Here is a 46,069-nt window from a genome sequence, read left to right on the forward strand (position 1 = left end):
AGTTGCAAAGGTTCAAAGATTCAAAGTTTTTTTGACTTCAGAATCGTTTAATTTTCTCCCGCAGATTTTGCAGATTGATTTTTTTGGATATACTTTTTTATCTGTTTAATCTGCAAAATCTGCGGGAGAAATATTTTTTTTAAATGTCCTAATGAGAAAAACCAAAGGATATGCTTGTAATAATAATCAAAATGACAATTAGCGTTATTACAACATATAGGTAATCCTTCTCTAATAAAAAGGAAAACAACGAAAGTAAAACCCTTAAAACCGGCGTCAAAAACAGCAAAATAATTCCGGTAAAAATCAATGATTCTCCGTTGCCGCTAATGGCTCCGTTGTAGACTGCAGCGATTACTTCGAAAATATTTCGGTCATTTTCTTTAAAAACAGAATAATCTTCAATCTGATTGCCGTTGTGCATTAAATACACAATTCCACCCATAAAAGCAACCGATAGCGAAATCCAAACGCCATAACGAAGCAGGTTTCCTATAATCGTTTGAAAATCTTTTTCTCCAAATTTTTCTTCTTGTACCATATTAGATTTTTCCATTTAGTCCGTTATAAATCATATTTACTGCCAAAACAAAAATGAGGCAGGCAAAAAAGATTCTCAATTTTTTCGGATTAGTTCTTACCAAAACCTTCGCTCCAGCCATTGCGCCAAACAAAACCCCAATTACGACTGGCATACAGATGCCCGGCTCGATATAACCTTTCTGGATGTAGATTACCGAACTAGCCATTGCTGTAACACCCATCATAAAATTACTGGTTGTGGTAGAAACCTTAAACGGAACGCGCATAATATTGTCCATAGCGATTACCTTAAAAGCACCAGAACCGATTCCGAGAAGCCCCGACATCATTCCGGCAACGCCCATCATACTGAAACCGCCGATTACATTTTTGGTTCCGTAACGCACAACTTGTCCGTCGTGAGTCGGATATGTCCCGTCAAGTTTTAGCTTCTTAGCCAATGGACTAGATTCTAAAACGATATGCTCTTCTTTTTTGCGAAGTGAATTAATAGCAGAAAAAATTAATGTTAATCCGAATAAGACGGCTATAAAAGAGGTAGGAGCGACAGTGGATAGAAGCGCACCACAAACGGCTCCAATCGTAGTGGCAACTTCTAGAAAAATTCCCATTCGCATATTGGTGATTCCTTCTTTCACATAAGCCGCGGCAGAACCTGAGGAAGTTGCGATTACCGAGACCAATGCGGCTCCGATGGCATAATGAATATCGACTCCAAGAATAATTGTTAAAAGCGGGATAATAATAATCCCCCCGCCAAGTCCTGATAATGAACCGATAAAGCCCGCTAGAAAGGCACCCAGAATCATAATCAGGGTAAAGGTAAGTATTGTCATTTAAAATATGTTTTTGTATTTGCTAATTTACGAATACAAATTTGTTCAGGAACTTAAATATAGCTTAAAAATTTTTTAGTATTCAGTGTTCAGATTTTAGTGGTCAGTTGTGGTTTACTTTTAAACTATATTAAGTTTTAAACTTTAACAGTCCTGAACTCATTGTTCAAAAACTGACAGAAGCAGTTTGTACCGATTACTAATAACTACTCGTTGGGTGAAATTATTTTCAACACATAGAAACATAGTTTAACTAAACGTAAAAAAGGCGTTTCACTAGTCTAAATGCACATAGTTTAAAACTATGATTCTATGTGTTAAAATGCTTTTATTTTTTAATTACACCCAACGGGTTAATAACTGATACTAATGAAGAGGTTGTTAAGTATTTGATTACTAATAGTTGATTACTGAATACTAAAGACGGGGACCAAGAACTAAGAACTAAGAACCAAGGACTAAGGACTAAGCACTAATAACAAAAACTAAACCTTAAGTCTCAACTTCGTAGGCGGATAACCGAAAATCCTTTTAAAGGCAATACTGAAATTAGAAACATTTTGATAACCAGAAAGATGACTTATTTCCTGAATCGAAAGTGTAGTATCTGCCAGATATTGTCTGGCTTTGTTCATTCTGATTTCTTGAAGATAACCAAAAACAGTGTCTCCAAAAATGATTTTAAAACCTTCTTTTAATTTGGTCTGATTGACTCCCACTTTGCGCGCCAATTCTACAATAGTGTACGGGTTATCGATGTTTTCGCGAATGATCTGGGCAGCAAATTTGATTTTTTCAACATCACCTCCTGCCAGTTTCACGGCTTCTTTTTCGTGGTCTAAACTATGATGGCTTAATGCTATGAGCTCATAAATTTTAGATTCCATATAAATTTTTCGGGTAAGTCCTTTGTAGAAACAGTTTTTAATATCCTGAATGACACCGAATATTTTGGCTCCGATTTTAATTTCGTTTTTCGAAAGCGCGGTGCTGGTATTTTTTTGAATGTTATTCAGGAAGTGATCCATTACCTTAGATTCTCCTGCATATTTGGTAAGGATGTCTAATGGAAGGTGAATGTCGAAGGTATTGTAAACAATGTCTTTCTTGAAATCGATTTTGGCGTGATTGTCTTCAGCAGAAAGAAAAGTGATGTTGCCTGACATAGGCGCTGCAAAATCTTTGACAGAACTCGGATGTACATAACCGATTTTTTGTTCAGAAAGATTAAAATGCATTTCTAACAGCGATGTTTCTCCATGTCCAGAAATAGCTACATCGTCATTTAGCTGGTAATTCCCCTGCAAAATCGATAAATCTTCCGTTATGGTATGTTCATGAAATAAAATATCGCCTTTCGGGGTTACAAATTTTATATCTTTTTCTCCTTCCAGTTCTATTTCTGCCAGCCCAGAATCAATTTTTTTCTCAGGTTCCAGAAAAGCAGCAAAATCATTCGAATCAATCTTAAAAGCCATTTTTTATACTTCTATATTCATAATTAAAACTTCCATTTTCATAAAAGCATCCCTCACTAATCAAATACTTTTGCACTGGCAAATATAATTTATAATAAGTTTAAATAAAAACAGCTTGACGTTTAAATTACACCTTTTATTCCTGTTTCTGGTTGGTATTTTTTTTGGAAATGCCTGTCCGGTTCATATTCAAATTGAAGATCATCTAGCAAATCCCTTATCGAATGCAACCGTCTTAGTCAACGGAAAAACAGTCGGAACAAGCAATAACTCTGGTATTTTGGAACTTTCGTTGGAAGAAGGAACACATCAAATAGAAATCATCAGCAAAGCTGGAATAAAACAGCAAAAGTCTATTACAATCAATTGCAATAAAGAAAATTATTTCAGATTTGCGCTAGATACTTCAGGCCATGATTCGGCTGACTTAAAAGAAGTTCTAGTACAAAACAAAACCATAAAAACCCAGCTTGAAGAATCTCCTTTTTCGGTTCAAGTAATCGATTTGAAAAAACAATATGATAAAGCAGGAGATGTAGGCGATTTTCTAAATCGTGCTTCGGGCGTTAAGCTGCGTACCAATGGAAATGTAGGTTCTCAGGTACAGATCAATTTGGGCGGACTTCAAGGTAAGGCAATACGTATTTTTAAAGACGGAATTCCGATTGAATTATTCGGACACGGTTTCAGCCTTGGTACGATTCCCGTAAACATGCTCGACAGAGTCGAAATATATAAAGGTGTCATGCCGGTTTATCTTGCTTCTGATGCTTTAGGGGGAGGAGTCAATTTGGTAAGCAGGACTTCTAATAAGAATTTCGGAGAAGTATCATACGAAATCGCTTCCTTCAATACGCACAGGGCAACAGCAAATTTTTATCTTCAAAACAAAAACAATTTATACGGCGGATTCAACGGCTCTTTAAATTATTCGGACAACGATTATAAGGTAAAAGTGCCAATTCAGAATGCTACAAATGAAGAGTTTAAAAATGTAAGACGTTTTCATGATATGACGAGATCCAATTATGCTGAAGCATTTGTTGGAGTAAAAGAAAAATCATGGGCAGACGATTTGAGGCTGACGCTAATTTATTCTGATTTCTACAAGCAAATTCAGAACGATGCACAAATGGTTAACGTTTACGGGCAGGCATTCTCGAAAGAGCAAAACTATACGGGAATGGTCAATTACAAAAAGAAGTTTTTTGAGGATAAGCTAAAAGTAAGCTTCTTGACAAATTACAGCCATTTTAATACCAGATTTGTTGATACAACAACTGTTCGCTACAACTGGAATGGTGAAATTATCGGACGAAATCTACAAGCTGGAGAAATACGTGCAGGGAATTTTCAGAAACTGAATTACAACTTCGTTTCTTCAAGATTGAACATGGAATATGAACTTTCTGAGCGCAACTTTTTAGAATTTAGCGAATTGTATCAATATCAAAGAAGAAAAGGAAGTGATCCGTTGGGAGCAATTTCTCCAATTGATGGTACCGATGTCATGACGATTCCCGCAGTTTACCAAAAAGATAATATGGCGCTGGCTTGGCGTTCTTTATGGTTTGACAGCAAATTAGAGAGCATAGCTGCAGCAAAATATTACCATTATAATACCAACGGTTATACCACAGATAATTACGGTGCGGCTTGGAAATCATCAAAAGATGACAGCGAATTCGGGTATTTGGGAGGATTAAAATGGGCAGACAAGAACTATTTGATAAAATTCTCTTATGAATATGCCACTCGTCTTCCTGATGAATCTGAAATTTTTGGAGATGCGGTCTTGATTAGGGAAAATTTGGATCTTAAGCCTGAAAAAAGCCAGAATTTAAACTTAAATGGAGAATATTCGATTTTAAGCGAAAACAGCAGTCTTACTTTTTCGGGCAGTTTGTTTTATAGAAATGCCAAAGACGGGATTTTTCTTCAGTATGATATCCCTTTTAGCAGATACATCAATTATGAGCAGACTGAAATAAAAGGTTTTGAGTTTGAAACCCATTATGTTCCAACAAAATGGCTCAACACCGGATTTAACGTAACCTATCAAGATATTAGAAGGGTTGGAATAAAGGAAGCGACTTTTAGATATCTAAACGATTCGAGGGTTCCAAATATTCCGTTTTTGTTTGGGAATTTCTGGGCCAATACCTATTTCAGAAACCTGTTTAAGGATGGCGATAATTTAAATTTTACATGGAATGCTAATTATACACATCGATTTTTTCTAGTAGCGATTCCAAAAAACCAGGAACCTTCTTTGTTCGGTCCGGTTAAGGATTTCCAAACCTCATTAATTATTCCGAAAGACGGAAGAACCGGACAGTTTTCTAATGATGTTGGGGTGTATTATCATTTTGCTTCGCATAAAACAACCTTGTCTGCCGAATGCAGAAATATTGGAGATGTAAAACTCTATGACAACTTCAATGTTCAGAGACCCGGAAGATCTTTCCATTTTAAAGTAGTTTATAATTTTTTTTAAATAAAACCATAAATCAGATCAACTATGAAAAGAAGCAATTCACTTCGTTCAGTACTGGCAGGAATAGCTGCTTGTATGATTTTATTTTCTTGCAGCAGCAATGACGATAACAATAATCCGGACAACGGAAACAACGACGATACTTTGCCAAAAAACGAAACTTGGATCATTTATAACGGCGCTGCCAACTGGAGCGGTGGTATTTATGCTTTAAAAGATAATAAATCTAGAGAAATCAACCTTTCTGGTTTGCCATTTCTTCAAGTTACTTCTTCTTTGGGAGGGAGAACATTGGATAAAACACTTTTTAAAGTAAATGATGTATCTAATACAAAACAAGGAATCAACAAAATGGGAATTGACGCTACTGGTAAAATTGTTGACCAAGGCTTCTTGCCATCTTTGTCTAGCGCTTACGAAACTAATTTCCTTATTGCAGGTCCAACAGAAGGTTACTACTGGGATAAAATAAGAGGTGGATTGAAACTTCAGAAATTCAACCCAACTACTATGGAAAGAACTGGAGAAATTGATTTCTCTTCGCTTTCAGAAGGACAGCCATTAGAGTCAATCGGGCAATTGATTATTGCAAAAAGAGACAATAAATTATACTTAGATTTATTACTAGGAGATAAAGCGGCAGGAAACTGGCAAGTAACTCCTTCGACTAATGAAGTAGCAATCGCAGTATACGACTTAACTACAAACAAAATCGAGAATGTTACCAAAATGGGAGGGACTACTAACTTAGGAGTATTCATTGACCATGTTTTATGGAGTTTAGACGAAGTTACAGGCGACTTGTATTTTGCATCTGTAAGTGACATGAAAGTACAGTCTTCTGCGCTTTCATCAAAAATCCTTAGAATCAAAAAAGGAGAAGTTAACTTTGACACTACATTTGCGCTGGACATGAAAACATATCAGTTTCCTGCTGAGTTCAACAGACTTTTTGCTCACAACGGAAAAATTTATACTACAATTCCATCAAGAGCGGTTTCTTACTACGGAGGCGGACAGCATGGGGTTAGATACAGAGACGATGTTTGGTATTGGAATGAAATTGATGTGGTTACCAAAAAAGCTACGCGCTTAAACATGCCACCTGATAATTTCTATACAACACAAAATCCATTTTTCCATAACGGAGAAATTTATTTCTTGTCAAACAGTGCTTCAGACGGTTTCTCTGGTGTAAATCAGTACAATCCTGTTACAAAAGAAGTAAAAGAAACTTTCCGTCTTAAAGAAAGCGGAAGAATCATGGGATTCAATATCATCAAAGATTAATTTGAACTTTTGTTTATAGTGAAGATGGCGCAGGAATGCGCCATTTTTGTTTTTATTAAGGTTCTCCGATTAAAGTTTTGCTCTTTCTAGGGATTAACTATATTTGAAAGTATATTAAAAAATCCCGTCTTGGTCAATAAAATCCTCACTTATTCGTTGGCGCATCATAAGAGCTTGTTTACTGAGGCTTCGAGTAAAAACGACTATTTTTACATTCAGACAACAGAACATCCTTATATAAGCGAACCTTACCGTGCAGAAAGTTATGCAATCGAATTTCTACGAAAAGGAAGCATCATTATGCAGTCTCAACTTGAAAAAGTGGTTGTAGAAGCTCCGGCCATAATTGCGCTCGGACCTTCTGTAATTAGGGGATTTTCTAAAAACAGCGATGAAATCTTGATTGATATCATTTTTTTTAAACCGCAGTTTTTTCTTAAAAACCAAGCCGATGTTTTGTTCTTAGCCAAATATTCATTTTTTGAAAATAGTAATGTCTGCAGGCTTTCGGATGCGAATGAACAAAAATTCGAACAGCTTTTTAATTTAATCAAAGAAACATCAGATAGCCAATCGGCTCATCAAGCTGCTATTTTACGAAGCTATTTATATGTGCTGATCTACGAGCTCGACGATATGCAGCAGAAAATTGAGGTTTCGGGAACTCAAAATCCATTATTCGAAAAATTCAAAACGGCGCTTTTTAAAGATTTCCTGTCTCAAAGAAGTGTTCGTTATTATGCCGATTTGCTCAATGTAAGTCGGAAATATTTATCAGAAACGGTCAAAAAGAACAGCGGCAAGACGGCAGGCGAGTGGATCGACGAAATAATAATTCTCGAAGCAAAAGTCCTATTGCAGCACAAGAATTTGACCATTAGTGAAATCAGCAACCAGTTAAATTTTCCTGACCAGTCGAGTTTTGGACGCTTTTTTAAGAATCAGACCGGAATTCCTCCCTTGGAATATCGTAAAAATCTTTAGGCAAAAAACGACTTTCTGCACAAAACCAAAGCCATACTGCACTTTTATAGCGTCTGTAAACTTCTCAATTTTGCTTCTTAAACAGAAAAATTATGGAGAAAACAGCAAAATTTGTGGTTATTATAAATGATAATGTCTTTTGGATGGCAAATAAAGCCCTTCAGTTTTACAGCAATTTATTCGGCGAAACTCAAGGTGCGAAATATGCTCAGGAAAAACTTTCCGAGTCTGAGTTGTTTAAAATTCAGAATGATTTTTCCGTTGAGATTCTGATGGTTTATGACAGAGAAACTCCGCAGTCTTTTGCAAAACTAGATTCTTCAAGATTGTCCAATCAAAATGTGGGCGCTCTAAAGCCAATCAATTTAAGCGAAACAATCTATTTTGCAACTTCGGATATAATGGTCCTTTTAAAGCGTGCCGAAGAAATCGCTCGTCAGCGCAAGCATGATTTGATTTGGGTAAAAGCATTTGCAGTAGACACTGATTTGATTGAAACGCTCAAATCATTCGATTATGAAGATTTTAGCTTTGAAGAATCCATTGCATATGAACAGCTATATTTTAGGAAGAAATTATCTTGAAAAGAATAAAAAAAACTGAAGCAATCTCTACAGAAGTGCTTCAATTTTTTTATATTCTGTTGTCAACAGCAAAATAGGTTTTCCCGATATTAGCCAAAAGTAAGGCCGCAGCGGCAGACGTCAAAACCGAATAATCAAAAGGAGCTTTTACGGAAACCGAAATTGCCATAGCAAAAGCAAAAGTAAGCATCAAGAAAGTGGTGCCTAAAGCGGCAATTCTGGTTTTGAAACCAAAAATTAGCAAAAGCGCGAATAAAATTTCCAGAAACGTTGCTATTCCGCCCAGAACTTCGGCAGTTGCTTGGTTTGCGAATGAATTAAGTGTTTGAGTGTATGCTACAAAGTTTTCCCAGTTTCCCCAAACGACACCGTTTGAATTTGGTGGTCCCCATAATCCGAAACGATCGGCTACTGCCGAAAGCATGGTGATTGCTAAAACTATTCTCAAAATTAAGCCTGCTTCTAGTATGGTTATGTTTTTCATTATTTGTAACTAATTTGTATTTGAAGTCTTTATTAACTAGTTGGGTGAAATTATTTTCAACATATAGAAACATAGTTTAACTAAACTTAAAAAAGGCGTTTCACTAGTTTAATGCACATAATCTAGCTATGTGTGGAAACTTGTTTCTTCCATTTTCTTTTTTCGGCACAAAAAACTATGCTTCTATGTGTTAAAATGCTTTTATTTTTTAATTACACCCAACGGGTTTTATTATTCTTACGTAACAAAGTTTTCTTATTTTTTTATGAACGCATTTTTTTTGTAAAAATTGCCATTTTAAAAACCCTTCTCCCTAAAAACGAAAATCATTAATTATGATGATTTGTTCTCCTGTCTCATATTTTACATTTGACTATTGGTTTTAAAATAACAGAATAGTAAAAAGAGAAATATGAAAAATTATCGTTCGTACGAAAGAGTAGAACCCATTTATTTTAGCGGTGAAATATTTTTTCCTGTCGGATTATTTTTGGCAGCTGCTACAGTTACTTACCTATTGCTTTATTTTTTGGGTCTCGGCGTTGCCATTTTTTTCAATGTGGCAATAGGTTGGCTGGGCTATTCTTATGTCTATTACTACGGCAAGCTTAATTCTAAAATCACCATCGAGTTTTTAATTGGTGTTTTTCTGATTATTCTCCTTTTGCTATTTGTAGATTATGGAGCTTATGCGTTGGTTTACTATCAAGAAACAGGTGTTTTCAACAGACTCTATTTTGCCATATGGATTTCGATTTTATTGGGCGTTCCTGCTTTTTATTACATTCGCTTGTACAGTCTGCATTATTACAAAAAGAAATCCCTTGCCGATATTTATTTCAAATCTTCTTTCGGGGTTTATCACGATAGGGAACTCCTCATGTATATTGATTCTATTGCATTTGTAAATACTGCTCAGAAATTAATTTCGAATCTGAAAATCGAGAACGACAACTGTTTTTATTCCGATGAAGAATTAGCAGAAATGAATGCGTATTCGAGAAATTATGATTTGAAAAAATCAGCTTTTTCGAGTTTGGTGTATATTCCGTTTAATGCAGATCGATTCGAAATGGCTTGGTATTCTGTGATAGAAGACCAGTATTATCAAATAAATGTTGATTTCCCGTTTCATAAAATTGTATTGGAACAAGAAAAATATCCGTTGGATGAATCCGACAGGATTAAAGGAAAAAAAGCCAAACGATTCTATCTTCAGTTGTACCAAAACGGCGGTTTTAAGCTGTACAACGAAGATGTGGTTTTTTTGGAATTTGAACAAACCCAGCCGTCGACAATTCACGAAAGTGTAAAACAGAAAAAATTGGCAGATCATCGCAGACGCCATAAATATTATAGCGATCCAGAACATTTCTCAAAGTTCATAAATTGCATAAGGACATCCAATTCCATTCAGAAAAGACGTGAAGTTCAGGAAAAACTACTACTGTGGAATCTAAAATTCTCTGGACTTAATCTTGGAAATTACATTGAAGCTTCTACTGCCTCATTTAAAGATTACAAATTAGAAAAAGAAGATGCTGCGCAATATGCGCTTCGATATTTGCCTAACCAAATTGTTTTTGTTTACAGAGGCTCTTATTTGTTTCCGTGGTTAACCATACATATCAACACTTTAAAACTCGATGAATGTATAGAAGCAGTCAGAGACGAAGCTGCTGAAGAGGTTTCGTTTCTGCTTCATTTTAGTAATTCAGACGGAGAAAACTTAGAGTTTATCGTTAAGGGCAATGAAAAACAAGTTTTTTTTAAAGACTGGGAAATCGTAATAGACGAGCGCCACAAAAAAGACATGGACGAGGAACAGTATGAAAGGCAAGAGGACGAAAAGAAAAGAGAACTTTTGAAAACAGCTTGGAATTTTGTTTTTGCAAAAAATTATGAAGAAGCCCAAAAAAACTGTGATGCCTTAATAGCAATGGATCCTAAATATGGTTTTGCCTATTTTTTAGAAGCAAGACTTTTGTGGTACACCAAGGGTTTTGAAGTTTGTTACAGCCAGAGAGATTACTTTTTTGCCAAAACAGCACACGAACCCGCAGCGCTCGCACACATTTACAATAGTTTTGGCTGTATTCTGGATTTAGAAAAGCGATATGAAGAGGCGCTTGCTTATTTTAAAAACGCAATCGAAATAAATCCGAAAGAGCCAATTTACCGCTGCAATCTTGGCGAAATGTATTATAAATTAGAGAATCCGTCTAAAGCTTTAAGAGAAGCAAAAAAAGCACAAAAACTGGGTTACGAATCGGACATGCTGACAGAAATTTTGGAAAACAGGGGCAGGATAAATTTGAAAACGGCATAAACGAAAAACCAAAAATCACTAAAAATAGTGATGTGCAGTAGCGTCGTTGAGGATACTTTTGCTCGTGTAAAATGAAAATCAAATACTATGGGACTAGCAGAAAAACGCTTAGCAGAATCTATTAAAACAGAAAAACTTCCGGCCTTTGAGGCAAAGTTAAAAGACAAAGCAGGTTATGATATAAAAGTCGATATCGACTGGAACAGCTTTACCGCTTACGACGAATATCCTTTGTCAAGATTGGAAATCGTTTTTGATGACATTGAATCTTTTGTGAAGAAAATCTGTTCAGACGATATGGGGAAAGAGGCGTTGCAGGATAAAATGACCACAATCAATTTGACTAATTCTGAAAACAATGATGATGTTAAGATGGAATTGAAAGACAAAACTTTATTCCTTACCGTACAATTGGTGCAGTCTTCTTTTAATTCGCAAACCGATTCGCAGCTTGTAAACTTTATCGAGCCACTTTTGTAGATTTTTTTATGTTTTAAATATTTTGAGAGATGAAAAGGGAGGTGTTTTTAAGACAGCTCCCTTTTTTGTTTTTTAAGTTTTAGAGTAGCAGGATGATTTTCAGCAAGGATTTGAATATGCCGCTCCTCTGGAGCTTTATTTTTCACTTGTGCCATTTAGATCTATGCATATTTAAACCCGCTGGTGTCTACTGTTGAAGATAATTTCTATTGAAAACCAAATATAAATAGCATTTAGTTTTTTTTAAGCTTTGGAAAAGCGAAATATTTATAGCTAAAAAGAAGAAACGCAACAAAAAGCTCCAGAGGAGCGGCATATTTCAAAAATCGAAGTGCCACTACCTCAAATCTAAGAGTTCGGACTTATTTGAAGGTGTTCCAGCTTTTTTCCCACAAGCCTTTTTTCGCCAACGACTTTGAATCCGATTTTTAAATAAAGGTTTTTCGCCAAAGGATTTTCTTCTTCCACTAAAAGTCCCAATGTTTCCTTGTTTTTGCAGACATATTCCTCAATCAGGAATTTTAATAATTTGGAGCCAATTCCTTTTCCCCGATGATTTTTGCTTACCCCAAGAGAATCGATATAAAACTCTCCAGCTCTAGTTTCTAATTCTGGGTCAAATTCTGGGTTAAAATGCTCTCGAACATATTCGATTATAGGTTGGCGTAAAACTTTCAAATCTGAGCCGTTATACACGTTTACGGCGCCAATTATTTTGTTGTCGGCTACGGCTACATAACAATTTTGATAGGAATACTGATTGTTTTCTCTTGCTATGAAACACAGCAGGAAATCTTTCGCAGCAGCGTAATCCTCTTTTTTAAGAAATTTATAAACGATATCCTCCATTGCAAGCAGCAAAAGAGGAGCAATGTCGGCTGCATCGGATTTTTTTGCCTTTCTGATAATCATCGGTATGAATATTTACGATACAAATTCACTCTAAATAAAATTAGCAGATCAAATACATAAAATGCCGAATTTATACCGAGATAGTATAAAAATATACCATATGTAAAATCTGTACAGCGTTTATCTTTGTTTCTATAAATTTATAAAAAGCATTAAAAATATGAAAGCAATAGGATTTAGCACCTCGTTTCCCATAGAAAACACAGCAAGTTTTATCGAATTTGAAACCGAAAAACCAACTCCGGGCGCTAGGGATTTATTAGTAAAAATAAGCGCAGTATCAGTAAATCCGGTCGATTTTAAGGTTAGGCAGAGCGCTGCAAAAGATACCGTTTTAGAGGCTCCAAAAATCATAGGCTGGGATGCCGTTGGAGTGGTAGAAGCCGTTGGAGCAGAGACAAACCTTTTTAAAGTCGGTGACGAAGTTTATTATGCTGGTGATATCACAAAGCAAGGAAGCAATGCCGAATATCAGATTATTGACGAAAGAATTGTCGGCAGAAAACCAAAATCGCTTACAATTGAAGAGGCTGCCGCAATGCCGTTGACAACTTTGACGGCTTGGGAGATTCTTTTTGACCGCATCAGAATCAGTCCTGAAAGAGACAAAGGCAAAAGTATTTTGATAATTGGAGGTGCAGGAGGAGTGGGTTCTATTGCGATCCAGCTGGCAAAAAAGATTGCAGGTTTAACCGTGATTGCTACAGCTTCTAGACCAGAAACAATTGCATGGTGCAAAGAAATGGGAGCTGATTTTGTAGTAAATCATAAAAACTTGACTGATGAGGTTAGGGAAGCCGGTTTTCAATATGTTGATTTTATTGTAGATTTTGTCGATACCAATTTATACTGGGATATAATGGCAGAACTGATCAAACCACAAGGACATATCGCCTCGATTACAGGAAGTGCAGAACCAATTGTTTTGAACAAACTAAAAAGCAAAAGTGTTTCTTTTTCTTGGGAATTGATGTACACGCGCTCAATGTATCAGACCGATGATATTCAGGAACAGCATGCTATTTTAAATAAGACAGCAGCGCTTTTGGATAGCGGAATTTTAAGACATACGCTTAAGGAAACCTTCAACGGATTGACTGCGGCAAATTTTAAAAAAGCACATCAGCAACTTGAATCAGGAACTACAATCGGAAAGATTGCAATTAAATTTGTTTTCTAATTTATTGGTTGATAGTTTTTTATTCGGTTTACTTGATTGAAAACTTAAAGTAAAAATACCGTTAAAAATACTGTGGCGGAAAGATGATCAGTGTGTTTTGGATTCATAATGTAATACTTTAGTTTTTTGTTATTAATTATTTGAAATTCAGTTTTTTGAATTTGTAATTTATGGTCAAAATAATAAGAAAGCAAAAATAACCCGAATGATTCTGACTTTTTAGAAGTTTCACTTGATGCCATAATCGAAAATAAAAACTAAAAATTAAAGAAAATAATCGAAAAACACGCTATAGATTTTACTTATAGCTGTTTTTTATGTAGTTGATTATTAGGATTTAAATTATGGTTTTTTAAAGAAAAGCATTAGGTGCTGTTTCTCCGAGTTTAGGATTTGTTTTGATTATTTTAAGGCTTGAATAAGTAATCTTTGTTGAGGTCAAGTTGATGATTTTTTTGTGTTCATTTTAATTAAGATTGCTTGGCATAATCAAAATTTTGTATTTTAGTTGGGTTGCAAAAAACATCGATTTATAATTCATTTAAAAACCCAAAACCAATTTTTATGATTTCAAAAAACACAGATTTCGGATTACTGCTTTTGCGCATCAGCGTAGGAGGTTTAATGCTTTTTCACGGAGTGGCCAAAATTCTTCATGGTATTTCTTTTTTAACCGAAAGTATGGGAGCATTTGGATACGCTGTTTATATCGGCGAAGTTTTAGCGCCTCTTGCTATTCTGCTGGGATGGCGTACAAGAATTGCTTCTGTTATATTTGTGATTAACTGTGTAGTTGCGATAGCTGTGGCGCATTCTAAAGAGATTTTCTCCATTAGCGAACATGGAGGTTACGCAAACGAACTTTTGATGTTGTACTTATTAGGTGCGTTGGCATTGTTTTTTACAGGGGCCGGAAAATATGCGGTCTCTGCAAACAATAAGTGGGACTAAAAAATGTCTTCTAAAATAGAAAAAGCTCTGAATTCAGGTTCAGAGCTTTTTTTTTGCGATTTAAAGCATCAAAAGTACAAAAAGCACTAACGTTACTAATTTGCTTTCTGTTTTGCGTACGAGGCAGGTTTTTTGCTTTAATTGATGTGGAAAAGCGATATTCAGAAACAGAACGAGATTTTTTATTTCCAAAAAACGTGACAATCTGTTATACTTATCTCATTACAAAATCTTGCACTATTCAAGAATACCGTTTTCTCTTACATACGAACTAAATGGTTTTTTGGTTTGTCTGTAAATTCATAATTTTTTTATAAAAAAGTGTTAATCTCAATAAAATGGACTTTTCTGCTGTTTTCCTCTGGCAAACACTTTAATGGTAGGCGATTCGCAGTTTATTCTCAAAAACCTGCTGTACAGTATCGTGTAAAAGCGATTTTTAGCTGGATTGAAAACTTAACATTGGCGAATTGATTTTAGCCGTATCTTTGTTACTGATTTTTTAATGTTAATTTAACAATTTGGTAACATTGAAATGTTGTATAATTCAAAATTAATTATGATAAACTTTAAATATTAACAAATTTATGGATAAAAACGTAGCCGTAAATGCAGACGGTCAGGAGCTGGAACAGCCATTGGTAACTGTTGACGAAGATCAGAAACAAGAAACTTCTCAAGAAGAAAAACCTGCAGAAGAAGTGAAGCCTAAAGCAAAAAGAACTTCAAAAAAAGCAACAATTGTTTCAGAAGAAGAAAAGACAGAGCAAGAAGATGTTGTTTCTGAAATTCAGGAAGAGCAAACTGCCGAAGTAGGCGAGCCAGAAACCGATTCTAAAACCAAAAAGAATAAAAAAATGAAAGAAAAAGACAAGAAGCAGCTTGCTGAGAAAAAAGAAAAGCTGAAAAAGAAAAAGGCCGCAGCAAAGAAAAAGGAAAAAGCAAAAGATAAAAAGAAAGAAAAAGCGAAAAAAGCGAGACTTAAGGCAAAAGCTAAAAAGAAAGAGAAAGCTAAAAAGGCCAAAGAAAAAGCTAAAGCTAAAAAAATAGCCAAAAAGAAAGCAAAAAGAGCAAAATCTAAAAAGAAAAAATAATTGCTTCCTGAAATATGATTTAGATAAAAAATGAGGTTTTAGAACCTCATTTTTTATTAATGCCTATTATGAGATTTTCTTCTGCAAGACCGATTTCTCAATTCTCTCCAGAAATTCGGGATCAAATTCAGAATAAGCTCTTAATCTGTATTTTTCGTCTCTTTGTTTCATGACCAGTCGTATTTTCTGCACCATGAGCCAAATGGGTTCGTAGCGCTTATGGCCAAGAAGATATTGGATTCTTAAAATCGAAATCTTACGATGGGTCAAAGTCATCAATTCAATGCAGATCATCCAGTAGCGAATCGGAAGATTTGAATTTTCCATCACGGTTCCCGATCGCAGACTGATTCGATTTTTGCATTTACGGCACTGAAATTTCAGGTCGATTCTTCTGAATGAATGCTCGTTGTGACCGCATTTCCTGCAAATTAATCCGTTTTTCAGGCGCTTGTTCTTAAAGTCCTCTATGCAGGCATCTTCGTTCGGATATTTCTCAAAAAAAGCTCTTAATTCCATTAATGCGATTCTGGTTTGAGTGCTAAATATAGTATTTTAAAAAATACCGTAACAAAAAAAAGGAACATCCGCAGCGAATATTCCTTTCATAAAACTATGATGCAAAACGAAATTACAATTTGTCTGCGATTTCTTTTTTATACTTATTCAGGATTGATTTTGTCATTCCTAGATTGGCTTTTGTAGAGTCAACTGCCAGATAGATAAAATATTCCTGATTGTCTGAAACGTCAATAATATGAATTTGCGATGTAAGCGTAATCATAACATTGTCTATAACCTGATCTTTTAAATTTAAAGCCTTGATAGCGCTCATTTTTGCTTTCACTACTTCTAGGTTATAAGCAGAGGCTAATTCTGGATCAAAATCTGAAAGAACAGATTGAGAATAGTAAGACATGCCGCTTTTGATTTCGGCAACAGAGACAGCAATAAAACCAGGTACATTTTTCTTGAGATCTTCTCCGAATTGTTTTAAAAAATCTGACATAGTTATGAATTTAAATTTGTTTTTTTAGTATTGTATTTTCTTGGATATCCTGCAAAATTAGGAATCGAAAAATATTTAATTATCCGCTATTTGTACCTATTTTTCCGTTTTAGAAAAAAAAAAAATTTGTAGTGCGAAAGTTTTTTTGCCAAGCTTCTTTAAAGCTCATAAGCGTTAAAAAGAAAATGCTTCCGAAATCGTTACCGATATTTGGAAGCATTATTTTGAGAGTAAAGGAATTGATTACTTGATCTCTGTAATAAATTCGTCCTCAGGTGTTCTTACTTTTTTCAGATTTACGAGCCAGTCGTTGTCTGCATCTCGGTAGCCAAGCGGAAGAACCAAGACGCTCTTAAGTCCGAGCTCGCTCAAATTCAACAGCTTGTCTACTTCTGCCGGAATAAAACCTTCCATTGGAGTTGCGTCTACTGCTTGTTCTGCTGCGGCCGCAATGGCGATACCGAACGAAATATAAGCCTGTTTTGCCGCATGATTGGCGTGCCATTCTTGTCCAAGAGGCTCGTACATTCCCCAAAGTCTGTTTTTGTACTCGTCCATTGCATCAGCAGGAATTCCTCTTTCGGCAATAGTTCTGTCAAATACAGCAGAAATTTTTTCAAGGCTGTAACCGTCCCAAGCTGCCCAAACCAATACGTGCGATGCATCTGTAATCTGGCTTTGGTCAAAACCTACGGCTCTTATTTTTTCTTTTAATTCTGGATTCGTGATTACAAAAATCTTATAAGGCTGCAAACCAGAAGAAGATGGAGCAAGCTTTGCCGCTTCTAGTATATAATCTACCTTTTCTTGCGGAACTGTTTGTCCGTTCATTTTTTTTGCAGCATAACGCCACTTAAGTGCATCTATTAAGGCCATTTTTTTTTAGGATTAAAATTCTAGCCAAATGTAAAAACTTTAAGTGTATTTTTGTCATCAGATTACTAAAAGTAACTGTGACATTTGGGTAACTAACTAACATTTTATGATTGAAGAGCCGAAACATGACCGTGTAACTTGCAATAAAAACATTATGGCGGTGCACGATGCTATGGATATATTAAACGGAAGATGGAAGATTTCGATTATTGCTTCTCTTTGTTTTAACACTTTGCGATTTACAGATTTGCTTAGAGAAGTAGAAGGTATTTCTGGAAAAATGCTGAGCCGCGAACTCAAAAACCTCGAAGAAAACCAATTGGTGAGACGTACAGTCTTGAACACACAGCCCATTACTGTCGAATATAAGCTTACAGATTATGGCCATACGCTAAAAGAAGTCATAGATTCGCTAGCAAAATGGGGCTATAATCACCGCAAAAGAATCACCGGAAGGGAATAATTCAGTCTTTCAGCTCAGTGGCTTTCTGAAAAAAACTTTGGCGTGCCAGTTTCTGTTCGGTTTCCTCGATTGCTTTAAGCAGATTGTTCTGATTATCTGTGATTTCGGTCAAGGCATTTTGCATGATTCTCCACACGGGTTGCATTTTTGTCACCAGCTCTTTTCCTTTTGATGTGAGCATGATAAGACGTTTTCGCTCGTCAAGTTTGTCTTTTTTAGAAGCGATGATTTTGTTTTTTTCCATTTCCTTCAAAAGGCTAATGGTCGAGGGATGGCTATAGCCGATTTCGGATGCTATTTCGACCACGCTTAAAATTTCTTTTACATGAAGCGTATAAAGGACCGGAAACCATTTGGGCTCAAAATCAATATCAAAGGATTTGTAGATTAAAGCACCGTCTTTGCGTAGTTGCTCGCTCAGTCGCTGTAGTCTGGTGGAAATAGCCAATATTCCGATTTCGTCTATTATATTCATTTTGATGAATTTAAATTTAGGTGGCAGAAAACAGTATCCGGTTTCATTAACGGAAAATCTTTTGGAAGCTCGTTTTGCTTAATCGTTATAAAATTATTCTTTTCATAAAAACGCAATGCGGCTTGTAAAATAGAGACGGTTCCCAAATACAAGTCGCTTATTTTGTTTTGACGGCTGAAATTAATTAATTCTTCTAAAAGTTGCTGTGCAATTCCGAATTCTTTGCCACGATATTCTTTTTTCACAAACATTTTTCTGATGGCTCCGGCATTCTCGCTGAATTTTACCAATGCGATGGTTCCTACCAGTTTTTCATCCGCAAAAGCTCCTAGAAAACAACCTCCAGGTTCATAATAAAAATTTTGAATGTTAAGAAGATCGGGCTGATCTTCTAAAGTTATCGGAACATTGAACTCTTTCTGCTGGATGTTCAGAATCAAGTCGACAATTTGTTCTTCGTATTCGTTTTGTATCGGTTTTAATTGTACTTGCATAAAAAATAAATATAAGTACAAAACTACGTAGTTAACTACATATATCCAAACAAAAAAACTGCCGAGATGAGCAGTTTTTTTGTTTTTTACTCTTTACCGATTATGATTACGGCCTTGTAACCGGTTCCGACATTCCATTCGCTTGACGAAATCACCAATCCTTTGTCATCAAAAACCTGAAACTCGGCTGTGTTCGGTGATGCAAAACCTTCGTTTAAGGCTTCAATATCGATTTTGTTGATTCCTTGCACTAAATTTATTTTAACGCTTTTAAATTCGCCGTCAAGGCTTACTTCGGGCTCGATTACTTTGTCGTTTAAATATACTTTTATTTTATCTCCATCAACAAAAGCAGCGTCTCTGTACCGAATGGTAGAAGTGAGGCCTTTTGTTTTAAAGTTTCCTAAAAACTGATTTCTTCTGTAGAAAATTCCAGGCGTATTGGCTTCTTGTTTGTAAATCTGAGTGTTTTTAAAAAGCTCCTCAGGATTTACGACCAAGGGATCCGGTTTTTCGATTACAGCTGGGGGATTTACCTTTGGTGAAGGTTCTTTTGGCGGAATGACTTCTTTTACCGCAGGATCTTTGGACGGAATGGTTTTGAATTTATTGTCTAACTCTTGTGCGTAATTGTGAAACGAAATTCCAATCATGCTTATTGCAAAAAATATTCTTTTCATATTCTAAAATGTTAATCAGCTTTAATGGTTAAGATTAAATTTGTCTTATTATATAAACATTTAATGCTTGGTTTTATTGCCTAAGAGATAAATATTAGGATTTTCTTAAGGTCTTTTGAAATGATTATTACAATTTGTTTTTTAATGATGCATCTTTGCATATCTAAAAAATGTTTGAAAAAATGATTACAATTAATACCGAATATTCATTTCCCTTAGAAGATGTTTTATTTTCATTTGCTTTAGAATCTGAAGCAGGAGTTGTATTTAATGATTTCCGAACCCTTATTACCGGAATCGGAAAAGTAAATGCTGCTTACGAACTTACAAAAGCCATACAGCAAAAAAAGCCATCATTGATTGTGAATCTTGGCTCTGCGGGAAGTAATTTTTTTAGAAAAGGCGATGTGATTTGTTGTACGAAGTTTATTCAACGCGATATGGATGTACAAGGCTTAGGATATGCCCAATATGAAACACCGCTTTCTGGTTTGCCACCCGTTTTGGAATACGGTTTGACAATGGACGATTTAAGCATCGGAATCTGCGGAACAGGAGATAGTTTTGAAATGGGCCATTCGCATGCGCCTTATGATGTTATTGATATGGAAGCCTACGCGCTAGCAATGGTGGCGATGAAAGAAAAAATTCCGTTTTTGTGTTTGAAATACATTTCAGATGGAGCAGACGACAACGCCGCAGAAGAATGGACGATACAGGTACATAACGCATCAACAGCTTTTGACGGTATTTTGAAACTGCATAAAAAAGATATTTTACTGTAATGATTGAAATTACTACTCTTCAATTTTAAGTATCTTTTTAGATTCAAATCTTTGTAAATCTGCGTGAAAAATTTGATGTGAAGTATTTCACGCTGATAGCTTCAGGATTAAAAATTTTAGCCAATCAAACTAGTTGTATGAACTATTTATTCTATTTTCCACGGAAAGTGTTTTAGAATAAATACCAATTAATCAAATTTTCAGTGCGGTCCACTGTCCATTTTTTTGAGTCAGAATCAGTCGCAGTATTTCTGTGTCCAAATTGTGCAAGATTACAAATTCTACTTTGGCTTTGTTTTTAATAGTGTATTGCATTTCGTAAACTTTCTTGCGTCTCTCGAGGTCGTCGCTAAAACTGTATTTTTTCAAATTACTGTCAAAATAAGCGTTAGAAGATTCGCCACTTCCAGTTGTTCCGGTAATTACGACTTTGTTGTTGATGTGATAAAGATCTTCAACCGATTTGTCTAAATCAAGAATAACGGGATTCTTACTGTGTTCTTCTATCTGATCTATTTTTTTTTGATATGCGCTTCTAGAAAACCTCTCATCGTTACCGCATATTCCAAAAACGCTGTATTTGATAACTAAAACAGTATCTTTTTCTTTTTCAAGTTTCGTAATTTCGGTCATGACTGTTTTTATTAGTCCTTTCGAATTAACTAATTCGTTCTGATTGGGAACAAACAAATCTGTAGTTATAAAAATGTCGTAAGCGCAAAATGCAGAGATAAGCAGAACAAAGAAAAAGTATAATATATATCTTTTTTTGCTTTTTGTTTTTTTGTTGCGGTATTCTCGTATAGCTTTAAATGACATGCTTTATATTTTTGATGGTTTTGCTAATTCTAATCTGTATCTGAAATTTGATTTTGTTTAGTTTGTTTTTTGTAAATGTAAAATCTTTTTTCAGAGTTTCCTTTTCATATAGATGATTTGATAATAGAAAAGGTTGGGAGAGGAGTAATTTTTTTTTATAAATTTTTCACGCAGATTCAAACAGATTAATGCAGATTTACATCTAAGCTGATTTAATAGAATTGAAAAAATAATTTCACCCAACGGGTTGTAGTTATTAAAATGTAAGCTGTCATCTAAATGTTATAAAATGAATTTTAGAAACAGTTTTAATTTTAGTAATCATTTAAAAAAATAAAGCCATGTTTAAAAAAGGAGAAATTGTACAGCAGGAATTTGGAAATCAAACCATGGAAGTAATCGGATTTGAACCTGATTTAATCGAAAACGTAATTACGCAATGGGAAGACCAAGACGGTAATATAGTTACAGGTAAATTTATGGAATCGCAATTAACACGTGTCGATTAAAGTTTGTTATTGTAAACCTAAAGCTAGTTCTTTAATATGTAAGAAAAAAGAAACCGTTTGGCGATTGCGCTTGAAATACAATAATTATAAAGTTAAAGTGTTGATTGTTAGTTACTTGTGTTTTATTTTTTCATTTTTTATAATGATAGGTTTCCCTAATTGTATAAAAAATTTAAAAAAAAATATTTTTAAACTTGACTAATTTGGTAGAATTAGTATATATTTGCATCACAGAAAATTTCTGTAGTGATACTTATCCAGAAAGACTGAGGGAATAGGCCCATTGACGTCTTAGCAACCTGTTGCCGAATAAGGTGCTAAATCCTTCCTGCTTTGCGGGACAGATAAGAAGATTTCCTCAAAATCTGAATAAGGTCATCATTATTAAAACAATTATTTTTTAAGATGAAAACCGAATTACATTTTTTACATGCCAGCTCCTCACATTTGAAATTGCTTTTCGAAGAAAATAACTGTATCGCTTTTCGAATGCGAAGACGTTAGTTTTTCTCTCATTTCCTTTTTAAATAGAATTTGCTAAAGGCCTATTAACCACAGGCCCTGGAATTCTTTTGTCCAATTCTTAAACTAAAACCAAAATGAAAAAAATCTTATTAAGCTTAGTTTTATTGCTGAGCCTTCTTCCCGGCAGACTTTTAGCACAGGAACGAACGATCAGCGGAACTGTCAGGGATTCTGAAAGCGGAGAACCGCTTCCGGGAGTGACCGTGATCGCTTCAAGCAGCAATAAATCTTCTATAAGTGATGCAGACGGTCGATTTTCTATCGCTGTTTCTCCAAATGACAAAAATTTGACTTTGAGTTATCTTGGCTATAAAACATTAGAAAAATCATCCAATTCCTCTTTTGCTAATATTCGTTTAACTTCAGAAAATACGGCGCTTAAGGAAGTAGTTGTTGTAGGTTACGGAACTCAAAGCAAGAAAGAATTTACAGGTTCTGCAGCCCGAATTACTTCAAAAACGATTAAAGATATTCCGGTGCAGAGTTTTGAGCAGACACTTATCGGAAAAGCTTCGGGTGTAAATGTCTCCACGCCAAGCGGAGTTTTAAACGACCCTCCGGTGATTAGGATTCGTGGTGTGAATTCTATTTCATTAAGTTCTTACCCTCTTGTTGTTGTTGACGGAATTCCGGTAAATACGGGAGATATTTCGACAACAAATTCGGTTGCCAACAATCCGCTTGCAGATATCAACCCAGCTGATATTGAATCTATTGATATTCTAAAAGATGCTGCTTCGACTTCAATCTACGGTTCACGTGCCGCAGGTGGTGTGCTTTTGATTACAACTAAAAAAGGAAAACAGGGAAAAGCAAAAGTTACGTATGATAGTTGGGTCGGAATTACAAGAGCCACAAGACTGCCTGATCTTTTAGATGCTGAACAGTACGAAACCATTAAGAACGAAGCGGTTTTAAACAGTAAAATACTAACAGGAAATGAAAATAATGCTTCTGTCGCATCAGCGCTTTTCTTTCCGTCTTATAACGCAGATGGCTCTCGCGTCAATACAAAATGGAAAGATTTGGTCTATCGTGATGCGGTTTCCCAAAATCATAATTTAGGTATTTCTGGTGGAACAGAACATACAAGATATTATTTTTCTACCAATTATTCTAAGCAGGAAGGAATCACAAAAGATAATAATTTCGAGAGAAAAGGAGCGAGATTCAATATCGACCACGAGGTAAATAAATGGTTGAAATTGGGAGGAAACCTTTCTTATAACAATACCTTCAATCAAGCACAAAATACAGGATCGTTAAGCAGCAGTGGTTTATTGCTTATTGGTGCAGCACGTCTGGCTTTTGCATTGCCGCCAAACGTATCGCCATATAACGCAGATGGCACATATAACTTGAGCTCAACGGGAACAGCAAGTCCGGGAAATAATTTATTTACCAACACTTTATGGCATCCGGGAGCTTTGTTTGAAAACAGTAAATATACCAGTACCAATGATCATTTTGTTGGAAATGTTCACGCAACAATTACCTTTTTTGAAGGTCTGAAATTTGATTCTAATTACGGAATAGACAGGCTAAAATCTGAAAATATTACGTATTTGAGTCCAAATTTAGGATCCTCTGCTTTTGCAACCGGAGGTTCTGCAACCAATATTGCAGCAACAAGAAACAACTACAATTTTACTAATAGCTTGTCTTTTGACAGACGCTTTGGAGCCAATCATCATATTGCGGCTTTGGCGGGTTATGATGTTCAGAAGTATGAAAATTCTTCTTGGGGAGCAAATCAAACGAATGTATCAGATCCTTTCTTTGAAAATTATCAGGGAACTTGGGGAACGATTCGTTCCTCTGGAAACGGTTTGTCTGAAAGACTTTTTCTTTCTTCTTTCTTCAGATTATCATATGATTATGGTGGTAAATACTTCATTACAGGAAACTTTAGAAAAGACGGGAATTCGGCTTTGGGCGTAAACAGTAAATACGGAAACTTTGGCGGTATTTCTGCAGGATGGTCTGTGAGCGAAGAAGCCTTTTTTAAAAATAGTGGCATTGCAAATTATTTGAATTCACTTAAACTAAAAGGAAGCTGGGGTAGAGTAGGAAACGGAAATCTTTCATCTGCTTATGCTTCGCAAAACCTCTACAGTTCGTCTATTTACGGAACAGCAGCAACTTGGGCGCTATCTCAGGCAGGAAATGAAGATTTAGGATGGGAAACAAGCGACCAAACCAATATCGGACTTGAAGCTGGTTTCTTTAAAGACAGATTACAGTTGACCGCAGATTATTTCAACAATGACGTAAACGGACTGATTTTAAGCAGTCCTCAATCGCCTTCAAAAGGAATTCCGGGCAATTCAATTCTTTCCAACGTAGGTTCGATGTACAATCGCGGTGTCGAATTGGGGTTGAATGCCTCTATTATCAGTAAAGAAGATTTTCAATGGAAAGCCTCTTTCAACTATACTCATGTAACGAATAAAGTTACTGCTCTTGCAGAAGGAAACACAGATATTATTGGATATACTCAGGTTACCACAGAGGCCAATAACATTACCAGAGTTGGTTATTCTGCAGGAAGTTTATACGGAGCAATATCTGCGGGTGTAAATCCGGAGAACGGACGCCGAATTTTCCTTAATAAAAATGGAGAAAAAGTACAGTACAGCGCCGCGGTTCCGTCGGGACAAAGCAATTGGACGTATTTAGACGGGTCGACTGCACCGGCAATCACAGTGGCCGATTATCAGGTTTTAGGCAATGCGCTTCCAAAATGGTATGGAGGTTTAACCAATAATATTCAATACAAAGCCTTTGATTTTACAGTTGGATTTACTTATTCGGGCGGAAATAAAGTAATGAACAATACAAGAGGAACTTTATTAGATCAGCGTTTTTACAATAATTCGACAGAAGTCTTAAATCGCTGGACAACTCCGGGGCAGCAGACCAATATTCCGAGATTGGTATACAATGATGTTATTTCGAACGGTTCAAGCGGATTTGCTATTTCTGATAATGCAGAAAAAGCCGATTTCTTAAGATTGCAACAATTAACAATCGGTTTTTCTCTTCCAAAGAATATTTTAGAAAAAGCGCAATTATCATCAGTTAGAATTTATGCACAGGCGACCAATCTTTTCTTGATTACTTCGTACTCAGGAACAGATCCGGAGACTTCATCAAACGGAGATTCAACCACTTCGATGGGAGTTGAGAAAAACTCTGTCGGACAAGGAAGAACATTCAGTTTTGGACTTAATGTTGGTTTTTAATACATAAAATTACATCATGAAAACATATTTCAAATCATACCAAACATCGGTTTTAACTTTATTGCTGTTTTCCGGAATCATACTGACTTCCTGCGAAAACAATGAAGATCTAAATATTGCTCCAGAAACGACAGTTTCAGACAAAGACATTTTTAAAACTCCAGCCAGAATCGAAGGATTGGTAAACGGGATTTACAAGGCATTTAAAGGTGCCAGTTTGTACGGAGGCCGAATTTTGCTGTATCAAGACCAGCGTGGAGAAGATTTTATCAACATAACGGCAAACAACTTTACAGGTTACGAAAGCTGGAACAACTCCTACAGCTCAGGATCAAATGACATCAACAATCTTTGGGCACAGGCTTATTCGGCAATTAATAATGCAAATATTTTGATTGAAGGTTTAGCCGTAAATCAGGGCGTAATTACAGAAGAAAAAGCAAAACAATATATTGGGGAGGCAAAGCTGATCAGAGCCTTAGCCTATTATACTTTGGTCATAAACTTCGGGCAGCCTTATAATAAAGACGCAGGAGCTTCAAAAGGACTCCCGCTGCGATTAAAAGCAGAAACCGGCACAGCCAATAATGATTTGGCAAGAAGTTCTGTAGCAGAAATTTATACGCAGATTTTAAAAGATTTAGACGAAGCCGAAGCCGCATTGCCTCAGAGTTATACAACCGCTGACCTTAACACCACAAGAGCGCATGTGAGTACTGCAATTGCTTTAAAAACAAGAGTTTATCTTACTTTGAATAACTGGACAAAAGTAATTGAAGAAGCAGCAAAATTAGCTCCTCAGACACAAGCGCCATTTTCTACTACAGCAAGTGAGGTTAAACATGCCTTACAATCAGATATTACAGTGGTTTTTTCTTCGAACTATGCTACTGTCGAGTCTATTTTCAGTATTCCGATGAGTTCTCTAGATTCGTATACAGGACAATCCTCTATTGCTTATATCTACAATACTAATTTAGAGTATTACCTAAACCCAACGGGAATTTTGGGCGATGCACAATGGAGGTCAACAGATAACAGACGTAATTTGACGAGAACAGTTTCTGGAAAACAATATTTTAGAAAATTTGCCAAACCATCGCCATTTTTAGATTACATCCCTGTGATTCGTTATTCTGAAGTGTTATTGAATTATGCGGAAGCTGCTGCTAAAACGGGAAACCTAACATTGGCTGCCAATCTTTTAACTGCGGTTCATCAGCGATCTGATGCTTCGTACACGTTCGCTGCTTCGATCACTTCAAATCAAAACCAATTAATAGACGCAATCTGGAAAGAGCGCAGAATCGAATTGCTGGGAGAAGGTTTCCGTGGTCCCGATTTGCTTCGAAACCTGCAAGCACTTCCGGCAAAAGGAGACAACAAATTACAGACTCCGGCGGTTTTGCCTTCAGATGCGAATTATATTTTTCCGCCGGCAAACACAGAATTATCAGCTAATAAATTATACTAAAACCAATTATAATTAACCACCGAAACTTTGTCAATGCATTTCGCTTTGGCAAAGTTTTACTAAAAACAAATAAGATGAAAAAGATACTATTAGGTTTAGTTTTGTTTTTTGGGATAACAGAATCTCAGGCACAAGAAAGCAATTTGCAGTTAAAAGGAACTGTTGTAGATACCGTTGCACAATATGTTTATCTCCAGAAATTTCACAATAAAATGTTTACAACCATTGATTCGGTAAAAGTAAAAGACGGCAGTTTTAGTTTTAAAACCAAAGTCAAAACGCCAGAATTATATGGTTTGAGTGTTAATACGGCAAATAATCCGCTTTATATTTTCCTTGAAAAAGGGCCAATCACAGTTAAATTAAGTCCGAAGAAATATTACAGCACTTCGGTGGTCGAAGGTTCTGCCACGCAAGATTTGTTTGACGTTTATAGAAAAACGAAAGATGTAGAGATCAGCAAATTCATTACAGAACATCCAAACTCTATAGTGTCGGCTTATGTTTTGTACAGAAACTGGTCGTACAGACTGACTCCTGATCAGATTACGCAAAATATTGCTTTATTAGATAAAAGCCAGCAAAATTCCACTTACGTGAAAGAACTAAAAGAACTGGTAACCGTTTTGAACGGATTGGCGGTTGGTAAAAAAGCCCCTGATTTTACTGCCAATAATCCCGAAGGGAAACCAGTTCGCTTTTCTGAAAACTTAAAAGGATACACTTTAGTCGATTTTTGGGCTTCTTGGTGTGCGCCATGCCGAAAAGAAAACCCAAATATCGTGGCCGCTTACAAAGAATTTCACGATAAAGGATTCAATATTATTGGAATTTCTTTAGATAAAAAGAAAGAAAACTGGATAAAAGGAATTCAAGAAGACAATCTTGACTGGCTGCAAGTCTCAGAATTGACGTATTGGAACAGTACTATTGCTAAATTATACGGAGTGAGAGCGATTCCAGGAAATTATTTAGTGGATTCGAACGGAATAATTGTAGCAAGAAATCTTCGTGGAGAAGACTTGCAGACAACACTTAAGTCTCTTTTGGATAAATAATTTGACTTTTGCCATTTGTAAATTCGTTCGAAATGGCAAAACAACATTCACAAAAAAGTAAAATAGAAAAGATGAAAACCAGATTATTTTTTTCAGCAGCAATATGGTCTGTCATTGCAACAAATGCCCAAGTCAAAAGCGGCTTTAAGGGACAAGATCCCATTACGGCAGTTTCGACCGTAACACGTCCTGTTGAAAAACAGTGGAAAGGGGTTTTTGATAAAACCGGTAATGAAGTTTTCTTTGGAAATGATTTCGTTGGCGCACGCCTTAACGGGGTCGTTAAACTTGACGACAATACCTTTAGTGTCCTGATTGCGCCAGAAAATGCGCCGATAAACGGAAGTCCGTGGTATGCTTTTAAAGTTTGGTCAAAAACAGTTAAGGAAATCCAGATTCGCTTTGATTATCCGCCAAACGTAAGACACCGTTACAATGCGAAAATCAGCACCGACGGAAAACAATGGAAAGCCTCTGAAAACGGCACTTTCGTGAAAAAGGAAAAAGATTCCAACTATGTTCTGAAAGTAAAAGTAAGCACAGACACGACTTGGATTGCGGCGCAGGAACTTAAAACTTCTAAAGAAATAAGCCAATGGATTTCATCCTTAAAAAATAAGAACAACACTGCCGAGGCTTCGATTGGATTGACAGCCGAAGGCAGAAAAATTCCGGTTTTCAGTATCGGAAATCCTTCTTCTAAAAACAAAATCCTGATTTCAGGACGCAATCACCCGCCAGAAGTTACGGGACATTACGCTCTCGAGGCTTTTGTTGAAAGTTTAACAGCCGATACACCATTGGCCAAAAAATTCAGAAAGAAATTTGAAGTGTACGTCATTCCTCTTCTGAATCCCGATGGTGTTGATGGCGGTTTTTGGAGACACAATTCGGGTGGAATCGACTTGAATCGTGATTATAATGAATTCAATCAGCCAGAAACGAGAGCCGTTCGCGATTTTCTGAAAAATGAAATCAAAGATTCGAACAAACTTTGGTTTGCGATTGATTTTCACTCCACACACGACGATATTTATTACACAGTAGATCCTAATCTCAAAGGAAATATTCCCGGTTTTGTACCCAATTGGCTGAATAAAGTAAAAGACGGGATTCCGAATTATACGCCACATGTAAAGCCTCTTTATTTTAAACCGCCAACGTTTACACTGTTCAGTTATTTGTTTGAAACTTACAAAACAGAAGCTTTGGTGTTTGAAATTGGAGACAATACGCCAAAAGATTTTATTAAAAAGAAAGGAGAAGTTTCGGGAGAAGAATTCATGAAACTGATTTTGGAAAATGTTAAAAATTAAAAGAAATGAAAAAAGTAAAAATATATATCGCTTTAGCCCTGATTGCTTCTGTCTGTTGTTTCAGTCAGCAAAAAAAAGAACTCATTCAGGTTACGGATCTTCTAAAAATCAGAACAGTTGGAGATGTGGAGTTGAGCAAAGACGGACAAAATGCCGTTTTTACGGTAAAAAGCATCATCAAAAATCCAGAAAATGCTCTAGATTATGATTACGATACCCAGCTTTGGATCACCAAAACCGCAAAAAACAATGCCCCGAGACAGCTAACTTTCGGAAAAGAAGCATCGAGTTCTCCGGTTTTCAGTCCAGACGGAAAACAAATTGCTTTTACCAGAAATGTAAAAGGAAAATCGCAGCTATTTTTGTTTAAAGTGGATGAAGGAGGAGAAGCCGTACAGCTGACCGAGACAAAATACGGCGCCGGAAATCCAAAATGGAGCCCAGACGGAAAACAGATTTTGTTTACTGCATCGATACAAATCAATGAATTAATCAAGGATTCAGTTTTAAATCCGAAAAAAGAATTGCCCCTTTGGAGTTTTGAAAAACCCGGATTTGAGGCAAACGAAAACCTGAAGCCCAATAAAACTAAAGCCGATCCAAACGGAAGTATAGAAGCAATCAGAGCTTATTTGGAAAACAACGAAAAAGATAAAAAAGCAAAAGTGGTTGACAAACTGCATTTTCAAACAGAAACTGCAGTGAGCAGCGAATTGCGTTTTACACATATTTTTATTATCGATGCCAAACCAGGCTCAAAAGAAAAAGCAGTCACAAAAGGATTTTATTCTCATTCAAATCCTTCGTTTATAAGCAATACCAAAATTGCTTTCAACGGAAGCCTTAACGAAAAAAGACATCCGGATCGCGTTCTAGAAAACAAAATTTATACTATCAACACTGACGGAACTGCTCTTACTGAGTTGTTAGGAGCAGAAAATAAGGTATTCCAGCTTTTGGCTGTTTCGCCTTCGGGAAAACAATTGGCGTATCAGGAAAGCATCAGCAATAACTTATCAATTCCGGTTCTGAATATTTTTAGTCTAGAAAATCCCTCTGCCAAAAGCAAAGTGATTGAATATGATCGAAATAATACAAATGTCCGTTTTTCTAAAGACGATAGACAGCTTTATTTTACCTCTTCAAGCAATGGCGGTCATGCGCTTTGTACGGTTCCGTTAAATACTTTGAAGGTAGAAACTTTAACGTCTTTTGATCAGGGAATTACAGATTACGATTTCAATAATGGCGTTTTGGCTTTCGCTAAAACAGAAGTGCAGAATCCATCAGAACTTTATATTTCAGATTTGAAATTAAAAGAACCAAGATTGGTTTCAGAATTCAATACCAATTGGTTGAAAAACAAAGCAATCAGTTTTCCTCAAAAGTACACTTTTACAAACGAAAAAGGTCTTGAAATCGAATATTGGGTAACAAAACCCACTCGTTTTGAACAGGGCAAAAAATATCCATTACTAACGGAGATTCATGGCGGTCCAGCATCAATGTTTGGTCCCGGTGATGCTAGTATGTGGCTCGAATACCAATTTTTTGCAGCTCAAGGTTATGGAGTTTTATACAGCAATCCGAGAGGGTCTTCGGGTTATGGCGAAAAGTTCTTGAGGTCGAACATTAAAGATTGGGGACCTGGACCGTCCAGCGATGTCCTTACAGCCTTAGACAAAACTACAGCATTGGGCTGGGCAGATACCAATCGGCTTTTTATTACGGGTGGTTCGTATGCGGGATATTTGACTACTTGGATTATAAGCCACGATCAACGTTTTAAGGCAGCTTCGGCACAGCGCGGGGTTTATGAATTGAATACTTTTTTCGGGGAAGGAAATGTGTGGAGAATGGTTCCGAGATATTGGGGCGGCTATCCGTGGGAAAAAGAAACCAAAGCCATTTTAGAACGCGAATCACCGCTGAATTATGCTGAAAACATCAATATTCCGTTTTTAATCATTCACGGAGATAACGATTACAGAACCGGAGTTACACAAAGCCAGATGCTGTATAAAATGCTTAAGGTTTTAGGAAAACCAGTAGAATATGTACGACAGCCAAATGCAAGCCATGAAATTACGAGAAGTGGGGACAATCGCCAAAGAATTGATCAGTTGCTTCGAACTTTTGAATTTTTCGAAAGATTCAATCAATAATAAAAATAGTTAGTTAATTAAAAAGTGATAGGGAAATGAATGCTATTGAGAAAACAAAACCAGTAAGTTTAGAACGTTATTTTTCGGAGTTCAGACAAAACACAATAGGTGTAAATCATAATTTTGAATCGGTTTACGGACAGCAGGATCTGTTGTATGCAGATTGGGTGGCCAGCGGAAGATTATACGGCCCGATCGAAGAGATTATGCTCCATAAGATCGGCCCGATGATTGCCAATACGCATTCATTTTCTAGTCAGACAGGAAAAGCTTCTACCTATGCTTATCAGCATGCTCGGGATATTATTAAACGACATGTGAATGCCAGTGAATCAGACGTTTTGGTTACCACCGGGACAGGAATGACGGCTGCGCTATCAAAATTGCAGCGCGTTATGGGGCTTCGAAAAAACTATGAAGACGAAAATGATAAACCGGTTGTTTTTATTACCCATATGGAACATCATTCCAATCAGGTTCCGTGGTACGAAATCAATGCTGATGTTGTAATTCTGAAAGCTGATGAAGACAATTTAGTAGACCCTGAAATCCTTTCTCAAGAACTAAATCAATACAAAGACAGAAGTCTAAAAATCGGCTCTTTTACCGCTTGTTCTAATGTTACCGGAATTATTACGCCTTATCATGAATTAGCTAAAATCATGCACCAAAACAACGGACTCTGTTTTGTCGATTTTGCGGCTTCGGCTCCTTATGTAAAAATCGATATGCATCCAGAAGATCCAGAAGCGTATTTGGATGCGATTTTCTTTTCGCCTCATAAATTTCTCGGCGGGCCTGGTACTTGCGGTGTTTTGGTGTTTAATGAAAAATTATACCAATCTGATTTTCCGGATAATCCAGGAGGAGGAAATGTAAAATGGACCAATCCGTTAGGGAATTATTGTTACAGCGATGTGATAGAAGTAAGGGAAGATGGCGGAACTCCAGGGTTTTTACAAGTAATGAGAGCGGCTTTGGCATTGCAGTTAAAAGATAAAATGAGTGTCGAAAAGATTGCCAAAAGAGAAAAAGAACTTCTTGATCTGTGTTTTTCAAAACTCCAAAAAATTCACGGTTTGTCTGTTTTGGGAGATTTGAAAAGCGAACGTATTGGATGTGTTTCGTTTGTGATTGAAGAGATTCATTACAATTTGATTGTGAGGCTTTTAAATGACCGTTTCGGAATACAGGTTCGCGGCGGTTGGTCATGTGCCAGTACCTATGCGCATTATTTGTTTAATATCGACGAAAAACGATCAAGAGCCATCACGACTGAGCTTCTTCAGAAAAATCAAACCAATAAACCTGGCTGGGTGCGTTTGTCACTTCATCCGATTATGACTAATAATGAACTTGAATTTATCTGCGATGCAATTGAGCAGAGTACGCTTCATTATAAAAAATGGAAAAAAGACTATACCTACAATGCCACAACAAACGAATTTGAAAGTATTCAAACTAATGAAACCATTAAAGAAGATGTTCAAGAATGGTTTAGTTTGGACTAAGGTAAAGTTCTGCGATCATATTCAGGATTGTTAAAAAATAATATTTACTGATAGAAAATAAAGGCAATCGTTATAGTAGTCTATTATGTTGATAGGTTAATAAAAGTTTTAATGATTTATGATTAAAAATTGAAATTAACTATTTAAATTTGCAGCAACAATGAGAAATAAAAGCCTTACTATGAAGAATTATTATAACAGCAGTACAATGATGTGCTGTGATGTTGTTATGAAATTCGATGATTGGGCTTCTCTATAAAAACAATATTATTTATTTCAAAAAGCCTTTCATAAATCGTTGAAAGGCTTTTTTGTTTTGCAAATCTGAAAATAGAAATGATTGAATTAAAAAATGTAACCAAAACGTTTCATCAGAAAGACAGGATAGTTTCAGCCTTGTCTGATGTTTCATTAAAGGTGCCTCAGGGGAAGGTTTTTGGCGTTATCGGAACTTCGGGCGCTGGAAAAAGTACCTTGATTCGTTGCGTCAATTTGCTGGAAAGACCAACATCGGGAGAAATTATTGTAGACGGAAAAGCTTTAATGTGGTTATCCGATTCGGAATTGGCGATTGAAAGAAGACAGATCGGAATGATTTTTCAGCATTTTAACCTGCTTTCTTCCAGAACGGTTTTTGAGAATGTGGCTTTTCCGCTGGAATTAGTCGGCGCTTCAAAAAATGAGATCAAAACCCGTGTTTTGGAATTATTGGAATTGGTTGGTTTAGTCGAAAAAGCAAACGATTATCCGGCAAGTCTTTCGGGCGGACAGAAACAAAGAGTAGCGATTGCACGAACTTTGGCCAATAATCCGAAAGTTTTATTGTGTGATGAAGCGACCAGCGCGCTCGATCCCGCTACAACCCGATCTATTTTAAATTTACTGAAAGACATCAACAAACGACTGAATATTACCGTTTTATTGATTACGCACCAAATGGAAGTCGTAAAATCAATTTGTGATGAAGTTGCCGTAATCAGCCACGGAAAATTAATAGAGCAGGGCAGTGTGGGCGAAATCTTTGCCGATCCGAAACATGAATTGACGCGAGAATTTATTTCTTCTTCTCTTCATATTGAGATTCCGTCTGTCTATCAAGAAAAATTACAAAAGGAAGATAACGGAAATTTAAATCCGTTATTGAAATTGGAAATGACCGGAAAATCGGTAAACGAACCCGTTATTTCAGAGGTTTCCAGACTTTTTGATACCGATTTCAAAATTGTAAGCGCACAAATGGATCAGGCGGGCGAAGTTAATTTTGGCGTAATGCTGCTTGAACTTTCAGGAAAACGCGAAAATTACAATGCCGCCATTCAGTATTTCAATTCAAAACACATTAAAACAGAAATTTTAGGTTATGTCTGATTCTCTTATTGATTTATTGTTAAAAGGAACATGGGAAACCATCGTGATGACTTTTGTATCAGGATTTTTCGGTTTTTTGTTGGGGCTTCCAACAGGAATTCTGCTTTTTCTTACCCGTAAAAACCAAATTTTAGAACAGCCGATTTTAAACAGAACAGTATCGGTTTTGGTCAATGTTTTTCGTTCGATTCCATTCATCATTTTAATTGTTTGGATGATTCCGTTTACCCGCGCTATTGTCGGAACTTCGATTGGAGTGAGTGCGGCTTTGGTTCCGTTAAGTATTGGCGCAGCCCCTTTTATTGCCCGTTTGGTCGAAAACAGCCTTTTGAGCCTTCCGTCAGGATTGATTGAAGCGGCAAGAGCGCTCGGAGCAACACCACTACAGATTGTTTACAAAGTATTGCTTCCAGAAGCATTGCCATCTTTAATCAATGCGGCAACGATCACACTGATTACGCTTATTGGCTATTCTGCCATGGGTGGTGCGGTCGGCGCTGGCGGTCTCGGACAAGTGGGCTATCAATACGGATATATTGGTTATGATGCCGTAACCATGAATTCGGTTTTAGCCTTATTAGTGCTTTTGGTATTCCTGATTCAGTTTGTGGGAGATGCCTTGTCCAAACGATTTGATCATCGATAACTTAATCGTGAGAAAGTTAAGAGTTAAGAGTTAAATGTTAGAAAAAAAAAAAAAACAAAAAAAATGAACTTATTTAAAACAGCAGGAATTATAGCCTTATCATTTGTGGTGGCTAACTGCGGAAAAACTAAAAACAACGATCCGCATTTTATTAAAGTCGGAGTAGCTTCCGGACCTGAATTAAAAGTTGCCGAAGCAGCCAAAAAGGTAGCAAAAGAAAAATTCGGATTAGAAGTCGAACTAGTCGCTTTTAACGATTATGTGGTTCCGAATGAGGCTTTGAGCCAAGGAGATATCGATGCGAATGCTTTTCAGCATAAACCTTATTTAGACGAGCAATCAAAACAGCGTGGCTATAAATTGGCTATTATCGGAAACACGTTTGTATATCCGATTGCGGCTTATTCTAAAAAGATAAAAACGCTTGGAGAGCTTAAAAACGAAAGCACGATTATCATTCCGAACGACCCTACAAACGGCGGACGTTCTTTATTGCTGTTGCAGAAAAACGGTTTGCTGAAATTGAAAGAAGGCGTTGGCTTATTGCCAAAAGTTACCGACATCATCAGTAATCCAAAAAACCTGAAGATTTTGGAATTAGAAGCGCCTCAACTTCCTCGTGCTTTAGACGACGAAAATGTTGCTATTGCAATCATTAACAACACTTTTGCGTCTCAGTCAGGATTGGTTCCGTCTCGTGATGCCTTGTTTATAGAAGACAAAGAATCTCCTTATGTAAACTTGGTGGTGAGCCGTGAAGACAATAAAAACGAAGAAAAAGTAAAACAGTTTTTACAGGCTTTTCAATCTGAAGAAGTAGAAAAAGCGGCAGAACGCGAATTTAAAGGCGGTGCTGTAAAAGGATGGTAGAATTAAGATTTTGAAAGTAAAAAAAGCCTGTAAATATAATTTTTACAGGCTTTTTTTTAAGGAAAATTTATATATAAAATCAAATATAATTATGGCGTAATTATTTGAAGTTTAGAGATTAAGATAAAACAGGCTCCGCAGTATGTACGGCTGTTTTTTGAGTGAAATTAAGCGTAAGCGGATCCAGATTTCCGTAGAAAAAAGTATCCAGAATTTCCTGAAATACAGGATCTGCATTTGGTGTCTGCACAAAAAGGCTCATAGAAGAGCGAAGTTTTCTAGCCCCAAGTTCGCCAAGAATAGTTTCGGCCGACTTCTTTTTCATCGTTAAGAGAAGCTTGCAGATTTCGATTAAATGTTTAGCTAAAATTGGATGATTAAGAAAAGCCTCGGCCTCTTGTAAATCGGCAACCGCGTAATAATCAGAAAGAGAGCTTTTTCCAAGTCCTTTGATTTGTGGAAATATAAACCACATCCAGTTTGTTTCTTTTTTTCCTTTTTTTATCTCAGAAAATGCAGTAAGATAAAGCTTGTTTTGTGCATCTAAAAAGCGGGTCAAATCATTTTTTGCGTAAATCATATCTTGCTTTTGGTATTAAATGGTTCGTAATTTTTGAGAAAGCATTTAAGAATTTCTTTGACCAAAAATAGATGCGAGGTCGAATTTTTTAGTTATAGAATTTTTCGGAGTTGTTATATAATTTTAATTGGGTCCACGCTAAGAATAATTTGTAATACTTTCTTTTATTAATGGTTGGACAAAAGGTCATTATTCGTTATAAATATATAATTGTTTAATTTGACGAAATTGAGATTTGTTTTATAGTGACTAAGAAAAGTGCAAATTGGATTTGCGCTTTATAAGAGTCATTGTAAATAGTTAATCTTATATTTTATAATGCTTTTTGATTTTATTAATTAGTTGATTATGGTTTTCCTTTAATTCATTTATAGTCCACTGTGATTTTTGCATAACTACTAATGAGTTTGGAAATGATTCGATGCTGGATACAAAATATTTAGTTTTCTTATCTGCAAAATCCAGTCTGCCTTGACCAGAATTTTTTCTTCTACTAATGAGCACCAAGTTACCAAGTTTGTGTGTCCATTCTTCTCTTTCGCTGGCTGAAAAATCAGCGACCCATTTGCTGTCTTCTTCTGGATTTTGAGGGAGAATATGTTCAACCGACATTTCATTGTAGGAACTACGTTTTTCTGAATATAAAGGTGCATCAAGTAAAAAGTCTACCTTTCTCAAGATATATCTTGCAAATCTTCTCCCGTAAATTGTATTTACATCTAAATCAGAAAGAAATAACGAACTATTAAATTTGAAACTAATATCATCAAAAAGTATCTTTATTTTATCTTCTTTTGAGATTTCTTTTAAAATAGCTGTTTCTTCAATTTTTTTTATAATAGTATTCATGGCCTCAATTCTAGCAGTTGGTGTCTCTCTACCAATCCAATCTCCTGAGAATTTATTATCTAAAAGTTGTAGAAAATTAAGAATTTTATAATCTCCAAAATTTTCGCGAAATACTAATAATGGAGGTATCCAAATATCTGATAATGCAGTATCTTGCATGACTTTAATAAGATTATCAAAAGCCCAATTATTGCAGATATTATAATTGTTACCACTAAAAATAGTATCAAAGTGACCTTTGTAAGTTTTTATAATTTCAAATGTATCATCTCCTTTTTTTAGTAATGGTTCTGCTTTTTCATATTGTTTAGTACTATGATTAAATTTTTTAGGCTGATATATGTTGTCTTCAAACTCTTTCAATAAATTATGGCGAGCTTTTTCTTTAACTAATATAGTTCTTATATAAGATAAAAATTGATCAAAGTCTTCTCCTAATTCACCTTCTAAATCTTCCCAATATTTAGCATATTCAGTTTGTTTTTCTTGTGTACTTACTTCTTTTAGGTTTTGTGCTTTTAGAATATCACTATTTCGAAGTCTTATTCCTCTGTCATTTAAAACTGTGAATAATCTAAAAGCGTCTTCTAATTCACTACTAGCAACATAAACTAATATTACATATTGTCGTAAATATGAAAAGAATATATTTATATCTATGTTATCATCATTCAAAAACCATTTTGTTATTATTAAAACAGCATTTGCCATATTTCTTATGGAAACATCTTTAGAATTTTTAACTAGATTTAATAATTCTTCTTTTTTTTGAGTGCCATTTTCACATTTTATAAAAGTATTTATAAAGTCTTCAACTTCCTTTCGGATAGCAAATTCAATACGTAGACGTTCTGGTATACCATCATATGGATTACCTTCTTGAAATATTGCTTTTGCACAAGTAGCTTTCAATCTTGGATCAATTGCTAAATCTCGAATAACCGATTGTAAGATATACAGAGTGGTTAGTCTTTGTTGACCATCTAAAACACTATTCTCGTAATATGAGGTGTCTTTAATAATTTTTGGTTCGCAATGTAAGACTAATGATCCTAGAAAATATTGACTATCTGGGGTATTTATTGCAGAATGAGAAATATCATCTAATAAAGAACTAATTTGATCTTCTCCCCAAACATATGGCCTCTGATAATCTGGTATGCAATACCACATATCTTCTCCAAATACATCTTTTATAGTAATTTTATCGCTAGCTATTTGTTTTCCTGTTACTTCTATTGACATTTCTTTTTTTATTTAATGATACTTTTTATTCTAGGTAAAATTTTATTACATAAGATTTTCAATTCTTACGTGACATATTTGTTTATTATGAAATATTTTTGAGATTAACTTTTAGCCATTTCTGCAAATAGATCAAGTTTTTTCATTTGTAGCATCATATGATGATTAACTATTCGATCGTAGTCATTTTCATCCTCAAAAATTTTGCTAACTAAAACTAACATTTCAATTCCGAAAAGAAGTATAAACCAAATTAGCCATATTGCTAACGCAACACTTGATTTAGAAATTAAACTCCACATCACTTCCAGTTCATCTAAAAAACCTACTTTACTGGAGATGTCTTTTTCGAGTTGAGGACGAATATTTAAAAGAGCAGATTCTTTTTTAGATTTTTGAACATTTAATTCAGTAATAGATTTTTCTAATGGACCAATCATAGAAATTTTCGGATTAGGTACATTTGAAGTATTAATTACTTTTACAGGTACAGATTTTTCAGTCGTAACATTATTTCCTGAGATTGGATCAAATGTGACATTTTTTTCAGTTTGATTGGTTGAAGTTGTTGAATATATTATTGATGTAGGATTAAGTGCAATTTCAGTAATATAATTTTGTCTTTCTGTTTCTTTTTTAGTGATTGCTTTTTGTAAATCATCAATTTGTGTTCTTAATTCTTGAGTTTTAGAATCAAGAGCCTTATTAACTCTAGCATCAATAAAAGTGATTTTTTCAAGCTCAATATCTTGTTGAAAAATAATTTGATCAAGAATTACAGACCCAATAATGGCCATAGTAATTGCAATAATTCCTCTAGTTATATAAAGCCATTTATTGGGGTTAATTGCTAATATTATCTGTCTTTCAATTTGTATTATAATAATTAGAAAGATTATTGATCCAGAAATTGATGCAATCGTATTACCAGCAAGGTATCTGCTTGTGAAAGAAAAGCCAATAAATGCCCAAAGAAGGCAGACTATCAGTAATGCAGATGTATATCTTTTAACAGTTTTTACGGAAATTTCACTACAATTCACTACAATTCTATAGTTGTATCCTGTAAGAAAACAACCAAATTTTACCCATAGATTTTTCATAATCAAAAGTTCTTTTTCATTATAGAGTGATGAGAAATCGCAGCTAAACCGTTATTAAATCCTCTTTTATAGCTTAGAATAATTCCATAACCAATTCCTCTATTTTCTTTTGCTTCATTTTCAATATCAAGTATTTGGTTTATGTGTTCTTCAGCCGTGTCTTTTCTTACGGTAAGTTCTTCAACAGTATCAACCATTCCGCTACGACTTCTAGTTTCAATGTGAAAGTTTATTTCGCGAATAAAATCTTCATAAAAAGTTTTTATTTTTCTAATTGTTCTTTCCAAGTCATTTTTTAAAGCTTCAATATTCTGTGCAAGATGCGTATTATCAGGATTTATTAAAGCATCGTCATATCCCTTTCCTTCATAGTTCTTCTCAATAAATGCAAATAATACTGAGATGCCATTATCAATATTTGGTGTAATTCGTTCATCTTGAATAGATTCTGTTGTTTGTTTTTCTTTTTCAAGAAAAATATTTTCAGGAATTTCAGCAAGTGGATTGGTAGGATTTTCTTGTGAATTATGATTATTTGAGTTTTGTTTTCCATTAAAAAAATTAAACAGTCCCATATTTTAAAAATTAAATGTTAATTGTTGGTACTTTATATTTTGAATGACCACGTCGATGACATGATTCACAAAGAGTTATTAGTAAATAGTCAGCATAATCCCAAGGAAGTTTGAACTTGTTTTCACGTACTATAAAATGATATTGACGATGATGAACTTGAAGATTTTCAATTGAAAGACATATTATACATTTTCCATCACGTAATAGAATTTCATTTCTTTTATTTTTCCATTGGACAGTAAACAATAAAGCGCCGTAGCTGCCATGAGCTGGTATTTCTTTTATAATTGGTTTTAAGATATCTGTAGTGATATATTTATCTTTTTGCTTAAACCGCCTATATATGGTGCCACTTTTCATTTCATTAAAACGATAACGACTATCTGTAGAATCGAACATATTTTGTTAATTTATTAGTAAAAAGGAAATATTAATTTTATTTTCTATTTGCAAAGATTACTTTTTGATATTCAATTATTTTACGGAAATCCATAATTCATAAAAAAATAATACAAGTGTAACAATTATAAAAGCCAAATCAACAAGTACTTATACGGTATTTTCACCATCCGTAAAAAAACAAAACCCTCAATCTTCCTAAAAAGATCAAGGGTCTTAATTTTCAAAAGAGAATCCTTATTCCAAATCCAGATAAGGATTTAAAATTTTAGCTAATTCCTTCAAAAACATAAAGAAATATCTTAATTTCTATGGTTGATTAGCATTTTAAATTTCAGTTTCCGATTCAACACTTCCCAAAACTTTCTGTTTCCTCCCCTTAACCTCAGAAATAATCGTAGCAGAAAAAATCAAAGCGCCACCCAAAAGTAAACGCCAGGAAAGGTTTTCGCCTAAAATAAAGAAAGCTCCGATGGCGCCAAAAACAGGTTCAAACAAGTAAATCACCGCCACACGTTCTGCTGATAAATACCGTTGCGAAATGTTGGATACCGTGTACATAAAAGCGGTCGAAAACAAGGCGCAGTAAACAGCACCCATCCAAAAAGTATTGTTTTCGGGAAACCAAACGGCTTGGGAATCTGCAAGCGCGAGACAAAAAGTAAATAGGGCGCAAAACGAAAACATAGGCACAATCGAGTACAAAAGGTTTTTGCCGGCAGAATGTTTTTCGACCGAAATAAGATATACGGCGAAAGCAAATGCGCCAGAAATCGTTAGCAAATCGCCGAAATTTATGATGAACTTATCTTTTATCGCAATTATAAACAAACCCGTTAAAGCGGTGAAAGCGGCAACCCAGATTTTTAAAGGCGTATTGGTTCTGTAAAGGGCTAATTTTAGTAGCGGAACAATAATTACCGTTAATCCTGCAATAAAAGAACACTGAGACGCATCGGTATATTTTAAGGCAAAAGTCTGCAACTGAATCCCTAAAAACATCGGAACGGCAAGTAAAAAACCTGTTTTTACGGCTTCTAGATTGGTGTCTTTAACGTATTTCCAAAAAACAATACTCAATACGATTACGGCCATGACGAAACGGTAGAAAAGGAAAACGTTTGGGGAACTATCTCCAATCGCCATTTTAGTGACCGAATAAGAAATGCCCCAAAAAGCCGTGCCGAGTATCAGCAAAATCAATAAAAGTTGTCTTTTTTTCATTTTTAGGATTTTAAAAAAGCACTTTTTTCATCATTAAATCGGTTTGTTCGTCGTCGCCTAATCTAAAAATATGCGTATCAAATTGCACAAATCCGTTTTTGGTGTAGAAACTTACAGCTCTGAAATTTTTTTCCCAAACGCCAAGCCACATATAAGCCGCCTTTAGTTCGTGGGCAGTTTGTTCGGCTTGCGCGTATAATGCTTGCGCTACTTTTTTGCCATGAAATTCTTTGGCAACATAAATGCGTTCTATTTCTAATGCATTTGGGGCTTCTTTTTCGGTTTGGGCGTCGGCAGTGTTTAATTTTAGATAACCGACAACTTTTTCGTCCAAAACAGCCAAATAAAAATAGGAAGATGAATTGTTGAGTTCTGTTGTAAGCTTTTCGATGGCAAAACTTTCGTCTAGATATTTATTCATGTTTTCTTCTGAATTTACATCCGAGAATGTTTCAGAAAAAGTTTGCCTTCCTATGGCTTGTATTTGCAGCACATCAGTAACGTCTGCTTTTTTTATTTTTAGGGTTTCCATATTTTTATTTTTAATGCGTAAAAAACGTTTTTTTTGTTTTAATAAATGCGTAAATTGCATCAATGGATTTACAGCAAATTAAATATTTTCTGGCTTTGGCGCGCGAACTTCATTTTTGGAATACAGCCGGAAAGATGAATATCACGCAGTCTGCCCTGAGCCGTCAGATTCAGTCTCTTGAAAATCAGCTTGGTATTCAGTTGTTTGAGCGCAATAAACGCAATGTAAAACTTACAGCAGCGGGCCAATTCTTAAAAGAGAAATGGGAAGTCGAATTGAATAAACTCGAATTTATTCATCAATCTGCCCGCCAGATTCAGCTGGGAGAAAGCGGTACCATTACCATTTCGCATCCCGATTCGATTTCGGCTTCGCTGATGCCCGAAATATTATCGCGTATTTCTGATGCTTTTCCGAAACTTAAAATCAAATTGGTTCAGGTTCTTTACGAGAATCAGCTGGATTACCTTCGTAATTATAAAATCGATTTGGCGATTTTAAGAGATATTAATCATGCCAAAGACATTCAATCCAAAAAAATACATACCGATCATTTAGCGATTGTAGTTCCTGAAGATCATCCGTATCAAACTCCAGAAGACTTAACCAAAGAGACGCTTGCTTCTCAAAAATTTATATTGCCCACAAACGATGAAGGCAGCAGCTACAGCGATTTGATTCGACGATTATTCAATTCTTTCGAAAATGCTCCAGAAGTGCATCTTCATTCTGAATTTGGATCCACGATAATTGCTTTGGTTCGAAAAGGACTCGGAATTGCGATTTTGCCTGATTCGTATCTTTTTCATGAAATACCCGGAATTCGATTTATCAAACTGCCTCTTGAAACCGATTTGTACATCAATTGGCGTGCTGAAGACCATAATCCGGTGCTGGCCAATGTTTTAAAACTAATCAGTCCGTAGCGTTAGGCACGCAACATTTCGATATGCGGAATTCCGTCTTCATCATAAACTTCGCCTTGTTCCACAAAACCAAGTGATTGGTAAAATTTAGACAAATGATATTGCGCACTGATTCTGATTGGACTTTTTCCGAATTTCTCTTCACAGCCGGCAATAGAAGCTTCCATTAATTGTACTCCCAAACCTAATCCGCGGCGAGAGGGTGCAATTACCACTCGTCCGATAGAACTTTCATTATAAGACAAACCTTCTGGAAGTAAACGTGTTACGCCCGATAATGCTCCGTCAACATAATATAACAAATGAAAACTTTTCTGATCTTTGTTGTCTAAATCCAGATAAACGCAATTTTGTTCTACTACGAAAATTTCGCTTCTTAACCGAAGCATATCGTACAATTCGTGATTGGTTAATTCATCAAAAGATTTAATCGTATGGCTGAATGTCATTTTCTTTAATTATTTTGGTTGTATTTGCTGACAAAGATAGGGTAGAGAATAATGTTGTGAAATGCTATTTTTTTATCATGTGATGCTGAAAATGCATTAAACGTTTCGGTTAGGTAATTTGACAATTAGATAATTAGATAATATGACAATTAGATAATTAGATAATATGACAATTAGATAATTATTGGTATGTTTCTTAATTATAAAGACTTGCAAGGTTGAAACCTTGGTGTATGTTGCTGTTGAATTCTTTTCTTTTTTTTTTGAATTAATCAAACAAACCTAATTGGTTATTGGGAAGTATGATTTTGCTTTTTGGAGGTTTTGCATCGCCAAAAACGGTTTTGCCTCCGTATTTGTACGATTCGGCTCTTTCTTTTTGTATTAATTCGTCTAAATTATCGTTTGGGGTAAAACCTTGTTCAGCGTTTCTAGAAATTTCAGACAGTTTTTTGATGGCTTCCATTTTGTCAGTATTGCCGATTTTGGCACGATTTATCGCTTTTTGCAGCGTATTGATGGTCTCATCGTAAATGTTGATTGGAACCGGAAACGGATGACCGTCTTTTCCGCCATGAGCGAAAGAAAAACGTGCAGGATCTTCAAAACGGGTAGGAGTGCCGTAGATTACTTCGCTCACCAAAGCTAGTGACTGCAATGCGCGAGGCCCCATTCCTTTTAAGAGCAGGAGTTCCTCAAAATCTTCGGGTTTGTTTTCATGAGTTGTCCAAAGCATGGCTCCTAGACGTTTCATATTGACATCTTCAACTCGTACATCGTGATGTGCAGGCATGCTAAGATGCTGGATTTCTTTCATGATTTTTGTTGGAGATTCTTTGGTAAGCTCCAAAATTCCGGCTCTGGATTTTTCGGCTGTTCCGGCAGTCAGATTAAGTATGGACCCCTGATTTTCACCATAAATAAAAGTATGCGGTTCGTTTATAAAAGATTGTAAATCTTTAGAATGCCAATGATATCTTCTGGCGGTTTTAGAATCTGGATTCATTCCTTGCTGAATAACCGCCCATTGCCCTTTAGCATCTACGATAAAATTATGCTGATACAGCTGAAATCCGTCCTGAATTGCCGTGTTGTCGACTTTGGCGGTCAATCTGCTGCAATTGGCAAGTTCGTTTCCATCCAATCCGGTTTTGTTGCCCACAAATAAGAGTTCCTGTGGTGTTGCCATTGAATGTTTGCCTTTGCCACCGCAGATGTAGATTCCTAATTCTTTTGAATGCGGGTTGACTGATTTTTTTAAAGCTCCCAAAACAGAAGTCGTGATTCCAGATGAGTGCCAGTCCATTCCCATAACCGCTCCAAAACTCTGAAACCAAAACGGATTGCTCAGTTTTGAAATTACTTCAGAAGTCGAAAACTCTAAGGCGATAGTCTCGACGATAGCAAAACCCAATTTAGACATACGATCAGCAAGCCATAAAGGAACATGTCCATAATGTAAAGGAAGATCTGCTGTACCGGAACGTTTCATGTAATTTGGGTTTTATGCAAAATTACGGAAAAATATAAGGAAGAAATGTTAAATGAAAGCTGCAGGTAATTTTGCTAGAAGAAAAAAAACTTTGTCAAAGGTTCAGAATTTGACAAAGTTTAATGAGAAGTTTATGATTAGTGCGAAACCGCTTTAAGTCCAATAATCGAACCGACCAAAGTCGTAAGGAAAAATAATCTCCAAAAAGCCGCGGGTTCTTTAAAAACCAAAATGCCAACCAAAACAGTTCCGACCGCACCAATTCCTGTCCAGACAGCGTATGCAGTTCCTAGCGGCAGTGTTTCTGTAGCTTTCATCAGTAAAAGCATACTTACGGTTAGAGAAATAAAAAATCCAATATACCAATAATACATTTCTGCTCCTGTTGTTGTTTTTGCTTTTCCAAGACATGAGGCGAAGGCTACTTCAAATAAGCCTGCGATGATTAAAATAATCCAGTTCATAGTTTTAAAATTTTGTGGTGCAAAGTTCTTTTATGCAATTCGGAAAAAATTTAACAAATGATAAAAAATCTAATTTTTTGCGTAAAGGTTTTTTCACGCAGATTTAGACAGATTGAGCAGATTTACACAGATTTAGATATGATTGTAGAAAAAAAAAATCTAATTTAATCTGCTGAAATGTTCTAAAGTCTGCGTGAAATACTTTTTGCGTAAGATTTTTTCACGCAGATTTAGACAGATTAAAGCAGATTTGCGCAGATTTAGATATTTGAGGATAGAATTAAAAAAATCTAATTTAAT

The 46,069-nt window shown here is 35.7% G+C and carries 43 protein-coding genes, 1 pseudogene and 1 riboswitch; of the genes and pseudogenes, 22 read left to right on the forward strand and 22 right to left on the reverse strand.

What is annotated here, in order from left to right; all coding sequences use genetic code 11:
* Nucleotides 1-148: 148 nt before the first annotated feature.
* The 3 genes from E0W73_RS20485 to E0W73_RS20495 form a co-directional block, all read right to left on the reverse strand.
* Nucleotides 149-556: a DUF1634 domain-containing protein gene (locus tag E0W73_RS20485; RefSeq protein WP_135223910.1), complete on the reverse strand. Its 408-nt coding sequence runs from the start codon at nucleotides 554-556 to the stop codon at nucleotides 149-151.
* On the reverse strand, nucleotides 543-1,379 hold the full coding sequence (locus tag E0W73_RS20490; RefSeq protein WP_135223911.1) for a sulfite exporter TauE/SafE family protein: 837 nt from the start codon (nucleotides 1,377-1,379) through the stop codon (nucleotides 543-545). Before E0W73_RS20490 ends, E0W73_RS20485 begins: the two co-directional genes overlap by 14 nt.
* Nucleotides 1,380-1,864: 485 nt before the next feature.
* Nucleotides 1,865-2,857: a helix-turn-helix transcriptional regulator gene (locus tag E0W73_RS20495; RefSeq protein WP_135223912.1), complete on the reverse strand. Its 993-nt coding sequence runs from the start codon at nucleotides 2,855-2,857 to the stop codon at nucleotides 1,865-1,867.
* A 115-nt stretch (nucleotides 2,858-2,972) separates the two neighbouring features.
* Here E0W73_RS20495 and E0W73_RS20500 point away from each other — a divergent pair, with 115 nt between their 5' ends.
* The 4 genes from E0W73_RS20500 (at nucleotide 2,973) to E0W73_RS20515 (ending at nucleotide 8,212) form a co-directional block, all read left to right on the forward strand.
* On the forward strand, nucleotides 2,973-5,354 hold the full coding sequence (locus E0W73_RS20500) for a TonB-dependent receptor (protein WP_135223913.1): 2,382 nt from the start codon (nucleotides 2,973-2,975) through the stop codon (nucleotides 5,352-5,354).
* A 24-nt stretch (nucleotides 5,355-5,378) separates the two neighbouring features.
* Nucleotides 5,379-6,644 (forward strand): hypothetical protein, encoded by a 1,266-nt coding sequence (locus tag E0W73_RS20505; protein WP_135223914.1) that lies wholly within the window; start codon nucleotides 5,379-5,381, stop codon nucleotides 6,642-6,644.
* 129 nt (nucleotides 6,645-6,773) lie between these two features.
* Complete coding sequence (locus tag E0W73_RS20510) at nucleotides 6,774-7,628, forward strand: helix-turn-helix domain-containing protein (protein ID WP_135223915.1); 855 nt, start codon at nucleotides 6,774-6,776, stop codon at nucleotides 7,626-7,628.
* A 92-nt stretch (nucleotides 7,629-7,720) separates the two neighbouring features.
* Nucleotides 7,721-8,212: a hypothetical protein gene (locus tag E0W73_RS20515; RefSeq protein ID WP_135223916.1), complete on the forward strand. Its 492-nt coding sequence runs from the start codon at nucleotides 7,721-7,723 to the stop codon at nucleotides 8,210-8,212.
* Nucleotides 8,213-8,261: 49 nt separating this feature from the next.
* Here E0W73_RS20515 and E0W73_RS20520 read toward each other — a convergent pair whose 3' ends face one another.
* Nucleotides 8,262-8,696, reverse strand: a complete 435-nt coding sequence (locus tag E0W73_RS20520; RefSeq protein WP_135223917.1) for a DoxX family protein — start codon at nucleotides 8,694-8,696, stop codon at nucleotides 8,262-8,264.
* Nucleotides 8,697-9,108: 412 nt separating this feature from the next.
* On the opposite strand from E0W73_RS20520, the gene E0W73_RS20525 reads away from it, so the two are divergent.
* A complete protein-coding gene (locus tag E0W73_RS20525) occupies nucleotides 9,109-11,025 on the forward strand; it encodes a tetratricopeptide repeat protein (RefSeq protein ID WP_135223918.1) in 1,917 nt (638 codons plus the stop codon).
* 87 nt (nucleotides 11,026-11,112) lie between these two features.
* A complete protein-coding gene (locus E0W73_RS20530; protein ID WP_135223919.1) occupies nucleotides 11,113-11,505 on the forward strand; it encodes a hypothetical protein in 393 nt (130 codons plus the stop codon).
* A 348-nt stretch (nucleotides 11,506-11,853) separates the two neighbouring features.
* Here the strand turns inward: E0W73_RS20530 and E0W73_RS20535 are convergent, their stop codons facing one another.
* Entirely contained in the window at nucleotides 11,854-12,417 is a 564-nt protein-coding gene (locus E0W73_RS20535; RefSeq protein WP_135223920.1) for a GNAT family N-acetyltransferase, read from the reverse strand.
* A gap of 160 nt (nucleotides 12,418-12,577) precedes the next feature.
* Between E0W73_RS20535 and E0W73_RS20540 the strand changes: the two genes are divergently transcribed.
* The 3 genes from E0W73_RS20540 (at nucleotide 12,578) to E0W73_RS21530 (ending at nucleotide 15,642) form a co-directional block, all read left to right on the forward strand.
* Nucleotides 12,578-13,597: a zinc-binding alcohol dehydrogenase family protein gene (locus E0W73_RS20540; RefSeq protein WP_135223921.1), complete on the forward strand. Its 1,020-nt coding sequence runs from the start codon at nucleotides 12,578-12,580 to the stop codon at nucleotides 13,595-13,597.
* A gap of 564 nt (nucleotides 13,598-14,161) precedes the next feature.
* A complete protein-coding gene (locus E0W73_RS20545; protein ID WP_135223922.1) occupies nucleotides 14,162-14,548 on the forward strand; it encodes a DoxX family protein in 387 nt (128 codons plus the stop codon).
* 587 nt (nucleotides 14,549-15,135) lie between these two features.
* Entirely contained in the window at nucleotides 15,136-15,642 is a 507-nt protein-coding gene (locus tag E0W73_RS21530; RefSeq protein ID WP_208730556.1) for a hypothetical protein, read from the forward strand.
* Between the two features lie 75 nt (nucleotides 15,643-15,717).
* On the opposite strand, the pseudogene E0W73_RS20555 reads toward E0W73_RS21530, so the two are convergent.
* The 3 genes and pseudogenes from E0W73_RS20555 to E0W73_RS20565 all read right to left on the reverse strand — a co-directional run.
* Nucleotides 15,718-16,161 (reverse strand): annotated as a pseudogene (locus tag E0W73_RS20555) (transposase); the annotation flags it as partial.
* A 112-nt stretch (nucleotides 16,162-16,273) separates the two neighbouring features.
* Complete coding sequence (locus E0W73_RS20560) at nucleotides 16,274-16,651, reverse strand: hypothetical protein (protein ID WP_135223924.1); 378 nt, start codon at nucleotides 16,649-16,651, stop codon at nucleotides 16,274-16,276.
* Between the two features lie 243 nt (nucleotides 16,652-16,894).
* Nucleotides 16,895-17,527, reverse strand: a complete 633-nt coding sequence (locus E0W73_RS20565; protein WP_135223925.1) for a nitroreductase family protein — start codon at nucleotides 17,525-17,527, stop codon at nucleotides 16,895-16,897.
* Nucleotides 17,528-17,633: 106 nt separating this feature from the next.
* Between E0W73_RS20565 and E0W73_RS20570 the strand changes: the two genes are divergently transcribed.
* The gene (locus tag E0W73_RS20570; RefSeq protein ID WP_244248531.1) at nucleotides 17,634-17,990 is read left to right on the forward strand and encodes a winged helix-turn-helix transcriptional regulator; all 357 of its coding nucleotides are present in this window, start codon (nucleotides 17,634-17,636) and stop codon (nucleotides 17,988-17,990) included.
* A 1-nt stretch (nucleotide 17,991) separates the two neighbouring features.
* Here E0W73_RS20570 and E0W73_RS20575 read toward each other — a convergent pair whose 3' ends face one another.
* The 3 genes from E0W73_RS20575 to E0W73_RS20585 all read right to left on the reverse strand — a co-directional run bounded on the left by E0W73_RS20575 (nucleotide 17,992) and on the right by E0W73_RS20585 (nucleotide 19,639).
* Nucleotides 17,992-18,465: a MarR family winged helix-turn-helix transcriptional regulator gene (locus E0W73_RS20575; RefSeq protein WP_135223926.1), complete on the reverse strand. Its 474-nt coding sequence runs from the start codon at nucleotides 18,463-18,465 to the stop codon at nucleotides 17,992-17,994.
* Nucleotides 18,462-18,959, reverse strand: coding sequence for a GNAT family N-acetyltransferase (locus E0W73_RS20580; protein WP_135223927.1), 498 nt, complete (start codon nucleotides 18,957-18,959; stop codon nucleotides 18,462-18,464). The genes E0W73_RS20575 and E0W73_RS20580 overlap by 4 nt, the downstream gene beginning before the upstream one ends.
* An 86-nt stretch (nucleotides 18,960-19,045) precedes the next feature.
* Complete coding sequence (locus tag E0W73_RS20585; protein ID WP_135223928.1) at nucleotides 19,046-19,639, reverse strand: hypothetical protein; 594 nt, start codon at nucleotides 19,637-19,639, stop codon at nucleotides 19,046-19,048.
* A gap of 182 nt (nucleotides 19,640-19,821) precedes the next feature.
* Here E0W73_RS20585 and E0W73_RS20590 point away from each other — a divergent pair, with 182 nt between their 5' ends.
* Nucleotides 19,822-20,424 carry a 5'-methylthioadenosine/S-adenosylhomocysteine nucleosidase family protein gene (locus E0W73_RS20590; protein ID WP_135223929.1) on the forward strand — a complete coding sequence of 201 codons (603 nt, stop codon included), beginning with the start codon at nucleotides 19,822-19,824 and terminating at the stop codon, nucleotides 20,422-20,424.
* 192 nt (nucleotides 20,425-20,616) lie between these two features.
* Here E0W73_RS20590 and E0W73_RS20595 read toward each other — a convergent pair whose 3' ends face one another.
* On the reverse strand, nucleotides 20,617-21,243 hold the full coding sequence (locus E0W73_RS20595; RefSeq protein ID WP_135223930.1) for a hypothetical protein: 627 nt from the start codon (nucleotides 21,241-21,243) through the stop codon (nucleotides 20,617-20,619).
* 341 nt (nucleotides 21,244-21,584) lie between these two features.
* Between E0W73_RS20595 and E0W73_RS21500 the strand changes: the two genes are divergently transcribed.
* From E0W73_RS21500 to metQ, 10 genes are all read left to right on the forward strand, one after another.
* Nucleotides 21,585-21,752 (forward strand): hypothetical protein, encoded by a 168-nt coding sequence (locus tag E0W73_RS21500; protein WP_162847739.1) that lies wholly within the window; start codon nucleotides 21,585-21,587, stop codon nucleotides 21,750-21,752.
* Nucleotides 21,753-22,002: 250 nt separating this feature from the next.
* Nucleotides 22,003-22,103, forward strand: a riboswitch (SAM riboswitch).
* A gap of 248 nt (nucleotides 22,104-22,351) precedes the next feature.
* Nucleotides 22,352-25,522: a SusC/RagA family TonB-linked outer membrane protein gene (locus E0W73_RS20600; protein WP_135223931.1), complete on the forward strand. Its 3,171-nt coding sequence runs from the start codon at nucleotides 22,352-22,354 to the stop codon at nucleotides 25,520-25,522.
* A gap of 16 nt (nucleotides 25,523-25,538) precedes the next feature.
* Nucleotides 25,539-26,996, forward strand: a complete 1,458-nt coding sequence (locus E0W73_RS20605; protein ID WP_135223932.1) for a RagB/SusD family nutrient uptake outer membrane protein — start codon at nucleotides 25,539-25,541, stop codon at nucleotides 26,994-26,996.
* A gap of 74 nt (nucleotides 26,997-27,070) precedes the next feature.
* Nucleotides 27,071-28,054, forward strand: a complete 984-nt coding sequence (locus E0W73_RS20610; protein WP_135223933.1) for a TlpA disulfide reductase family protein — start codon at nucleotides 27,071-27,073, stop codon at nucleotides 28,052-28,054.
* A gap of 71 nt (nucleotides 28,055-28,125) precedes the next feature.
* Nucleotides 28,126-29,370, forward strand: coding sequence for a M14 family metallopeptidase (locus E0W73_RS20615; protein WP_162847740.1), 1,245 nt, complete (start codon nucleotides 28,126-28,128; stop codon nucleotides 29,368-29,370).
* Nucleotides 29,371-29,375: 5 nt separating this feature from the next.
* Entirely contained in the window at nucleotides 29,376-31,535 is a 2,160-nt protein-coding gene (locus tag E0W73_RS20620) for a S9 family peptidase (protein ID WP_135223935.1), read from the forward strand.
* A gap of 35 nt (nucleotides 31,536-31,570) precedes the next feature.
* The gene (locus E0W73_RS20625; RefSeq protein ID WP_135223936.1) at nucleotides 31,571-33,046 is read left to right on the forward strand and encodes an aminotransferase class V-fold PLP-dependent enzyme; all 1,476 of its coding nucleotides are present in this window, start codon (nucleotides 31,571-31,573) and stop codon (nucleotides 33,044-33,046) included.
* A gap of 336 nt (nucleotides 33,047-33,382) precedes the next feature.
* The gene (gene metN / locus E0W73_RS20630) at nucleotides 33,383-34,414 is read left to right on the forward strand and encodes a methionine ABC transporter ATP-binding protein MetN (RefSeq protein ID WP_135223937.1); all 1,032 of its coding nucleotides are present in this window, start codon (nucleotides 33,383-33,385) and stop codon (nucleotides 34,412-34,414) included.
* Nucleotides 34,407-35,060 carry a methionine ABC transporter permease MetI gene (gene metI / locus E0W73_RS20635; RefSeq protein WP_135223938.1) on the forward strand — a complete coding sequence of 218 codons (654 nt, stop codon included), beginning with the start codon at nucleotides 34,407-34,409 and terminating at the stop codon, nucleotides 35,058-35,060. The genes metN and metI overlap by 8 nt, the downstream gene beginning before the upstream one ends.
* Before the next feature lie 63 nt (nucleotides 35,061-35,123).
* Nucleotides 35,124-35,930, forward strand: a complete 807-nt coding sequence (gene metQ, locus E0W73_RS20640) for a methionine ABC transporter substrate-binding lipoprotein MetQ (protein ID WP_135223939.1) — start codon at nucleotides 35,124-35,126, stop codon at nucleotides 35,928-35,930.
* A gap of 118 nt (nucleotides 35,931-36,048) precedes the next feature.
* Here the strand turns inward: metQ and E0W73_RS20645 are convergent, their stop codons facing one another.
* From E0W73_RS20645 to E0W73_RS20675, 7 genes are all read right to left on the reverse strand, one after another.
* Complete coding sequence (locus E0W73_RS20645) at nucleotides 36,049-36,510, reverse strand: DUF1810 domain-containing protein (protein ID WP_135223940.1); 462 nt, start codon at nucleotides 36,508-36,510, stop codon at nucleotides 36,049-36,051.
* Nucleotides 36,511-36,816: 306 nt separating this feature from the next.
* On the reverse strand, nucleotides 36,817-38,604 hold the full coding sequence (locus tag E0W73_RS20650) for a DUF262 domain-containing protein (protein ID WP_135223941.1): 1,788 nt from the start codon (nucleotides 38,602-38,604) through the stop codon (nucleotides 36,817-36,819).
* Nucleotides 38,605-38,708: 104 nt separating this feature from the next.
* Nucleotides 38,709-39,707, reverse strand: coding sequence for a DUF4407 domain-containing protein (locus E0W73_RS20655; protein ID WP_135223942.1), 999 nt, complete (start codon nucleotides 39,705-39,707; stop codon nucleotides 38,709-38,711).
* A gap of 2 nt (nucleotides 39,708-39,709) precedes the next feature.
* Nucleotides 39,710-40,282 carry a hypothetical protein gene (locus E0W73_RS20660; protein WP_135223943.1) on the reverse strand — a complete coding sequence of 191 codons (573 nt, stop codon included), beginning with the start codon at nucleotides 40,280-40,282 and terminating at the stop codon, nucleotides 39,710-39,712.
* A 10-nt stretch (nucleotides 40,283-40,292) separates the two neighbouring features.
* Nucleotides 40,293-40,682, reverse strand: a complete 390-nt coding sequence (locus E0W73_RS20665) for an HNH endonuclease (RefSeq protein WP_135223944.1) — start codon at nucleotides 40,680-40,682, stop codon at nucleotides 40,293-40,295.
* A 327-nt stretch (nucleotides 40,683-41,009) separates the two neighbouring features.
* On the reverse strand, nucleotides 41,010-41,906 hold the full coding sequence (locus tag E0W73_RS20670) for a DMT family transporter (protein ID WP_135223945.1): 897 nt from the start codon (nucleotides 41,904-41,906) through the stop codon (nucleotides 41,010-41,012).
* A 10-nt stretch (nucleotides 41,907-41,916) separates the two neighbouring features.
* A complete protein-coding gene (locus E0W73_RS20675; protein WP_135223946.1) occupies nucleotides 41,917-42,438 on the reverse strand; it encodes a GNAT family N-acetyltransferase in 522 nt (173 codons plus the stop codon).
* Nucleotides 42,439-42,500: 62 nt separating this feature from the next.
* Between E0W73_RS20675 and E0W73_RS20680 the strand changes: the two genes are divergently transcribed.
* Nucleotides 42,501-43,364, forward strand: a complete 864-nt coding sequence (locus E0W73_RS20680; protein WP_135223947.1) for a LysR family transcriptional regulator — start codon at nucleotides 42,501-42,503, stop codon at nucleotides 43,362-43,364.
* A gap of 2 nt (nucleotides 43,365-43,366) precedes the next feature.
* On the opposite strand, the gene E0W73_RS20685 is transcribed toward E0W73_RS20680, so the two are convergent.
* The 3 genes from E0W73_RS20685 to E0W73_RS20695 all read right to left on the reverse strand — a co-directional run bounded on the left by E0W73_RS20685 (nucleotide 43,367) and on the right by E0W73_RS20695 (nucleotide 45,769).
* Nucleotides 43,367-43,813, reverse strand: coding sequence for a GNAT family N-acetyltransferase (locus E0W73_RS20685; protein WP_135223948.1), 447 nt, complete (start codon nucleotides 43,811-43,813; stop codon nucleotides 43,367-43,369).
* 268 nt (nucleotides 43,814-44,081) lie between these two features.
* Nucleotides 44,082-45,305 carry a DUF763 domain-containing protein gene (locus E0W73_RS20690; protein WP_135223949.1) on the reverse strand — a complete coding sequence of 408 codons (1,224 nt, stop codon included), beginning with the start codon at nucleotides 45,303-45,305 and terminating at the stop codon, nucleotides 44,082-44,084.
* A gap of 137 nt (nucleotides 45,306-45,442) precedes the next feature.
* Entirely contained in the window at nucleotides 45,443-45,769 is a 327-nt protein-coding gene (locus E0W73_RS20695; protein WP_135223950.1) for a DMT family transporter, read from the reverse strand.
* Nucleotides 45,770-46,069: the final 300 nt, after the last annotated feature.

Origin of the sequence: Flavobacterium foetidum (assembly GCF_004634245.1) — a bacterium.
GTDB lineage: Bacteria > Bacteroidota > Bacteroidia > Flavobacteriales > Flavobacteriaceae > Flavobacterium > Flavobacterium foetidum.

Excerpts from the sequence above, each read along its gene's own strand:
- E0W73_RS20520 (WP_135223917.1), bottom strand. The coding sequence starts at position 8,696 with ATGAAAAACATAACCATACTAGAAGCAGGCTTAATTTTGAGAATAGTT.
- E0W73_RS20690 (WP_135223949.1), bottom strand. The coding sequence starts at position 45,305 with ATGAAACGTTCCGGTACAGCAGATCTTCCTTTACATTATGGACATGTT.
- E0W73_RS20655 (WP_135223942.1), bottom strand. The coding sequence starts at position 39,707 with ATGAAAAATCTATGGGTAAAATTTGGTTGTTTTCTTACAGGATACAAC.
- E0W73_RS20570 (WP_244248531.1), top strand. The coding sequence starts at position 17,634 with ATGATTGAAGAGCCGAAACATGACCGTGTAACTTGCAATAAAAACATT.
- E0W73_RS20695 (WP_135223950.1), bottom strand. The coding sequence starts at position 45,769 with ATGAACTGGATTATTTTAATCATCGCAGGCTTATTTGAAGTAGCCTTC.
- E0W73_RS20675 (WP_135223946.1), bottom strand. The coding sequence starts at position 42,438 with ATGGAAACCCTAAAAATAAAAAAAGCAGACGTTACTGATGTGCTGCAA.
- E0W73_RS20610 (WP_135223933.1), top strand. The coding sequence starts at position 27,071 with ATGAAAAAGATACTATTAGGTTTAGTTTTGTTTTTTGGGATAACAGAA.
- E0W73_RS20565 (WP_135223925.1), bottom strand. The coding sequence starts at position 17,527 with ATGGCCTTAATAGATGCACTTAAGTGGCGTTATGCTGCAAAAAAAATG.
- E0W73_RS20530 (WP_135223919.1), top strand. The coding sequence starts at position 11,113 with ATGGGACTAGCAGAAAAACGCTTAGCAGAATCTATTAAAACAGAAAAA.
- E0W73_RS20540 (WP_135223921.1), top strand. The coding sequence starts at position 12,578 with ATGAAAGCAATAGGATTTAGCACCTCGTTTCCCATAGAAAACACAGCA.
- E0W73_RS20535 (WP_135223920.1), bottom strand. The coding sequence starts at position 12,417 with ATGATTATCAGAAAGGCAAAAAAATCCGATGCAGCCGACATTGCTCCT.
- E0W73_RS20670 (WP_135223945.1), bottom strand. The coding sequence starts at position 41,906 with ATGAAAAAAAGACAACTTTTATTGATTTTGCTGATACTCGGCACGGCT.
- E0W73_RS20615 (WP_162847740.1), top strand. The coding sequence starts at position 28,126 with ATGAAAACCAGATTATTTTTTTCAGCAGCAATATGGTCTGTCATTGCA.
- E0W73_RS20600 (WP_135223931.1), top strand. The coding sequence starts at position 22,352 with ATGAAAAAAATCTTATTAAGCTTAGTTTTATTGCTGAGCCTTCTTCCC.
- metQ (WP_135223939.1), top strand. The coding sequence starts at position 35,124 with ATGAACTTATTTAAAACAGCAGGAATTATAGCCTTATCATTTGTGGTG.
- E0W73_RS20545 (WP_135223922.1), top strand. The coding sequence starts at position 14,162 with ATGATTTCAAAAAACACAGATTTCGGATTACTGCTTTTGCGCATCAGC.
- E0W73_RS20575 (WP_135223926.1), bottom strand. The coding sequence starts at position 18,465 with ATGAATATAATAGACGAAATCGGAATATTGGCTATTTCCACCAGACTA.
- E0W73_RS20665 (WP_135223944.1), bottom strand. The coding sequence starts at position 40,682 with ATGTTCGATTCTACAGATAGTCGTTATCGTTTTAATGAAATGAAAAGT.
- E0W73_RS20685 (WP_135223948.1), bottom strand. The coding sequence starts at position 43,813 with ATGACATTCAGCCATACGATTAAATCTTTTGATGAATTAACCAATCAC.
- E0W73_RS20595 (WP_135223930.1), bottom strand. The coding sequence starts at position 21,243 with ATGTCATTTAAAGCTATACGAGAATACCGCAACAAAAAAACAAAAAGC.
- E0W73_RS20625 (WP_135223936.1), top strand. The coding sequence starts at position 31,571 with ATGAATGCTATTGAGAAAACAAAACCAGTAAGTTTAGAACGTTATTTT.
- E0W73_RS20490 (WP_135223911.1), bottom strand. The coding sequence starts at position 1,379 with ATGACAATACTTACCTTTACCCTGATTATGATTCTGGGTGCCTTTCTA.
- E0W73_RS20585 (WP_135223928.1), bottom strand. The coding sequence starts at position 19,639 with ATGAAAAGAATATTTTTTGCAATAAGCATGATTGGAATTTCGTTTCAC.
- E0W73_RS20650 (WP_135223941.1), bottom strand. The coding sequence starts at position 38,604 with ATGTCAATAGAAGTAACAGGAAAACAAATAGCTAGCGATAAAATTACT.
- metI (WP_135223938.1), top strand. The coding sequence starts at position 34,407 with ATGTCTGATTCTCTTATTGATTTATTGTTAAAAGGAACATGGGAAACC.
- metN (WP_135223937.1), top strand. The coding sequence starts at position 33,383 with ATGATTGAATTAAAAAATGTAACCAAAACGTTTCATCAGAAAGACAGG.
- E0W73_RS20495 (WP_135223912.1), bottom strand. The coding sequence starts at position 2,857 with ATGGCTTTTAAGATTGATTCGAATGATTTTGCTGCTTTTCTGGAACCT.
- E0W73_RS20525 (WP_135223918.1), top strand. The coding sequence starts at position 9,109 with ATGAAAAATTATCGTTCGTACGAAAGAGTAGAACCCATTTATTTTAGC.
- E0W73_RS20605 (WP_135223932.1), top strand. The coding sequence starts at position 25,539 with ATGAAAACATATTTCAAATCATACCAAACATCGGTTTTAACTTTATTG.
- E0W73_RS20645 (WP_135223940.1), bottom strand. The coding sequence starts at position 36,510 with ATGATTTACGCAAAAAATGATTTGACCCGCTTTTTAGATGCACAAAAC.
- E0W73_RS20620 (WP_135223935.1), top strand. The coding sequence starts at position 29,376 with ATGAAAAAAGTAAAAATATATATCGCTTTAGCCCTGATTGCTTCTGTC.
- E0W73_RS21500 (WP_162847739.1), top strand. The coding sequence starts at position 21,585 with ATGTTTAAAAAAGGAGAAATTGTACAGCAGGAATTTGGAAATCAAACC.
- E0W73_RS20660 (WP_135223943.1), bottom strand. The coding sequence starts at position 40,282 with ATGGGACTGTTTAATTTTTTTAATGGAAAACAAAACTCAAATAATCAT.
- E0W73_RS20485 (WP_135223910.1), bottom strand. The coding sequence starts at position 556 with ATGGAAAAATCTAATATGGTACAAGAAGAAAAATTTGGAGAAAAAGAT.
- E0W73_RS20515 (WP_135223916.1), top strand. The coding sequence starts at position 7,721 with ATGGAGAAAACAGCAAAATTTGTGGTTATTATAAATGATAATGTCTTT.
- E0W73_RS20590 (WP_135223929.1), top strand. The coding sequence starts at position 19,822 with ATGATTACAATTAATACCGAATATTCATTTCCCTTAGAAGATGTTTTA.
- E0W73_RS20580 (WP_135223927.1), bottom strand. The coding sequence starts at position 18,959 with ATGCAAGTACAATTAAAACCGATACAAAACGAATACGAAGAACAAATT.
- E0W73_RS20560 (WP_135223924.1), bottom strand. The coding sequence starts at position 16,651 with ATGTCAGATTTTTTAAAACAATTCGGAGAAGATCTCAAGAAAAATGTA.
- E0W73_RS20680 (WP_135223947.1), top strand. The coding sequence starts at position 42,501 with ATGGATTTACAGCAAATTAAATATTTTCTGGCTTTGGCGCGCGAACTT.
- E0W73_RS21530 (WP_208730556.1), top strand. The coding sequence starts at position 15,136 with ATGGATAAAAACGTAGCCGTAAATGCAGACGGTCAGGAGCTGGAACAG.
- E0W73_RS20505 (WP_135223914.1), top strand. The coding sequence starts at position 5,379 with ATGAAAAGAAGCAATTCACTTCGTTCAGTACTGGCAGGAATAGCTGCT.